This is a genomic window from Streptomyces sp. NPDC048441, assembly GCF_043200235.1.
Lineage (GTDB): Bacteria > Actinomycetota > Actinomycetes > Streptomycetales > Streptomycetaceae > Streptomyces.
Genome location: NZ_JBICXM010000001.1, coordinates 341659 through 398243, shown reverse-complemented (window position 1 = coordinate 398243; position 56585 = coordinate 341659). Strand labels below are relative to the sequence as shown.

Below are 56585 nucleotides of genomic sequence, written 5' to 3'. Positions count from 1 at the left end.
CACCGGGGCGGTGGTGAGTTCGTGGCACTCGACGCATAGGGCGACGTGACCCGCGAGGACTACGGGGAACAGTTACGGGGTTGCACGGAACACGGTCCGGTCAGCGATTTCAGTACTCCGGGAAAACGGACTCGTCTACACCGTGCCGAACCGGGGCACCTACGTTCGAGACCGCAACGCCCCGGACGGCAAGTAGCCCCGCCCGACGAGTCTGTTTCGCCGCCGTCGGACGGGGCTGCAAATGAGGCTTCGGCGTCACCGGATCCGAAGCGGATTCCTACACCGCGCAGGGTGGTAGCCCAGCGAGAGGGCTTGAGGTCAGAAGGCCTCAGCGGGGAGTTTGGGAGGATCGTCGTCGTTCGTGTGAGCGAGCCGTGTCAGGGGCAGAGCTTCGAGCAGCGTGTTCGCGGCGGCGACCCGGAGAACGCCGACTTCCACGTACGCGCGCCCATTGCCGGTGACCAGGCCACGAACCCGTGACGCGTCGTCTTCGGAGAGCCCGGCACGGACAAGGGCGGCTCGTAGGAGCCCCGCAATGTGGTCAGCTTCTGTACGCGCGCTCTTGTACTGATCCATGGGAATCATGTGCGCCGCCACTTTCCGTGCGGATGGTTCTGGATCTCGACGTTCACGTCCGAGACCTTGGACATGTTGCCCGTGGTTCGTGCCTCACTGCGCTCTGCACACAGTGCCCCGCATACGTCGCAGCCGGGAATCGGGTGAGGGTCACCTTCGAGTCTCAAGGGCAGTTCTACGGGCGGATTGGGATACGTCATCGGGTTGGTCATGGGTGGACCCCTCGCATCGTCCTGAGGGTGACAACGCTAGGAACCTGGCTGCCGCAACTACCAGTTGATTGCACGTGATTGCAGGGCAATCACTCAAGCGAGTTGATCGACGCGCTGATCAGTGCGCGAGCCTTCGCGCCGTAGACCGCCAGGTCGGCCAGCATGCTGAACGTGTCGGCATAGGCGCCTACTTCGGTGGGCTGCGTCAGTGTGAGATAGCCCGAGATGAGTTCGACGTTGACCTGCGCCCTGTCGTAGATCCAGAAGCCCTCAACCGGCATCCGTGATCGGTTGAGGCGACTGGCTACCACACCCAAGCTGACATTGGGAAGCGAGCCGATCGTGAGTAGGTGCTCAAGCTGTTCAACCTGCGTGTCTGACTCCCCGAGCCCGTTCCGCAGCACTGATTCTTCAATCAGGAATGCGAAGCGCCGGTCCCCCTCGTAGAGAACGCGCTGACGTTCCATGCGCACTGCCACGGCGTCGGCCACGTCATCGACTGTGACCCGCCTGCGCTGGACCGCGCGCAACACATCCTCGGTGTACCCATGGGTCTGGAGCAGGCCAGGTACCAACCATGAGGAGTAGGCGCGGAACCAGTGAGTGCGTTCGAAGAGAGGCAGAACGGCTTCCTGCGCCCGTCTCAGCCCTGAGCGCTCCATGCGGCGCCATTCCACCCACATGCCTTCAACGGCTCGCAGCGAAGCTACGAGGTCTTCTGTCTGGTCGTCAGCGCCACACGCGCGGCACCAGGCACGAATGTCGTCAGCGCTCGGCTGGGTCTTCGCTGTGGAGATGCGGGAGACTTTGGACGGGTGCCATCCACACAGTGCGGCTATGTCCTTGCCTTCCAGCCCAGCGTCCTTCACCAACTCCCGTAGACGACCGGCGAGGAGTCGCCGGGCTTGCTGAACGCTCGATGATCCTGAAGCGGGCATGATCGGTCAGGTCAGCTTGTAGTCCTCGTGCGGCGTGGCTCGTTCCCATACCGCCTCAAAGGCCGAGCTGACCAACTCCACAACGGCAGGCTGCGTGCACCACTCCCTGTCCACAACTTCACCGTCCCCAGAGAAGTAGGTGAACAACACTGACGAGTTGTCGAACATCCAAAGGTCGGTACCCGGGAGGGCGATGTCAGCCGCCTTGCGGCGCGGCAGCCAACGCACCAGTTCCCCCGCCGCCTCGTTGGCGAACGTCAGGTCATGCTCGTACCGGATGTACTCGGTGACCGGCTCCGAGATGATCCGAGCCCGGCGCATCTCAACTCCGCGTGCCGTCATCTCGCCCACCAGGTCCCGCCAGGACTCCCACCACGCGGGGAGCTTCGCAGGATCGTTGCCGTACCGGTGGCCGGCGCGCCAGCGGGCGAACTCTGGGTCATCCGGGGTGTAGCTGTCGCGCATTTCCAGATGCACGGCGGAACGCTGCGTCTTTGCCAGTCCCTCACGTACGGGGTACTTCACCGTTGTCGCCTTCCGGTTGCGGGATGTACTTCAGCATGACTGCCGGAAGCCTGACGATCGTCTCGTGGTCCGGAACGCCTGTGGAGTGACCGGGGATGGAGCCGATCTCCTGGCATGCCTTTACGTCTTCTTCCGTGGCCTTGTAGGACTGGATCAACAGGTCTCCCGTGAGCTCGTCCAACCAGATGGTCGGCGAGTCGTCCACGGGCGTGTTCGGGATGATTCCGAGGAAACGTAGCTTCATGACTTCTCCCTCTGTCGATCCGATTGCGCTCGATTGCACGACCATCACTCTCACGGCGGGCAGCGTCAAGAGGGCATACCTGTAGGGCACTTGAGGAAGTAGACCTACACGACGAAACCCCCGCACCCACCGCCCTCACGGGGTGGCGAGCGCGAGGGCTCTGTGGCTGCAGATCAGTCCCACACATCCGAGTCGTCATCATCCAACTCCGGCGCGGCGATGCCGGTTCGTGCAACTTCCCTGCACCGGTGGTGGCTTCGTACGAGCAGGCCACCGCGAGGACGTAGCCGGTGCCGCGTTCCTCCAGTGCGGTTCGCAGCTTGGGGTTGCCGCCGTAGACCTCGTCGCCAGCAACTCATGCGGCCTGGTGGCCGGTGTCCAGGAACCGGGCAACCATACGAGTGGCCAGTTCCGGCTTGGTGGAGAAGGTGGTTTTCTCGGTAAGGTCCGCGGCGCGGCAGCGGTCGGGGTCGGAGGTCCAGGAGCGCGGCACGTAGAGTTCCCGGTCCACTGCGGCGTGGCCATGCTGACCTGCGTAGACCAGGTAGACGGCGACTTGGGCGTTTTCGATCCGGCCGGCGGTGCCGGTGTACTGGCGCTGGACGCCGACCGTGTCCATGCCCTTCTTCACATCGCCGGTCTCGTCGACGACCAGCACCGCTTGATCGTCGTGCAGGTGCTCCACCACGTAGCTGCGTACGTCGTCGCGGACCTGATCGGCATCCCGCTTGGCCCTGCCCGGCAGGTGCTGCATGCCGTCCGGGGTCGTGTCGCCGGCCCACTCGGCGATGGTCCAGCAGTTCTTGCCCGGCAGGTCGGACAGAAGTCCAAGCACCAACTTCCGCATCCGGCACCGGGGTTCGACCCGGGCGAACCGACTCGCGACCCGGCCCATGAGGCAGAGGCAGGAGTTCTTTCACAGGCCCAACTGGTTGCGCATCGCGTCGGTGTCGAGCAGGGCCCAGTGCTCGACGATTCGGCCTTTGCGGACGCGGACCATGTCCATGCCGAGGACCTCGTAGCGTCGGCCGGAGTCCGTGCGGGTGCCCCGCATGGTGTACCGGTTGACGGAGGTGTCGCCGGAGACGACGTTCTGTTCGATCGTCACCGAGACGTCGTGGAACGCGCTGCCCGCGCTCATCCGCTCCCACTTCTGTCGCCAGGCTTCACGTCCCCGGTGATCGCCTTGGGTGCCGCCCCGGTGGTCGACGACCTCAGGGTCGATCAGTTTCAGGGCGTCCTCGATGCGGCCTTCCAGGATCTGCACGTAGCTCTCGACGATGCGCCGGTGAGTCTCTCCCGGTCCTGGGTGCGCGGTGTCTGCTGCTCCATGCGGCATGCGGCATCTCCTCTGGTGGGATACGTGAGGCGACAAGTGGGGAACTCCCCGCTTGCCGGGTTCGGGTACCGTAACCGGGGAATTCCCCGATTAGCAAGGAGGGTCATGCCATCGCAGAGCGCCGGACCTGCGCCGCGTTCGGAACCCCAGCGTCATCGTCGGGCGGACGCTCAGCGCAACTACGACCTGCTCGTGGCCGCGGCCAGGGACGTCTTCCACGACCACGGCGTCGACGCCCCGCTTGACGACATCGCCCGCCGGGCCGGTGTCGGCAACGCCACGATGTATCGGCACTTCCCGACGCGCCGCGAACTGATCATCGCCGTCTACTCCGAGGAAGTGGCCGAGCTCTGCACCCGGAGCCAGTCCCTACTGGCCGAGGATCCTCCCGGCGACGCCCTTTTCGACTGGCTTCAGGATTTCATTGCACACGTGGCAGCCAAGCGGGAACTGGCGCTGTCGATCACCGATGACCGCACCGGTCAGCGATCGGCACTGCTCGACCGCTGGCACCACTCGATGCACACAGCCGCGTCCGCGCTGCTGACCCGGGCGCAAAGCGCCGGTACCGTCCGTGCCGACCTCAACGCATCGGAACTACTCGCCCTGGCCAACGGGATCGCCCTGACCACCACCGACGCCACTCAAGCAGAGCGACTCATCGTCCTGGTCAGACGGGGCACGGACACTCCCTCGACACCGGACGACAGCATCCGCTGAAAACACCAAGCGCGACGCCGACTTCCGCTGCGTCCTCGAAACACGCGCTCTGAACCGCTCCTGCGAACCACTCGGGCACGAAGATCACGAAGATCGTGATCTACGACTGGAGTACTGGAAGATCTAGGCTGTAGCCGCGGCATACTCCGCCTCTGGGCCGTGGTCGTTGCCACCACCAAGGATGTAGTTACTGCCCCAGGCGCCGAGCGAGGCGAGGGCCTCGTTGAGGTGGATGCCCGTGCCGGTGAGTGAGTACTCGACGCGCGGCGGCACTTCGTCGTATGCGACGCGCCGTACGATGCCGTCCTCCTCCAGCTCTCGCAGGTGGGAGGCGAGGACCTTGACGGTGATCTCCGGTATCTGTCGTCGCAGCTCCCCGAACCTGATGTCGGGGTACTCGGCGAGTGCCCAGATCAGCAGCACCTTCCACTTGCCGCCGATCACACCGAGCGCCGCGTCGACCCCGCAGTGGTAGCGCCCCGGCCGCATCCGTTCGCTTGCCATGGTCCCCACACCCTCCTCGTACGGAAAATCCAGCACTTGCAACACCGCGACGACCTGGAAGCTTCCCTCCAGGTAACCAGTGTCTTCACAGTGCCTACTTGTGGGTCAGGCCTCGTCGGGTGAGGGTTGCCGACATGACAGAGAACCTGATCGACAAGTCCCTGACCAGCAAGAACAACACCGAGGCGAAGGGCGGAGCGGACCGGAAGGTCACGCTCCTCGGGCTCGGTGCGATGGGCAGCGCATTCGCCCGCGCATGGCTCTCCGCCGGCTACGAAGTGACGGTGTGGAACCGCACGCCGGCCCGCGCCACCGCCCTCACAAAGGAAGGGGCGAGGGTCACGTCGAGTGTCACCGAAGCCGTCGCGGCCGGCCCGCTGGTCGTGACGGTCCTGCTCGACGATGCCTCGGTCTCCTCGGCGCTCGACGGCGTCGATCTGACGGGCAAGGACCTGGTCGACCTGACCACCGGCACCCCCGAGTCGGCGCGCGCCCGCGCGGTATGGGCGGCCGAGCGGGGAGTGCGCTTCGTGGACGGCGGCATCATGGCCGTCCCGCCGATGGTCGGCATTCCGGAGGCGGGCGGCTACGTCTTCTACAGCGGGTCGCGCGAGCTGTTCGACGCCCATCGAGACACCCTCGCCGTCCCGCTCGGCACCAACTTCGTCGGTTCGGACGCCGGTTTCGCCGCCCTGCACGACATCGCTCTGCTGAGCGGCATGTACGGCATGTTCGCCGGTATCACCCACGCGTTCGCCCTGATCCGTGGCGAACAGGACATCAAGCCCACCGAGTTCGCGCCGCTGCTCGCGGGCTGGCTGGGCGCGATGAGCAACATGGTGCACGACACGGCAGCTCGCCTGGAGAGCGGCGACTACACCACCGGCGTGGCCTCCAACCTGGGGATGCAGGCTGCGGGCGTCCCGACCTTCACGGGCACGGCCGAGCAGTACGGCGTGAGCAGCGAACTGCTCTCACCGGTATTCGCCTTGATGCAGCGCCACGTTGCGGCAGGCGGCGGCGCGATGGACACCGCGGCCCTCATCGATGCCCTGCGTGGTTGAAGGCACGACGGGGCTGCCGCGTGGCTCCTCGTCCGCTCGACTTCGTTCCTCCTCTTGTAGAGGGTCGTGTCGAAGCCGGTGGGCCGGCCGCAGGTGAGGCCGTCCCGGGAGCGTGCCGCTCACATCCCTCGCATCCGCCGATACCCCTCCCCCAGCCCCGCAAGCTCCTCCCCCGTCAACACGTCCTCCACCCGGGCGAACCCCTCCGGCGCCCGCTCGGCGACAGCCCGAAGCACCGCGTCCACCGGCATCGCCCGATTGGCGAGCGCCACCGCGTTGGCGGGACCCCACCTCTCCGCCTCGTAGGCGCGAAGCCCCTTCACCCGGTCCACCCCGGCAAGGGCCATGCACCGCGCGAGCACCCTGGCGTCAAGGACCGCCTCCGAGCCCCCGCTGGACCCCACGGGGTACATCGGATGCGCCGCGTCGCCAAGCAGGGTCACGGCTCCCCTCCCCCACCACGGCAGCGGGTCCCGGTCGACCATCGGGTACTCCAGGATGCGCCCCGTCGAACTTGTCGCGGCAAGCAGCGCGGGCACGTCCAGATCGCCGATCCGCCACCCGGCGAAGTGCGGCAGGACGTCCGAGAGGCGCCCCGAACGGTTCCAGTCGACCGGCCCCGCCGCCCCGTGGTGGTGCACCGGAAACCGCACCTCCGCGACCCAGTTGAGCAGCGCACGGCCCCGCGTCTCCGCCTCCCGCGAGATCGGGTAGACGACGAGCTTCGCGCTCGCGTTGGAGCCCGCGACGGCCATCGTCCGGCCGCCGAGCACCGGCTGCCACTCGCTGACGCCCCGCCACATCCGGATGCCGTTCCACAGGGGAGGCCCCTCCCCGGGATGCAGCCGGGCCCGCACCCCCGAGTAGAGCCCGTCGGCCCCGACCAGGGCCCGCACCGGCACGGTGAACTCCCGCCCCCGCCACACGTCCCGCAGGGTCACCCGCAGCGCCCCGGAGCCCTCCCCCTCGGCTCCCTCGGCGAACCGCACGAACGCCGTGCCGGTCTGGACGGCGTTCTCGCCGAGCCGGTCGCGTACCGCGTCGAGGAGGATCAGTTGCAGCGCGCCGCGGTGCAGGGAGTACTGCGGGTAGGGGTGGCCGAGCGCGAGCCCCAGCGGCTGTCCCCAGATGTGGTTGCCGTGCCGGTCGAAGTGGTTCGCCTCGGCGGTCGGTACGGCCGTGGCGGCAAGCTCGGCACCGAGGCCGAGCTCCGTCAACTCCCTTACCGCGTGCGGGAGAAGGTTGATGCCGACCCCGACGGGCCGCAGCTCGTCCACCGCGTCGACGACCCGCACCCCGATGCCCGCCGCGTGCAGGCTGAGTGCGGTGGTGAGTCCGCCGATCCCCGCTCCAGCGACGAGTACGTCGATCATGGGGCGCACCTCGCGCCACGTAATCGCGTCAGTCTCGGTATTCGTGCGCGTCCCATGAACGCTCCCCCCGGGGCATGAGCCGACGCGCGGATGCTAGCGGCACGGCAGCCCGCCAACAATGCCGCCCGGCAGTCCATGGACCACGCCAGGACACGTCCGCGGACCCTCATGGAAGGATGGCCGGAAACGCCACAAGTCGCACCTGACGTTCCTGAGGAGATGACCGCGTGCCCGGCACCAATCTGACCCGCGAAGAGGCGCAGCAGCGGGCAAAGCTGCTCACCGTCGACTCGTACGAGATCGATCTCGACCTCTCCGGCGCGCAAGCGGGCGGCACCTACCGGTCGGTGACCACGGTGCGCTTCGAGTCCGCGGAGGCGGGCGCCGAGAGCTTCATCGACCTGGTGGCCCCCGCGGTCCACGAGGTCGTGCTGAACGGCCGTTCGCTGGACGTCGCCGCCGTCTTCCGTGACTCGCGCATCGCGCTGAGGCACCTCGAAGCGGGGCCCAATGAGTTGAAGGTCGTCGCCGACTGCGACTACACCAACACAGGTGAGGGGCTGCACCGGTTCGTCGACCCTGTCGACGAACAGGCGTACCTCTACACGCAGTTCGAGGTGCCGGACGCGCGTCGCGTCTTCGCGTCCTTCGAGCAGCCCGACCTCAAGGCGACCTTCCAGTTCACGGTGAAGGCGCCGTCCGGCTGGACAGTCATCTCGAACTCGCCGACTCCCGAGCCCAGCGGTGACGTCTGGATCTTCGAGCCGACGCCGCGCATGTCGACGTACATCACGGCGCTCATCGTCGGTCCCTATCACTCGGTCCACAGTTCGTACGAGGGTCCTGGCGGCCAGTCGGTTCCGCTCGGCATCTACTGCCGGCCCTCGCTGGCCGAGTATCTCGACTCGGACGCGATCTTCGAGGTGACTCGGCAGGGCTTCGCCTGGTTCCAGGAGAAGTTCGACTACGCGTATCCCTTCGCGAAGTACGACCAGCTCTTCGTGCCGGAGTTCAACGCGGGCGCGATGGAGAACGCGGGCGCGGTGACCATTCGCGACCAGTACGTGTTCCGTTCGAAGGTGACGGACGCGGCGTACGAGACGCGTGCGGAAACCATCCTCCACGAGCTGGCCCACATGTGGTTCGGCGACCTGGTGACGATGGAGTGGTGGAACGACCTCTGGCTGAACGAGTCGTTCGCGACGTACACATCCATCGCCTGCCAGGCGTACGCACCCGATTCGCGCTGGCCGCACTCCTGGACGACCTTCGCCAACTCCATGAAGACGTGGGCGTACCGCCAGGACCAGCTGCCGTCCACGCACCCGATCATGGCGGACATCAGCGACCTCGACGACGTCCTCGTCAACTTCGACGGCATCACGTACGCGAAGGGCGCGAGCGTCCTGAAGCAGCTCGTCGCCTACGTCGGCACGGACGAGTTCTTCCGGGGCGTGCAGGCGTACTTCAAGGCGCACGCGTTCGGGAACACGCGCCTGTCCGATCTGCTCGGCGCGCTCGAGGAGACCAGCGGGCGCGACCTCAAGACGTGGTCGAAGAAATGGCTCGAAACGGCGGGCATCAATGTCCTGCGTCCGGTGGTGGACGTGGACACCTCGGGCGTCATCACGTCCTTCGCGGTGAAGCAGGACGCTCCGGCACTGCCCGCCGGTGCCAAGGGCGAGCCGACCCTCCGCCCGCACCGGATCGCGATCGGCCTGTACGACCTCGACGCCGAGAGCGGCAAGCTGCTGCGCACGGACCGCGTGGAGCTGGACGTGGACGGCGAACTCACCGCGGTGGACGCGCTGGTGGGCCGCGCGCGTCCGGCGGTGATCCTCCTGAACGACGACGACCTGTCGTACGCGAAGGTCCGCATGGACACGGAGTCGCTCGCCTTCGTGACGGAGCACATCGGCGACTTCGAGGCCTCGCTGCCGCGGGCGCTCTCGTGGGCGTCGGCGTGGGACATGACGCGGGACGCCGAACTCCCGACACGGGAGTACCTGTCGCTCGTCCTGTCCGGCATCGGCAAGGAGTCGGACATCGGGGTCGTCCAGTCCCTGCACCGCCAGGTGAAGCTGGCCCTCGAGCTGTACGCGGCGCCCGCCGGACGCGAGGAGGCGCTCGCCCGCTGGACCGACGCGACGCTCTCGCACCTCCGCTCGGCGGAGCCGGGAAGTGACCACCAGCTGGCGTGGGCGCGGGCGTTCGCCACGACGGCGCGTACGGAGGAGCAGCTGACGCTCCTCGAGGAACTCGTGTCGGGCAAGCAGTCGGTCGAGGGCCTCGCCGTGGACACGGAGCTGCGCTGGGCCTTCGTGCACCGGCTCGCGTCGACGGGGCGGCTCGACGAGGCCGGTATCGCGGCGGAGCTGGAGCGCGACAAGACGTCCGCGGGCGAGCGCCATGCCGCTGCCGCGCGGGCGGCGCGGCCTTCGGCAGAGGCGAAGGCCGAAGCCTGGGCCTCGGTCGTGGAGTCCGACAAGCTCCCGAACTCGATCCAGGAGTCCGTCATCGGCGGCTTCGTCCAGACGGACCAGCGGGAGCTGCTCGCCCCGTACACGGAGAAGTTCTTCGCGGCGGTCAAGGGCGCGTGGGACTCGCGCTCGCACGAGATGGCGCAGCAGATCGCGGTGGGCCTCTACCCGTCGCTCCAGGTCTCGCAGGCGACCCTGGACGCCACGGACGCGTGGCTGGCCTCGGCCGACCCGTCAGCGGCGCTGCGCCGCTTGATCACGGAGTCGCGAGCGGGCATCGAGCGGGCCCTGAGGGCGCAGGCGGCGGACGTGTAGTCCGGCCCGAATCCTCCGAATCCTAGAATCCTGCCGAGTGCACAGCAGAAGCCAGGGCCCTGACGGGTGGCCGTCAGGGCCCTGGCTTCTGTGTCGGCAGCTTCGGTCGGCCACTTCGGCGCTCAGCGCTCTCTACTGCTGGTCCGCGACTGCTCGTCCGCGACTGCTGGTCCGCGGCGACCAGTTCGTAGCCGGCTTCCTCGACCGCGGTGCGTACGTCAGCGACGTGAAGATCCCCGTCGCTTGTCACTGCGACCGTTCCGTTGTCGACGTCCACCGCCACAGCGGTAACGCCGGGGACGCGTTCGATTTCCTCCGTGATGAAGCCCGCGCAGTGCCCGCAGGCCATTCCGTTCACCGTGTAGGTGCTCCTGGTCATGCCGGCACCACCACCTGTCCGGTCTCGGGCCCGGTCGGCGCAGGGGCGTCGTCGGTGGGGAGGGTGCGGGTAAGCATGTGTGCCTGGCGCAACCGCCCGTCCTCCGCGAACTGCCCGAAGTAGTACACCTCGATGACGAGGGCCTTCTTACGGTTCTGGACATGGAGGGTGTAGCGGGCGGCGATCCGGTCTTCGTCCGCTTGAGCTTCGTGCACCTCTACGCGGGCGCTGGGCTTGTTCTTACGCACCGGGCGCGTGTGCGCGATGAGTTTGTCCCGGTCCATCCGGTGCCCGTCGGCGATCTGGACGACGTCCGGCGTGTGATAGCGGTCGAAGATCAGCGCCGGGTCCTCGTCGTCGCGCACGAGTTCATTGTGGAACGACGTGAAGAAGTCGGCGATGAACTGCTGAGGGTCAGTACCGAAGGGACTCATGGCGCTCCAGTCATGCTGCGGGCCTCACAGGCGATCTGGCGATCTCGCGATCTCGCGATCTCGCGATCTCTTACAAGCCGTAAGATTTGCAGAGTCCGGAATTTTTGACAAGATGTAAGAGATGACCTCGCCTCAGACTCCACCCCGTCGCGCCGACGCCCGCCGCAGCAGGGCCTCCATCCTGGATGCCGCGGTCCAGCTGCTGAACGCCGAGCCCGACGCCAGCATGGAAGGCATCGCCAAGGCCGCGGGCGTGACGCGCCAGACCGTCTACGCCCACTTCCCCTCGCGGGAGCAGCTGCTCACGGCAGTACTGGACCGGGTGACAGAGGAAGCCGTCGCCGCGATGGACGCCGTCGACCCTGACAGCGGGCCCGCCGCGGACGCGCTGCTGCGCCTGCTCGACGCCACCGCGCGCACAGCCGGGCGCTACCCCGTCCTGCTCCGGACGATCGACTCGCCGCCCGTGAGCCCACTGGACGATCACGAACGCCACGCGCCGGTCGCCGAGCGGCTCAAGCGAGTGATCCAACGCGGCCAGGAGACAGGCGAGTTCGACAGTCACCTTTCGCCGGACTGGCTGGTCACGGTCACCATCAAGCTCGGCCACGCCGCGGCGGGCGAGGTCGATACCGGCCGGATGCCCGACGCCGAGGCAACGGAAGCACTCCGCATCAGCCTGCTCCGTGTACTGGGTGCGACCGCGCCTCCAGCAACCCCTACGTCGCCCTAGAGAGCCCGGGGCCTTGAACGGCCCGCCCAACTATCCGAGCGCGAGCATCGCCTCGGTGACCTCGCCGACCGCCGCATCGGGGATCGCGGTGGCGGCCTCCTTGAGGACCAGCAGCCTCGCCCCGGGGACCTCGTGTGCGATCGCCACGCCATTGCCGACGGGGAAGAACCGGTTGCGGCTGCCGTGAACGACGAGCGTGGGGATCTCGATCTCGGGCAGGCGCTCGCGCCAGCGGGGTGTGCAGTCGAGCTTGGAGAACACCATGCCCAGCTGGTTGGCCAACTGGACCGGGGGTGCGGTGCCGGGGGTGCGGTCCCAGATGCGCGCGGCGGTCGCGTGCGCGGCGGCGGGGTCGTCGCCGAGGATCTCCGCGCCGGTGGCGGCGAACTCCGCGACCGCCTCGCGGTCGGTCCAGTCGGGCATCGGACGCGCGAACAGCCGGCCCATCGTCGCCTGCTCATGGTCGGGGAGGTCGTCGTCGGGCGGGCCCGGGGCAACCGCGCGGGTGCCGACCAGGGTGAGCGCCGAGAACGCGCCCGGCTGGTCGAGCACAGCCACCTGGGCGACCATCCCGCCGACGCCGATCCCCGCGAGGTGCGCGGGTCCCCCGCCGAGCGCGTCAGCGAGGGCTGCCGCGTCGGCGGCGAGGTCGCGCAGGGTGTAGCCGGGCGCCTCCGGGTCTGCCGTCGTCGACTCCCCGCTGTCGCGCAGGTCGTAGCGCACCACACGGCGCCCACCGGCGGCGAGGCGCTCGCAGAGGGCGTCGGGCCAGGAGAGCATCGTCGTCCCGCCCACGAGCAGGACGAGTGGCGCGTCGTCGTCACCGAACGACTCGATACCCAGGGCGATCTCATTGGCTTTGACAGTGGTCATCGGGTCACCGGCAGACGTCGTAGGTCAGGTGTGTCGCGGTCGATGTCGAGATCACGCTCCGCTGCACCAGCGTGCGCGGCGCACCGCCGGTGAACAGTGGTGTCCCTGCGCCCAGCACGATGGGTGCGAGGTGCAGCGTCAGCGCGTCGGCAAGACCGGCGTCGAGCGCCGAGCCGACCGTGGCGCCGCCGCCCATGAGGATGACATCCAGGTCCTTGCCGCTGTCCGACGACGCCGCCTCGGCCCGCTCGCGCGCGGCGGTGACGGCGTCGGGCAGACCGGTGGTGACGAACGTCCAGTCGAGGTCGGTCGTCCGCACCGACTCCGGCTCCGCGCTCGTCACGACGACGAACGCGGGCTTGCCGACCTCGCCTGCGCCGTAGCCGGTCTTGTCGTCCCAGCCGTTCGGACCGTCGACCACGTCGAAGAGGTGACGGCCCAGGATCACGGCGCCCGAGCGGGCGGTCGCCTCGCGCAGGACCCGGCGGTCGTCGGGGTCGTCGGAGAACGCCCACGTGTGCAGGGCCTCGCCGCCGGTGCCCAGACCGTTCTCCGGGCCGGGGTCGGGACCGGTGACGAAGCCGTCGAGAGAGACCGAGATGTCAGCGATGATTCGAGTCACATCAGGGCAGACCCGATCCGTCACCCAAACTCATCGCTCAGCGAGCATCTCTCAGCGATCAACGAGCATCTCTCAGCGATCAGCGATCAGCGATCACATATGAACGGCCATGACCAGGACCGCGCCCTACGGCAAGTCCGCCCCCCTTGTAGGGACCGCGTCCCGGAGCGCCGTCAGGACCCTGCCCACCGCCGCTCCCCCCGCCGCCCCCCGGCGAACCGCCGCCACCACATGCCGCCGGGGACTGTCGGCGGTCAGCGCCCGCATCACCACCCCGTCACGCCGCACCGCCGCCATCCGTGGGACCAGGGCGACCCCCATCCCCGCCTCCACCATCGCCAGGATCGCCGTCCAGCCGGAGGCGGAATGTGCCTGCTCGGGGTCGAACCCCGCCCCCTCGCACGCCGCCCGCGTGATGTCCGACCAAGGGCCACTGCCCCCGAAGATCCACGGCTCGGCCGCCAGGTCGGCGAGCCGGAGTCCTTCCTCCGCGGCCAGCGGATGCCCGCCCGGCAGTGCCACGTCCAGCGGGTCCGCGAGGAGCGACTCCCGGGTGAAGCGCGTGTCCGCATCCGGGGACGCGGGCGCCGTCACCGCGAGAGAGAGGGCCACGTCCACCTCCCCGGCCGCAAGGAGCTCGTACGCCTCCGCCGCCTCCGTCTCCCTGACCCGTACGAAGATCCCCGGAGCCGCCGCCCGCAGCGCCCGCACCGCGGGGACGACCAGCGCGGGCACCGCGGTCGAGAAGGCGCCGACCCGCACCTCCCCCGCCTCACCCTGCGTGTACGCGGCCAACTCCGCGTCCGCGAGCTCCAGTTGAGCGAAGACCGCTTCCGTGTGACGGAGGACGAGGTGCGCCGCGTCCGTCAGCCGGACCCGGCGGCCGTGCGCCTCCAGGAGCGGAACCCCCAGCTGCTTCGCCAGATTGGACAGCTGCTGCGACACCGCCGACGGCGTCATCCGCAGCGCCTGCGCAGTCGCCGTGACCGTGCCCCGCTCGCTCAACGTACGCAGGATCTGGAGCTTCTTGATGTCCCACTCGCTCATGGAGCCAACGTACCCACTGGTCAGGAGCGGTGATCCCACCGGACGCACCCCCCTACTTCGTGCGCGCCGCGCCCAGCACGACCCCACCCAGGATCAGGCCCATGCACATGACCCGCAGCCACCCCATCGCCTCGCCGAGCACCGCGAAGGAGAGCAGGGCCACGCACACCGGCTGGAGGTAGTAGACGACCCCGGCGCGGGCCGCGCCGATGATCGAGATCGCCTTGTTCCAGGCGAAGAAGGCGATCGCGGACGATACGACACCGACGTAGAGGAGCGGGGAGACCGTTCCGACGGTGGGCTCGAAGCCGCCCTGGATCACGAAGCTGGCCAGGAACACCGGCAGCAGCATCAGCGCGCCCAGCGTGAACGTCGCGAAGAGGAACGGCAGTCCGCCGATCTCTGTGGGCTTGCGCTTGAGCAGCGCGCTGTACGAGCCGAAGGCGACGGCCCCCGCGATCACCCACAGGTCGCCCACCGCGAAGTCCATGGCGAGCGATCCCCCGGAGACGAGGACCAGGACACCTGCGCAGGCGATCAACATGCCCGTCACGCGGCGCGCGCCGAGCTTCGCGCCGCCGAGGCGTTCGTACACCGCCATCAGGACCGGTGACGCGGCCATGATCATGCCCATGTTGCCCGCGGTGGTGGTCACCCCCGCCTGGTTGACCAGGGTGTTGTAGATGGTGACGCCGAGGAGCGAGGCCAGGAGGAGGAAGCCGATGTGCTTGCGGAGCAAGGCCCGCTGCCGCCACGTCTGGCGTGCCGCGAACGGTGCCACCGCCACGATCGCGATGATCCACCGCCAGAACGCGTGCTGGATGGGCGGCACGCTGTCGGCCAGAGCGCGCGAGGTGACGAAGCTGCCCGACCAGACGACTGTGGCGAGTGCGGCGAGGGCGAGGCCGAGGCCTATGGGGCGTGCGGTCCGCTGCGCGGTGGTGAGCGGGGTCGTCCGGTCCAGGACAGTCACTGATATCCCTTGTCTCTCTCCCAGTTGACCTGGGAAAACACGAACCCCGCCGGAGTGGGCACCACTCCGGCGGGGATCTCTTGGCCGTACGCTCGGCCGATCTCTTGGTTGGTTGCGGGACTACCGTCGCACCCCCACACCCATCAGGTCCATCGAATCTTTTCGAGCCTTCTTTGAAGTTCTACTGAACAATTTCTGCCAGCGCCACCCGCACCGCCCCCGCGTCCGCCTCTTCCGCCGCCCACGCCACGTACCCGTCGGGGCGGACGAGGAGCGTCGTACGCCGGTCGCTCGTCCAGTGCGTCACGACGGCGCGCCCTTCGTCGTACTCCACTCCCTCCGGAGCGATCAGTACGAACTTGCCCTCGCGCAGAGCCTCGTAGAGCCGCCCCTCCTTGAGCGCGACGTCGGGGGCGCGGCGTCCGGTGAGGCGGTGAGCGCCCTGCGGGGCGGGGTAGCTGTAGCCGATGCCGGTGATCTGGCCGATCGCCTTGTTGCGGACCGGGGCCACCGCGCCGATGAAGGACGCCAGGACGGCGCGGGCCGCCCGCGACCACGGGCGCTTGACCATCGCGAGCCGTACGATCCCGCCGCTGCTGCGCAGGACCGCCTTGCCGATGGGGTGCCGCTCGGACTGGTAGGTGTCCAACAGGCCTTCCGGCGCGCGGCCGTTCACCGCCGCCGCCAGCTTCCAGCTCAGGTTCACGGCGTCCTGGAGGCCGGTGTTCATGCCCTGCGCGCCCGCCGGGGTGTGGACGTGGGCGGCGTCGCCTGCGAGGAAGACCCGGCCGACCCGGTACGCGGGGGCCTGGCGCTCGTCGCTGTGGAAGCGGGACATCCAGCGGGCGTCGTACATGCCGTAGTCGCGGCCGAGCGCGAGCCGGGTGATCTCCTTGACCTCTTCGAGATCGAGGGGCTCGCTGTCCGCCACGTTGCGGGCGCGGTTCCAGCCGATGACGCGGTAGTAGCCGTCCGCGAAGGGCGCGATGAAGGCGAAGGCGTCACCGGCGGCGTTCACCGTGAGGACAGACGCGGGCTTCTCGGCGAGCTTCACATCGGCGAGGACGAGTGAGCGGATGACGGACTTACCGGGGAAGGGCAGGCCGATGGCCTTGCGGACCGGGCTGTGCAGTCCGTCGGCGCCGACGGCGTAGGCGGCCCGGAGTGTGCTCAACTCGCCATCCGGACCCGTGACTTCGAGGGTCACTCCGTCCGCGTCCTGGGTGAGTCCGGTGAGCTCGCTCTCGTAGCGGAAGTCGACACCGGCCGCGATCGCCCGCCGCTCCAGGACCCGCTCCACCTCGTACTGCGGCAGGACCAGGAGGTGGTTGTAGCGCGAGGGCAGTTTGTCGAGGGCCACGTCGAGGTGGGCGAAGAGGCGGAGGCGGTCGAGAAGCTTGCCCTTGGCCTCCAGCTCGTCGGCGAGGCCACGCGCGTCGAGCTGCTCCAGGGTGCGGGCGTGCAGCACCAGGGCGCGGGAGAGGTTGCTGATCTCGTGCGGCCGCTTCTCCAGGAGGGTTACGGGGACTCCCGCGGCGGCCAGGTCCCCGGCAAGCAGCAGTCCGGTGGGGCCGGAGCCGACGACGATCACGGCGGGGGCCGCGGTGCCGTTCGCGTCCTGGTTTCCGTTCGTGCCCTGAGTTCCGTTCATGGCGGCCTCCTATGCCCCTATGCGCCTATGCCAACAACCGTTGGTCAACGCTTGTTGGCCAACGTAGAGCTGCCTCCATGGACTGTCAACACATGTTGGCCTACGATTGTTGGCATGACCGAAAGCGCACCTGCTTCATCGGCGGAGGCACCACCCCGCCGCTCCGACGCCACCCGTGGCGCGATCCTCGCCGCCGCCCGCGAGCGATTCGCCGCCGACGGCTACGAACGGGCCACCATCCGTGCCATCGCCAAGGACGCGCGGATCGACCCGTCGATGGTGATGCGCTACTACGGCAACAAAGAAGGCCTGTTCGCCGCCGCCAGCGCCATCGATCTGCGCCTGCCGGATCTCACGGCGGTGCCGCGGCAGGACGTCGGGCGCGCCCTGGTGGCCCACTTCCTCGACGTCTGGGAGAAGGACGACGTGCTGACGGCGATGCTGCGCGTCGGCGTCACCAACACGACGGGCGCCGAGCGTATGCAGGGAATCTTCAGGGACCAGCTGCTGCCGGTCGCGCGCCACGTCTGCCCCGATCCGGCCGACGCGCCGACGCGGGCCGGGCTCTGCGCCTCACAGATCCTCGGCATGGCGCTGACCCGCTATGTCCTGCGGTTTCCGCCGGCGGTCGCGCTGTCCCGCGAGGATCTCGTGGACTGGGTGGGGCCGACGGTGCAGCGGTATCTGACCGCCGAGCGGCCGTGACACGCGTAAGGGCCGTGGACCGCGTAAGGGCAGTGAAACGCGTAAGGGCAGTGAAACGCGTAGGGGCTCTTCACCGGCGTACACACGACTGCGTACGTCCGTGAAGAGCCCCTACGGAGAACTCTGGAAACGAAGCGGCGTCAGCCCTGCTTCTCCTGCTTGCGGGACTTGTCACCGACCATGACGAGACCCGCGATCACCAGGAAAAGCACGATGGGCGCCACGACATAGAGGCCGAGTGTCTCGACGACACTCAGGCCCGGACCGGGGTCGTCACCGTCGTCGGGCGTGAGCGCGAGCGCGGGGGACGACATGAGCAGCATCATCAGCGTCGTACCGGAAGCCAGGGCACCGGCGCGCAGGGCGTTCTTCTTGTCCACGGTGCCAACGTAGCGAACGGCTAAACGGGCCGCGCGCCCGGGGGTGCCGTACGGGGCTGTCCGTGTGTGCGGTCCACGTCCATGAACGCCTCCACGAACACCTCCATGAACGCGTGCACGCGCGGTGACGCGGCGAGTTCCTCCAGGGTTACGGGGTGGCCGTCCGCGTCGGCGATCGGCAGCCGCCAGTTCGGGTACTGGTCCCAGGTGCCCGGGAGGTTCTGCGGGCGGCGGTCGCCGATCGTGTCCGGCAGCCAGATGCCGACCATGCGGGCCGGGGTGGCGAGCAGGAAGCGGTGTACCGCGCGGATCTCCTCCTCCTCGTGCCCACCGCCGCCGGGCAGCATCCCGAGCCGGGAGAGCAGCGCGAGCCACTCCGTGACATCGGTGGCGGTCTCGGCCTGCTCGACGGCCGCCGGACGGGTCAACAGGCCGAGTCGCTCCCGGAGTTGGACGTGCTCGCCGGTGATGCGGGCCGCGGTGGACGGCAGGTCGTGGGTGGTGGCGGTGGCCAGACAGTCCGCGCGCCACTCCTCGGGCGGCAACGGCCGCCCTGTCCCGTCCCAGTCCCGCTCGAACCAGAGCACGGAGGTGCCGAGCACGCCGTGCCGTTGCAGGGTCTCGCGGACGCCGGGCTCTACGGTGCCGAGGTCCTCGCCGATGACGAGGGCGCCCGCGCGGTGCGCCTCCAGAGCGAGGACGGCGAGCATCGCATCGGCGTCGTAGTGGACGTACGTCCCTTCGGTGGGCGCGCGGCCCTCCGGGACCCACCAGAGCCGGAAGATGCCCATCACGTGGTCGATGCGGATCGCGCCCGCGCGGCGGAGCAGTCCGCGCAGGAGGGCGCGGTACGGGGCGTACCCGGACTCGGCGAGGCGGTCGGGGCGCCAGGGCGGAAGCCCCCAGTCCTGGCCGCGCGCGTTGAACGCGTCCGGCGGGGCGCCCACCGACATGCCCGCGGCGAAGTGCCGCTGCTGCGCCCAGGCGTCGGCGCCCGCGGGGTGCACGCCGACCGCGAGGTCGTGCACCAGGCCGATGCCCATGCCCGCGTCGCGCGCGGTGCGCTGGGCGGTGGCGAGCTGGGCGTCGGTGAGCCAGGCGAGACGGCAGTGGAAGTCGACGCGGTCCATCAACTCGCGGCGGGCGCGGGCGGTTCGGGGCGACGACGGGTCACGGAGCGGCTCGGGCCAGGTGTGCCAGTCGGAGCCGTACCGCTCGGCGAGCGCGTACCAAGTGGCGTGGTCCTCAAGGGCTTCGCCGTGCTCGGCGAGGAAGTCGTTGTAGGCGGCGCCCCGTCCGGGGCCGAGCGGGACCTCGTGGATCAGCTCCAGGGCTTCGAGCTTGAGCGCCCAGACCGCGTCCCGGTCGATCAACTCGCCCTTGCGGAGGACGGATTCACGCAGCGCCGCGGCCCGGCGGGTGAGGACTGCGGTCCGGTCGCGGGCCTCGGTCCGGAGGTGTGCGTACTCGGGAATGTCCTCGATGCGCAGATGGACCGGGTCGGGGAAGCGGCGCGACGACGGCCGGTACGGAGAGGGGTCAGAGGCCCCGTCCGCAGGGCGCGGAACCGCCGCGTGCAAGGGATTGACCTGCACAAAGTCCGCGTGCAGGGCCCTGCCGGACCAGTCCGCGAGCTCAGCGAGGTCACCGAGGTCTCCCATGCCCCAGGAGTGGCGGGAGAGGAGTGAGTACAGCTGGACGAGCAGTCCGTACGACTTCGGGGGCGGGGGCGGCAGTCGGTGCGGGGCGACGATGAGGTGGGCGGTGGCCGTACGACCGTCGGGGGCGGTGACCCGGAGCGGGTGCACGCCCAATGGGACGGGGCATGGGACGGCGTACGGGACGGGGTCGGGGCAGGAACCCCCGGCGCTCGCCGCCGCGCCCGGCGTCTCCCACTCGAGCCGCTCCCCCTGCTCCGTCTCCACGCACACCCTCGTGCCCGGCGGCAGCCCTGCCCAAGGATCGGCGGCATCGGGGCCGTCCTGCCACACCACCAGCGTCGGCGGCAGCAGGCGCGCGCTCAACTCCGTCTCGCGGGTCGCGCAGGCAGCCCGCAGCGCCTCGGGGGTGCTCGCGTCCACGTCGAGGGCGGCCAGGGCCGCGATCACCGCGGCGTCGGTGGCCGGAACCGTGCGGTCCGGGGACGGGGAATGGGAGGTGGCCACGCCGTACAGAGCGGCGAGGCGGAAAAGTCCGGTGGACCCCGTGGACCCCGTGGACCCGGGTGGGGCCATCTAGACCCCCATGTAGTCCAGGCCCGAGGCCGTACCGGTGGAGGTCGGCTCGCTGGTCAGCGGGGCGGCGTCGGCGAGCGGGGGCTCGCTGGTGAGGGGGGCGGCGTCGGCCAGCGGGGGCTCACTGGTCAGCGGGGGTTCCAGGACGCCGCAGGAGCAGGAGCCGTCGAGTCCCGAGTCGGGATCGGAAACCTGTTTGGAAAGGGCCGAGAGGAGGAGGTTCGCAGAAGCGGGCACGTAGGGCTCCATTGTCAGGGGGCAGGGCGGTTCTTCGGCAGCAGCCCTACCCAGTGCGCGGGATCGCAGACATATCCGTTGTATGAACGTGCGCGTACTCACATTCGTTTCCCTGAGCGGCGGCCCGGCGCAAGATCTTCCTTTCCCGGCCCCCGCTTCTCCCCGCTTCCGGCCCCACGACAGCCCCACGACAGCCCCGCCAAAGGGAGAAACCCCCCTACACCCCCCACGCCCGTTGACACCCAAGTCACACGAGTGGTGGGCTCAGTGACACCCTGAGACGTCTGACGCACCACACGTGATCATCAGGACTAGGGACAACGAGGAGAGGGCCGTGCAGCTGCGGCGCAAGAAGGGCGCGGCCGCCATCGCCGTCGCCGTCATCGCAGGCGCACTCAGCGGCGCCCCCGGCGCCATCGCCGCCCCCGGCATCCCCCGACAGCCGGGCGCCCCCGCCACGTCCCCGGACGACGACCGGGAGAGCGACGGCGCCCTCCCCCCGGTCTGGCCCCGCCCGCAGTCGATGAGCAGGGCAGGGGCTCCGGTCACCGTCACTGACGAGGTCGTCCTGGTCACCGGCAAGGACCCCGACCCGTACGCCATGGACGCCCTGCGCACCCTCCTCCGCGACGCGGGCGCCCGCAAGATCACCGAGGCTGAGGCCGGCGCCCGGCCACCCGCGGGCAGCGGCAACGGAAAACTGGTCGTCCACGCCGAAGGCCCCACCGCCGACCAGGCCCTCCGCGCCCTCGGCGCCCGCGACCGGCGCGACCTCCCGTCCGGCGGCTACCGCCTCGCGGTGGGCCGGATCGGCGGCCAGGACACCATCGCCCTCGCGGGCGCGGGCGAGGACGGCCTCTTCCACGGCGTGCAGACCCTGCGTCAACTGCTCACGCGGAACACCGTCCCCGGCGTACAGATCCGCGACTGGCCGGGCACCGCCGTCCGCGGCATGACGGAGGGCTTCTACGGCACCCCGTGGACCCGCGAACAGCGCCTGGACCAGCTGGACTTCATGGGCCGCACGAAGCAGAACCGCTACCTCTACGCCCCCGGCGACGACCTCTACCGCCAGGCCCGCTGGCGCGAGCCGTACCCCGCCGAGCAGCGCGCCGACTTCCGTGCGCTCGCCGAGCGGGCCAAGGCCAACCACGTCACGCTCGCCTGGTCCTTCGCCCCCGGCCAGGCCATGTGCATGTCGTCCGCCAAGGACATCAAGGCCCTGAACCGCAAGATCGACGCGATGTGGGCCCTGGGCGTACGCGCCTTCCAGCTCCAGTTCCAGGACGTCAGCTACAGCGAGTGGCACTGCGACGCGGACGCCGACGCCTTCGGTTCGGGGCCCGATGCCGCCGCGAAGGCGCAGTCCCGCGTGGCCAACGCCGTCTCCGCGCACCTGGCCGAACGCCACCCCGGCGCGAAGCCGCTCTCGCTGATGCCCACGGAGTACTACCAGGACGGCTCGACCGAGTACCGCGCCGCCGTCGCGGACCATCTCCACCGAGGCATCGAGGTCGCGTGGACCGGCGTCGGCGTGGTGCCGAGGACCATCACCGGGCGTGAACTGGCGGGCGCACGCCAGGCGTTCGGCGCGCACCCGCTGGTGACGATGGACAACTACCCCGTCAACGACTTCGCCGAGGACCGCATCTTCCTCGGCCCCTACACCGGCCGCGAGCCCGCCGTGGCCACCGGCTCGGCCGCCCTGCTCGGCAACGCCATGGAGCAGCCCGCCGCCTCCCGCATCCCCCTCTTCACGGCCGCCGACTACGCCTGGAATCCCCGCGCCTACCGCCCCCACGAGTCCTGGCTCGCCGCGATCGACGATCTCTCGGGCGGCGACAAGAAGGCGCGGGGCGCCTTGCGGGCCCTCGCGGGCAATGACGCGTCCTCCGTGCTCGGCGCCGAGGAATCGGCGTATCTGCGCCCCCTCATGGACGACTTCTGGCGCGCGCGTACGACGACGGACGCGGCCCGCGTCAAGAAGTCCGCGCAGGCCTTGCGGGACGCCTTCACCGTCATGAAGGAGGCACCGCGGCGGCTCGCTGGCAGCGACAGCCACATCGACACCGAAGTGCGCCCCTGGGTGGAGCAGCTGGCGCGCTACGGAGAAGCGGGCGAGTCGGCGGTCGACATGCTGCGCGCACAGTCCACGGGCGACGGCGCCGCGGCCTGGCGTGCCTCGCGCACCCTGAGCGGCCTCCAGAAGGAGCTGAGGGCAGCACAGGCGACCGTCGGCGACGGCGTCCTCGCCCCCTTCCTGACGCGGTCGCAGAAGGCGTACGCCACCTGGGCGGGGCTCGACAGCGGGCAGGCGTCGGACCGCGCGACGGTCCGCATCCCCCGCGCCCGCCCCCTCACGGCGGTGACGGCCCTGACCGACCCAGGCACCAAGGGCAGCATCGAGGCCCACGTCCCCGGCGAGGGCTGGCGCCGCATCGGCACCCTGTCCGGCACGGGCTTCACCGAGGCCGAGCCCGAGCCTGAGAAGACCGGCAAGACCGACACCCACAAGACCGACACCCACAAGACCGGCACCCGCGTGGACGCCGTCCGCGTCGCGGTCACCGAGGGCACGGTCCGCCACCTCGTCCCCTGGTACGCCGACTCCCCCGCCGCCCGCCTCACCCTGGCCCGCAGCGAGGCCGACGTGGAGATCGGCGGCGACCCGCAGCGGGTCACGGCGCAGCTCCTTTCGCTGCGCCCCGGGGACGTACGAGGCAAGGTCACCACAAAAGCCCCCAAGGGCATCGAGGTCCACACTCCGGAGAAGTCCACGCTGCCGCGCGGCACGCGGGTGGACGTCCCGGTCGACGTCACTGTCCCGGCGGGCACGCGCGCGGGGACGTACGAGATCCCGGTGAGCTTCGAAGGGCGGACCGAGACGGTCTCGATCCGCGCCTATCCCCGGACAGCGGGCCCCGACCTGGCGCGCGGCGCGAAGGCGGCCTCGTCGGGCGACGAGACGAAGGACTTCCCCGCGTCGGGCGCGAACGACGGCGACCCGAAGACCCGCTGGTCCTCGCCGGTCGAGGACGGCGCCTGGTGGCAGACGGAGCTCGCGAAGCCGGTCAGGCTCGGCCAGGTCGTCCTGCGCTGGCAGGACGCGTACGCGGCGGGCTACCGCGTCCAGACGTCAGCCGACGGCAGGACCTGGCGCACGGCGGCCACGGTGAAGGACGGCAAGGGCGGCCGCGAGGCGGTCCGCATGGACGCGAAGGACACCCGTTACATCCGGGTCCAGGGCGACAAACGGGCCACGCGCTTCGGCTACTCCCTCTGGTCCGTGGAGGCCTACGCCGTGGCGGCGACCGCCGACGAGTGACGGCGGTCACGGCCACGTACAACAAAGCCCGGATCGGTTTCTAGGCAGAAATGCCATCGATCCGGGCCATCGCGTCGTCCGCGCCGAACGGCTGCAAGTACGGCAGCCAGCGCGGATCCCTATGCCCGGTCCCGATGATGCGCCACGCGAGGCCCGAGGGCGGCGCGGGCTTGTGACGCAGGCGCCACCCCAGCTCCAGGAGATGGCGGTCCGCCTTGGTGTGATTGCAGCGGCGGCAGGACGCCACCACGTTCTCCCAGGCGTGCGGGCCGCCGCGGCTCTTCGGAATGACGTGGTCGACGCTGGTTGCGACGCCACCGCAGTACATGCACCGACCCCCGTCGCGGGCGAAGAGCGCCCGCCTGGTCAGCGGAACAGGCCCTCGGTAGGGGACCCGGACGAACCGCTTGAGGCGGACCACGCTGGGTGCGGGGACGGTGCGTGTCTCGCTGTGCATGAAGGCGCCGGATTCCTCGAGGCAGAGAGCCTTGTTCTCCAGGACGAGGACGAGCGCGCGGCGGAGCGGTACGACACCCAATGGCTCGTACGACGCATTGAGGACCAGGACGTGCGGCACGGATGCCTCCTATTACGCCGGCGGCGCGTGGCTCGCGCCGGGACGATCTGTAGCCAGTCTCCCCTCATGCCTGGTCCAAGCGCCACCACCTACTGGTAACGGGCTCGGAGTGTTTTCGACCACACCTGTACGTCATCCTCATCTTCCCCAAGTGAGCACTGTCTCTCCCTCGAACATGACAACGATCCACACACAATGCCCCGTTAGTGTGGTGTCTCTGCCCGGTGCATCTCCTGGGCAGACCGCTATGCCTGGAGGTACCCGCCGTGTTCCTGTCCGTCCTGTCAGCAGCCGGAACGGACCCGGACGACAAGTCGACGCCGAAGCCCCCGACCCTTGAAGACGCCCAGGAGCACGCGACGAACGCCGCGAGCTGGGTGGAGCAGAACTGGTCGGCGTGGCTGGGCATCGGGCTCCGCATCCTGCTGATCGTCGCTGTCGCCGTCGTCCTGCGTGTGGTCATCCGGCGCTCCATCACCAAGCTCATAGAGCGCATGAACCGCACGGCCCAGTCCATGAACGGCTCGGCGCTCGGCGGTCTCCTGGTGAACGTGGAGCGCCGCCGTCAGCGCTCGCAGGCCATCGGCTCCGTGCTGCGCTCGGTGGCGTCGTTCCTGATCCTCGGCACGGCCGCACTGATGATCCTCGGCACGTTCGAGATCAACCTCGCCCCGCTGCTCGCGTCGGCGGGTGTCGCGGGCGTGGCGATCGGTTTCGGCGCCCGCAACCTGGTCACGGACTTCCTCTCCGGCGTCTTCATGATCCTTGAGGACCAGTACGGCGTCGGCGACTCCATCGACGCGGGCGTCGCCTCCGGCGAGGTGATCGAGGTGGGCCTGCGCGTCACGAAGCTCCGCGGCGACAGCGGCGAGATCTGGTACGTCCGCAACGGCGAGGTCAAGCGCATCGGCAACCTCAGCCAGGGCTGGTCCACGGCGGGCGTGGACGTCACCGTCCGCCCGGACGAGGACCTGGAGAAGGTCCAGGCGACGCTGACCGAGGTCGGCGACGCCATGGCCAAGGACGAGCCGTGGAACGAGCGCCTCTGGGGCCCGATCGAGGTCCTCGGCCTGGACAGCGTGCTGCTCGACTCGATGGTCGTACGGGTCTCCGCGAAGACGATGCCGGGCAACGCGCTCGGCGTGGAGCGCGAGCTGCGCTGGCGCATCAAGCGGGCGTTCGACGCGGCGGGCATACGCATCGTGGGCGGCATCCCCCTCCAGGCGGAGGAGACAGCCGCCGACCCGTCGGCAGGCATCTCGGCCCCCTCCGCGTACGCGTCCTCGACATCCCCGCAGTCGCTGGCCGCGTCACCGATCACGCCGCCGCCGAACCTGGCGAAGTAGCGGTCTGTACGTGAGTGGGGGGGGGGGGGGGGGGGGGGGGGGGGGGCCCCCCGGGGGCCCCCCCCCCCCCCCCCACTCACATATCCACTCCACTCTCCGTCACGGCTACCGGCGGCCGAACCAGCTCAGCGAACCCAGTTCTTCAAGTCCCCGGTGTCCAGGGTGATACCGACCGGGTCCGGGAGCGTGAATTCCTTGCCGAAGGGCAGCGTCAGAACCTGTTCGTAGCGACCGCCGTCCGGCTGGCTGTGCACCTTGAGCTCGCAGGTGTCACGGTCGATCAGGAGGTACACCGGGATGCCGGTCTCCGCGTAGGCACGAGGCTTCTCGACACGGTCGCGTCGGTCGGTGTCGGAGTCGTAGGAAGTGACCTCGACGACCATGAGGACGGGGGTGGGGTCGGCCCATTCGCCCTCACCGACGAACGCGTCGGCGGGCGCCAGGGATCCGTCCGGGCGTGCGCGGCCCTCGCGGTAGGTCTCGATCACCAACCCCTGGGCGGGGTCGAGCCACCATTCGGGCCGATGCTGCATACAGATACGCGTCAGCCACTGGATGATGCGTCCGTGATCGCCGTCGGGCACGGCCTTCCCCCCGATGTGTCCATTGATGAACTCGAGCCGGGCACCTTCCGTGGTGCGGGCCGCGTGACGCGCGATTTCCTCGAACTCTATGGCCTGCATCTGCGGGCGATCGGCGAGCATGGTCACCTGTGTCCTCCTGCCACTGCGGGGGTCAGATCTCCAGCATACGGAGGCCCGCACCTGGGTGCGGGGGCGTTCCGTCAGCATGGGCGGCCCCCTTTCAGCACGGCCCAGACCGTCTTACCGACGCCGCCCCTCGGCTCCACACCCCAGTCGTCCGCCAGCGCCCCCACCAGCAGCAGCCCCCGCCCGAACTGCTCCTCGCCGTCCGCCGGACGCGGACTCGGCAGGCGTTCGCCTCGCGGGTCACTGACCTCGATGCGGAGGGTGGTGGCGGTGAGGGTGATCCGTACGCGGATGAGGCGGTCCCGCAGGCTGCCGTGGAGCAGGGCGTTGGTCATCAACTCGGAGAGGACGAGAGCGGCGTCCCCCGCGAGGGCTGGGCGCCCCCACTCGCTGACGAGGCGGGCGGCTCTGCGGCGGGCGAGGGGGATGCTGCGGACGGTGGGGGTGTAGCTGAGGCAGTCCTCGCGCAGGTCGACAAGGTCGACGGGGTCGACGGGGAGTTGAGCTTCGGGTTCAGCCATGACGCGCACCTCCATGTGCGGTCTGGGCGGCGGTGGCTCTGCCGGTCCCTTGCCGAATGGGCAGGGCGGTGCGCTTCCGCCAATTGGCGCCGCTGGGTCAGCGGTTGAGTACTGAACGTAGCGATGCGGCAGCTCTGAGCGCAATCAACTTCAGGAAGTTCTTCCTGAGAGAGTGAAACTCGTCGACGCGGTGACGCGCTTGGGACACACTGTGACCGTGATGCGATCAACTCAGCCCCGACAGGGCCAGGTCTCAACTGTCCTGGCCCGCAGGATCGGTGGCGAGCTGCTGCGCCTGCGCGACACCGCGGGAAAGACCCAGCAGCAGGCCGCCGAGTCCATCAACGCGACCGGCACGAAGATCGTGAAGATGGAGCGCGGCTGGGTCCCGATGCGTGACCCTGACATCCGGGTGCTGTGCGAGTTCTACGGGATGGAGGACCGCAAAGTCGTAGCCCGGCTACTGGAGTTGGCGAAGCTCGACCGCGAAAGACGTAAGACAAAGGGGTGGTGGCAGGACGCTCCCGGCTCCGGCTCCTTGGCCGAGTACATCGCCATGGAGGACGTTGCGAGCCGCATCCGCAATTGGCAGTCCTCGCTGGTCCCGGGGCTCTTTCAGACACCTGCGTACACGCGCGCGCTCGCGGTGACCGAGGGAACCTGGGAGGACCCCGAGGAGATCGAGCCCTTGGTGCAGGTCAAGCAGAAGCGCCAGAGGCGACTCCTCGGCGAGCGCCCCCTCCAGCTCTATACGGTCGTCTGGGAAGCCGCGCTGCGACAGCAAGTCGGCGGCCCTGGCGTCATGCGCGCCCAATTGGAGCGCATGCTCGAACTGGCGGAGCTGCCGAACGTACGCCTGCAGATACTTCCGTTCAAGGCTGGCGCACACCCCTGCATCGCAGGTCCGTTCAGCATCATTTCCTTCACGGAGGCCGAGGCCCTGGACGTGGTGCAGACCGACAGGGTGCTGGGCTCGGCCTGGGTGGAGAACGAAGTCGAGAGCGCGAGGTACAGCACGCTCTTCGACCGCACGGCTCGACTCAGCCTGGCCCCACGTGATTCCGTTGCACTCATCGAAAGCCTGCGCAAGGAACTGTGACCATGCCCGAGTTCGACTTCATGAAGTCCAGCTACAGCCAACTCAACGGCGAGTGCGTCGAAGTTGCGGTCAACGTCCCCGGAACCGTCGCCGTCCGCGACTCCAAGGCCGCCACAGACGCCGACCCCGACGCCCCGATACTCCGCCTCGCCCCGGCCACCTGGGCGAGGTTCACCACGTCACTCCACTGAGCCCCGGCGCGGCTGCGGGCTGGCCGGGGGCGTTGGTCCTCACCGGGGTCGCGTCCACCCCACCCAGTGACGACAGTTGACGCCAGGCGGGGTGTCCTGTCGCACTGAAGTGGCAAATTCTCACTCAGTCTCATGGGACCTGGCAGATTCCCAGCGGATCGCGTTCTGTGTGGTGACAGCCTTGGGAAAATCGCTGGCGGCGGCGAAGCCAAGGAAGAAGGCTCTCACCGTGACACTTCATGAGAACGAGATCCGTGTGGATGAGGCGATCGCCCGGTCGCTGCTTCGGGAACAGCGACCGGAATGGGCCACCCTCCCCATCTCGCAGGCCGGTGCGGGCACCGACAACACGATGTACCGGCTCGGCAACCACCTGCTCATGCGGCTACCGCGCACTCCGGACAACGCGAAGGCCGTACAGAAGGAGCAGACGTGGCTGCCACGGCTGGCGCCACATCTTTCCTGTCGCATCCCGGAGCCGGTGCACGCCGGTACTCCGAGTTCCGCCTTCCCACTCGCCTGGTCGGTTTACCGCTGGATCGATGGCGATGAAGCAGACCTGGGATCGGTCACCGATTGGCCGGCCTTCGGGGCCGACCTGGCAGCGATCGTGCAGAGCTTGCACTCAATCCCCCTCATGGGAACTGCTCGTGAGGGCGAACTCAGCTGGTACCGGGGAGGCGGCTTGCAAGCTTGTGACCGGTGGATCAATGGGTGCTTCAACGCCTGCCGAACTATCCAGGGTCTCGACCTCGATCTCGCGCACCTGCGACACCTGTGGCAGAGCGCACTGGCCTTGCCCGAGCCATCCGGCCGACAGGTGTGGCTCCACGGCGACCTCAAACCCACCAACCTTCTCGTTCAGCAGGGAAAGCTGCACGCGGTCATCGACTTCGGATGCCTCTCAGTCGGCTTTCCCGACGCCGAGCACTCGCCTCTGTGGGACCTTCCACCCGGGGCCCGACAGGCGTACTGGGACGCCATAAACCTCGACGACATGACGTGGCTGCGTGCCCGGGCGTGGGCCATCGCCGTCGGAGTCAGCGGGGTGTCGTACTACTGGGGCACCTATCCTGCCTTCGTCAGCGAGTGCCTGTCGCGTCTCCACGCAATCCTGGAGGCTGCCGACGAGCGGTGAACCGGTCCCAGCTGCGGCCTCACGACGAGCTCCGGTTCCGCGAAGGCCAACTCATTTGGGACTGAGATCCGACGGGGTTCCCAAACTACCTGGCAACCCTGCAGTTGGAGACCTGCTGGCTGCCAACTGGAATGCGACAGGACACGGGGGCGGGCGGGTGAGGACCAGGCAGCACCCGCAGGGAGGCGGCACCCGAGGGAGCCCCTGCGGTGCCCCCCCCAGGTAACGACTTGGTTGCCGCCTCCGCCCCTGCTATTGACGCCCCCGTCACGCTGGAATTACCTTCCTCACACCCAATAGGAAAGTTTCCTAACAGTGTGACGCCGGTACGGTCCGTACGGACGAGCGTGAGCAGTGCGAGGGCGAGGAGCAGGTCATGGGTGGTTCGGCCGGCGGCGGTTCGACGCCAGGTACCCCGCGGGTCCTGCGCGCGATGAACGACCGCGCCGCCCTTGATCTGCTGCTCACGCACGGGCCGCTCTCCCGTACGAAGATCGGCAAGCTCACCGGGCTCTCCAAGCCCACCGCGTCCCAGCTCCTGGCCCGCCTCGAAGCGGCCGGGCTCGTCCGCGTCACGGGCACGAGCGAGGGGCGGCCAGGCCCCAACGCCCAGCTGTACGCGGTCAATCCGGCCGCCGCCTACGCCGCGGGGCTCGACGTCAACCCCGACCGCATCCGCGCCGCCGTCGCCGACATCACCGGCAGGACCGTCGGCGAGTTCCGGCTCCCGACGCCGGGCCGCCGCGCCGAACCCGTCGTACGCCAGGTGACCGAGGCGCTCGACGGCGCGGTGAAGGCCGCGGGGCTCGCCCGCTCCGACATCCACCGGCTCGTCATCGGCACCCCGGGCGCCTTCGACCCCAACACCGGCCGCCTCCGGTACGCCAGCCACCTCCCTGGCTGGCACTTCGCCACTCTCCTCGACGAGCTCGCCGCCGCGCTCCCGATGCCCGTCGAGTACGAGAACGACGTCAACCTCGCGGCCATCGCCGAGCAGCGCCTCGGTGCGGCGAAGGACCACGAGGACTTCGTGCTCCTGTGGAACCAGGAAGGGCTCGGCGCCGCCCTCGTCATCGGCGGCAGGCTGCACCGCGGCTGGACCGGCGGCGCGGGCGAGATCGGGTTCCTGCCGGTGCCCGGCGCCCCGCTCGTACGGCAGGTCACCAAGGCCAACAGCGGCGGCTATCAGGAGCTGGCAGGCTCGCAGATCATCCCCAGGCTCGCACGCGATCTCGGGATCACCCCGATCCCCCACGGTCCGTACGCCGATGTCGCCGCCGCCGTCGTCGAGCAGGCCGCCATCGTGAACGAAGGGCCCCACCGGCAGCTCCTGGAGACGTACGCGACCGGTCTCGCCACGGGTCTCGCCTCGCTGATCGCCGTTTTCGATCCCGAACTCATCGTGCTCAGCGGCTCGTTGCACACCGCGGGCGGCGAGCCGCTGCGCGAACTGATCCAGGCCGAGCTCGACGAGCTCGCCGTCTCGCGTCCCCGCCTCGTCGTGGGGGACGTCGCCGAACACCCGGTGCTGCGCGGCGCGCTGGAGAGCGCCCTCGCGGCCACCCGCGACGAGGTCTTCGACACCTCAGGCTGACCCGAACCCCCGGTTTCCTTCCCACGCACCGCCCCTCGTCCGAGCCCGTCCTGCCCAGGGAGTAGCCCGCCATGCCCGAATCCCGCCGCGCGACCGCCGTCGCGCTCGCCGCGACCGCGTCCATAGCCCTGCTCGCCACCGCCTGTACGGGCTCGACCGGCTCCAGCGCGAACGACGACGCGTCCAAAGAGACGACGCTCAACTTCTGGCACGGCTGGAGCACGCCGTCCGAGGTGAAGGGCGTCCAGGCGAACGTGGACGCCTTCGAGAAAGAGCACCCCAACATCCACGTCAAGGTCGTCGGGAACATGACCGACGACAAGGTCAACCAGGCACTGCGGGCCGGGGGTTCGAAGGCGCCCGACGTCATCTCGTCCTTCACGACGAACAACGTGGGCAAGTTCTGCTCGTCCGGGGCATGGGTGGATCTCAACCCCTTCTTCAAGAAGTCGGGCATCGCCCCCGAGAAGACCTTCCCGAAGACGATGAACGAGTACACGCAGTTCGAGGGCAACCGCTGCGCCGCCCCGCTCCTCGGCGACGCGTACGGCCTGTACTACAACAAGGACGAGTTCAAGAAGGCCGGGATCAAGAGCCCGCCCAAGACCTGGTCCGAATTCACCTCCGTCGCGAAGAAACTGACGAAGACCAAGGGCGACTCCTACGAGCAGCTCGGCTTCATGCCGAACTACCACGGCTACGAGTCGACGACCGAGCACTACTTCGGGCAGTGGTCCCCCACGTACTTCGACAAGAGCGGCAAGTCGAACATCGCCAAGGACCCGGCCTTCGCGGCCGGATTCAACTACCAGAAGAAGCTCGTCGACGAACTCGGCGGCTACCAGAAACTGGAGAAGTACCGGTCGAGTTTCGGTGACGAGTGGGGAGCCAAGCACCCCTTCCACACCGGCCAGGTCGCGATGCAGATGGACGGCCCGTGGCGGCTCGGCATGGCGCAGGAGGCCAAGGCCGACTTCGACATCGGCGTGGCCCCGCTGCCCGTCCCCGACGACCAGAAGGAGACGTACGGCAAGGGCTACGTCACCGGCACCATCGCGGGGATCGCCGCGACCAGCAAGAAGCAGAACGCCTCGTGGGAGCTGGTCAAATACATGACCACGAACACCGACGCGGTCGTGAACTTCTCCAACGCGATCCACAACGTGCCCTCCACGCTCGCCGCGCTGAAGTCGCCGAAGCTGAAGTACGACCCGCGCTTCAAGACGTTCCTGGACATCGCCGCGAACCCGGACTCCACCACCACCCCGGCGTCCATCAACGGCGGCCCCTACCTCGTCTCGGTCCAGAATCTCGGATTCGACTACGAAAAGGGCAAGCAGACGGATCTGAAGGCGGGTCTGAAGAAGACCGCCGACGAGATCGACACGGACATCGAGCAGGCGAAGTAGCCCCGGGATGAGCACGCACACGTTGCGTTCAAAGCCGGAACGTTCAAAGCCGGTGCGTTCGACCCCGTCACGGTCGAACACGCTGCGTTCGAAGCGCCGCAAGGCGGCGCTCCGGACCGCCGCCTTCATGTCGCCCTGGCTGATCGGCTTCGCGGTCTTCTTCGCCTATCCGCTGATCTCGACGGTCTATTTCTCGTTCATGCACTACGACGGCTTCAAGCCGCCGACCTGGACGGGCTTCGACAACTGGTCCTACGTCTTCAACGACTACCCGCTGTTCTGGCCCGCGCTGCGGAACACCCTGTGGCTCGTGACCGTGATGGTCTCCTGCCGGGTCGTCTTCGGCATCGGCATCGGGCTGCTCATCACGAAGATCAAAAGCGGTACGGGCGTCTTCCGCACCCTCTTCTACCTGCCCTATCTCGCCCCGCCGGTCGCCGCGACCATGGCGTTCGCGTTTCTGCTCAACCCCGGTACGGGGCCCGTCAATTCGCTCCTCGGCGACCTCGGGCTCCCCACCCCCGGCTGGTTCAACGACGCCGCCTGGTCCAAGCCCGCCCTGACGATGCTCGCCCTGTGGGGCATCGGCGACCTCATGGTCATCTTCATGGCCGCGCTGCTCGACGTGCCCACCGAGCAGTACGAGGCCGCCGAGCTCGACGGCGCTTCGGCGTGGCAGCGGTTCCGCTTCGTGACGCTGCCGAACATCTCGCCGATCGTGATGTTCGCCGTGGTCACGGGCGTGATCCAGACCATGCAGTACTACACACAGCCACTGATCGCGGGGAAGGTCGCGTCCGGCGTGATCGGCGGCTCCGGGCAGCAGTTCGAGCCCGGCTATCCCGACAAGTCGACCCTGACGCTGCCGCAGCTCGTCTACAACCTCGGCTTCCAGCGCTTCGACTACGGCTCCGCCTGTGTGATCGCGCTCGTGCTCTTCGCCCTGGCCATGCTGTTCACCGCGTTCCTGATGCGGCGGCGCGGCGGCCTCATCCAGGCAGGTGACTGACCTCATGACCCAACTGCTTGAACGAAAAGGTGAGTTGAGCGCACCGCCGCCACTCACCCCCGCCGCCCGCACCGCGCGCCGCAAGGCGTTCCTCAACTGGATCGCCGTGCACACGCTCGGCGTCGCCGTCGCGCTCTTCTTCATCCTGCCGTTCGTCTTCATCCTGCTCACCTCGCTGATGAGCGACCAGCAGACGCTCACCCGCGATCTGATCCCGGACACCTGGGAGTGGTCGAACTACAGCAAGGTCTTCGACACCCCGGGCTTCCTGACCTGGTGGCGGAACACCCTCCTGTACGCGGGACTCGGCACCGTCCTGACGGTCGTGTCCTCGCTCCCCGTGGCGTACGCGCTCGCCAAGTTCCGCTTCAAGGGCCGCAATCTCTCCCTGATGCTGGTCATCTCGATGATGATGCTGCCGCCCCAGGTGATCATCATCCCGATGTACCTGTTCTGGGCGAAGCAGCTCGACCTGTCCGGCACGCTGTGGCCGCTGATCATCCCGATGGCGTTCGGCGACGCGTTCTCCATCTTCCTGCTGCGGCAGTTCCTGATGACCATCCCGAACGAGTACATCGACGCGGCGAGGGTCGACGGCTGCGGCGAGCTCAAGACCCTGCTCAGGGTCGTCCTGCCGATGGCGAAGCCGGGCATCGCCGCCGTCGCCCTGTTCCAGTTCTTCTACGCCTGGAACGACTACTTCGGGCCGCAGATCTACGCGTCCGAGAACCCGGGCGCCTGGACCCTCTCGTACGGCCTGGAGTCGTTCAAGGGCGCGCACCACACCGACTGGAATCTGACCATGGCCGCGACCCTGCTGGTCATGGCCCCTGTGATCCTCGTGTTCTTCTTCGCGCAGAAGGCGTTCGTCGAGGGTGTCACGCTGACCGGAGTGAAGGGCTGAACCATGAAACTCACTGTCGTGGGCGGAGGCTCCACATACACCCCCGAACTCATCGACGGCTTCGCCCGGTTGAGGGACACGCTCCCCATCGAGGAGCTCGTGCTCGTCGACCCGGCGGCCGACCGCCTCGAACTCGTCGGCGGCCTGGCCCGGCGCATCTTCGCCAAGCAGGGCCACCCGGGCCGGATCATCACCACCTCTGACCTGGACGCGGGCGTCGAGGGCGCCGACGCGGTGCTGCTCCAGCTGCGTGTCGGCGGCCAGGCCGCCCGTGGCCAGGACGAGACGTGGCCCCTGGAGTGCGGCTGCGTCGGCCAGGAGACGACGGGCGCGGGCGGCCTCGCGAAGGCGCTGCGGACGGTTCCGGTCGTCCTCGACATCGCCGAGCGCGTACGCCGCACGAACCCGGACGCCTGGATCATCGACTTCACCAACCCGGTGGGCATCGTCACGCGTGCGCTGCTACAGGCCGGGCACAAGGCGATCGGTCTGTGCAATGTGGCGATCGGCTTCCAGCGGAGGTTCGCGAAGCTGCTCGGGGTGAGCCCCGGTGACGTTCATCTGGACCACGTGGGCCTGAACCACCTCACCTGGGAGACGGCCGTACGCCTCGGCGGCCCCGAGGGCGAGAACATCCTGCCCAAGCTCCTCGCCGAGCACGGCGACGCGATCGCGGCGGACCTGAGCCTGCCGCGCCAGATCGTGGACCGCCTCGGCGTCGTCCCCTCGTACTACCTGCGCTACTTCTACGCCCACGACGAGGTCGTACGAGAACTGCGCACGAAGCCGTCGCGCGCCTCCCAAGTCGCAGAGATGGAAGCTGAGTTGCTGAGGATGTACGGCGACCCGGCGCTCGACGAGAAGCCGGAGCTCCTCGCCAAGCGCGGCGGGGCGTTCTACTCGGAGGCCGCGGTGGACCTCGCCGCGGCGCTCCTCGGCGGAGTCGGCGGAGGCGGCAGCCCGTATCAAGTGGTCAACACGTACAACAACGGCACGCTGCCGTTCCTGCCGGACGACGCGGTCATCGAGGTACAGGCGGCCGTCGGCGCGAAGGGTGCGGTGCCACTCGCGGTGCCCGAACTCGACCCGCTCTACACGGGGTTGATCTCGAACGTGACGGCGTACGAGGACCTGGCGCTCGAAGCAGCGGTGCGGGGCGGCCGTGACCGCGTCTTCCGCGCTCTCCTTTCCCATCCGCTGATCGGCCAGTACGAGTACGCCGAGCAGCTCACCGATCAGTTGATCGCGCACAACCGGGAGCACCTCGCGTGGGCATGAGCGGTTCCGGTTCGGTGCTCGCGATCGACGCGGGCAACAGCAAGACCGATGTCGCGCTGGTCGCCGCCGACGGCACAGTCGTCGCCACGGCACGCGGCGGCGGGTTCCAGCCTCCGGTGGTCGGCGTGGAGGCGGCGGTGGACATCCTGGAGACGGTGGTGCGCGAGGTGTTCGCGTCCGCCGGTGGTGACGGCATGGGCGTCGACCATGTCTCGGCGTGCCTCGCCAACGCGGATCTCCCCCTGGAGGAGGAGCAGTTGGCGGCGGCCCTTGCCGCGCGGGGCTGGGGCCGGAGCGTGGAGGTGCGGAACGACACCTTCGCGATCCTGCGGGCGGGCGTCGCCGAGCCGCGCGGGGTCGCCGTGGTGTGCGGCGCGGGGATCAACTGCGTGGGGATGCGGCCCGACGGCCGTACGGCACGCTTCCCCGCGATCGGGCGCATGTCCGGGGACTGGGGCGGTGGTTGGGGCCTGGCGGAGGAGGCCCTCTGGCACGCCGCGCGCGCGGAGGACGGGCGCGGCGGGCCCACGTCCCTCGCACGCACGCTCCCGGCGCACTTCGGGCTGCCCTCCATGTACGCGCTGATCGAGGCGCTGCACCTCGGGCACATCGACGAGATACGGCGTCATGAGCTGACGCCGGTCCTCTTCGCCACGGCGGTGGAGGGGGATCCCGTGGCGCGGCAGCTCGTGGACCGGCTCGCGGATGAGGTGGTGGCGATGGCCGTGGTCGCCCTGTCCCGCCTCGAACTCCTCGACGAGGAGACTCCGGTGGTGCTCGGCGGGGGCGTTCTCGCCGCCCGGCATCCACAGTTGGACGGACGCATCCGGGCGCTCCTGGCAGACCGGGCACCCAAGGCCGTGGCCCAAGTGGTGTCGGTGCGGCCCGTCCTGGGGTCGGCGCTGCTCGGGCTCGACCACGTGGGGGCGTCGGACGAGGTGCGGGAGCGGGTGCGGGGCCACTACGAGGGGCGTGAGAGCCTGGAGCGGCTGAGCTGATCGGCCCGGCGGACTGACCCGGCTGACCCGGCTGACCCGGCTGATCCGGCCCGGCGGATCGGCCCGGCAGGGAACCGAACCCCTCTGAATCGCGTATTCAAGGGCAGGGGTGGTGTGCGATCTTCGCGTGATCCGGGCAGGATGCCGGACAGGTGATCGAACAAGATCCAGTCAATGCCTGTGCGGATGTCAGTCCCTGCGGCAATACTTGCGGCCGTGCACTTCTGCCCGCACCGCGCACGGCGGGCGGAAGTGAACGTCCGATGACCAAGGGGGAGGTCGAGGTCAAGGTGACATATCCGCCGAACGGCAGCGCCGCGCCGCCGGGGCAGGCTGCGCCGATGATGCCCGCCGTGCCGCCTCAGGCGGGCGCACCGGCACCTGAGCAGACCGCTCAGACCGGGCAGAACGCACCGCCCCGCCGCCCCGCATGGGTCGAGGGCCGGGACAGGCTGCGCGCCGCGGCGACGACCGAGCCCGGCAAGCTGCGGATCATCGGCGCCGTCCTCGCACTGCTCGTCGTGGCGTTCGGCGCGGTCACCACCTGGCAGATGTCGGAGCGTTCGGCCGCCGCGGACAGCGTGCTGAACCGCAGCCAGCCGCTGAGCGACGACGCCGCGGCCATCTACCGCTCCCTCGCGGACGCCAACACGGCCGCCTCCAGCGGCTTCCTCGCAGGCGGTCAGGAACCGGCCGACGTACGCGATCTGTACAAGCGCGACATCACGACGGCATCCGAGAAGCTGGCGAACGCCGCGTCGAACGCGGAATCGGGCTCATCGGCCGCCGCCTCGGTGAGCGAGCTGAACAAGCTGCTCCCGGAGTACACGGGCCTGATCGAGCGTGCCCGCGCGAGCAACCGCCAGGGCCTCCCGCTCGGCGGCGCCTATCTGCGGTACGCCAACGACAAGATGCAGAAGATGCTTCCGGTCGCCGAGAAGCTCTACACCGCGGAGAACCAGCGGCTGAACGCGGACTACGCCGACGCGAAGCCGTATCCCTGGTTCGCCATCGGGCTCGGTGTGCTCGCGCTCGGCGGCCTCGCCTGGGCGCAGCGGCGCAACTACCAGCGGACGAACCGCGTGCTCAATCACGGCCTGGTCGCCGCGACGGCCGCCTCCACGGTCGTCCTGCTCTGGCTCGTCGCCGGGCACACCATCGCGCGCTCGGGGCTGAACGATTCGTACGAACACGGCGTGAAGTCCCTGAACGTGCTGCACGACGCCCGCATCATCTCCCTCAAGGCGCGGGGCAACGAGAACCTCACACTGGTCAGCCGCGGCGCGGAGACCGTCGAGGTCGGCCCGAAGAGCAAGCCGGAGATCAAGGACAAGTTCGATTTCGACTACCAGGCGCAGATGAAGGACCTCGGCGGCGCCGACAGCGGTCTCCTCGGCAAGGCCGTGGCCATCGCCGACGACGCCGCGGGCAAGAACCCCGTCGAGGCGGCCGCGAAGAACGTGCTGGTCTGGAAGGACCGGCACAAGACCGCGCGGGACACCGACGACGCGGGCGACTACAAGGGCGCACTCGCCAAGGTCGTCGGCAACAAGAGCGACAAGCCCACCGGGGAGTGCTTCGACAATGTCGACAAGGCGCTCGAAGTCGCGCTGGCGCATGAGCAGAGCGAGTTCGAGCAGGCGGCCAAGGACGGCAAGGGAGCGATGACCGGGCTTCCCGAAGGTGCCGCGGTGCTCGCGGTGCTCGCCGCCGCGGGCGCCCTGCTCGGCATCGGGCGCAGGCTGTCGGAGTACCGGTGAGAGGGGGCGAGCGGACGATGCGTACGCGAGGACTCGCGAGGCTGCGCGGCTGGGGCGGAGCCACCGCCATGGCGGTGGCCTGCGCGCTCACGGGCTCCCTCATGTTCGTACTGCCGGAGGCGGGCAGTGCGGTCAACTCCGACGAGGGTGCCGGGGCGGGCCAGGCCTCCCAGGGGTCCGCCGAGGCCGCTCCCGCGCGTGCCGAGAAGTGCGAGGATCCCGAGGCGAGCCTGTCGCCCAGCGACAAGGACGGCCCGACGATCGAGGCCATCCGTAACCGCAAGGGCAAGAAACTCATCGTCGGCGTCGACCAGAACAGCTACCGCTGGGGCTATCGCGACCCGAACAACAAGACCGCGGCACTCGAAGGCTTCGACATCGACCTCGCGCACAAGATCGCCGAAGAGATCCTCGGTGACCGCGATGCCGTGCTCTTCCGCGCCATCCCCACCAACCAGCGCGTCAAGGCGATCCAGAGCGGCCAGGTCGACATGGTCGTACGGACGATGACGATCACCTGCGACCGCAAGGACGAAGTCGCCTTCTCCACCGCCTACTTCAAGACCGGCCAGCAGGTCCTCGCCCCCAAGTCCTCGGACATCACCGGGTTCAACGACACACTGGACGGCAAGAAGGTCTGCTCCGCGAAGGGTTCCACCGCGCTCACCCAGCTCGGAGAACTCAAGAAGAAGGGCCTCGATGCCGACATCGGGACTACGGTTCCCAACCAACTCGACTGCCTGGTAAGGCTCCAGCTCGGTGAGGTGGACGCCGTCGTGACGGACAGCGCGCTCGCCGCGAGCCAGGCCGCCCAGGACCCGACGATCGAGCTCAAGGGCGACGCGCCGCTGAACACGGAGTACTACGGCGTGGCGATGAAGAAGCCGGAGAACGGCGCCGACGACCTGGTGCGGCGGGTCAACCAAGTCCTGGAGGACTACCGCAAGAGCAAGACCGGCTGGCAGAAGTCGTACGACAAGTGGCTGAAGCCGGGCCTCGGCGAAGCGCCGGACGGACCGCCGCAGCCGAAGTACAGCGACTGAGCCGGACGTGCACAGCAACACAGAGCGGAGAGGTGATCGATGAGCGTCGCGGGACCCCCCGGTCCTGTGATGGACCGGGACGAGGTGGACCGTGCGCTGGCGCGGCTCGACGCCGAGCACGAGGCGATCGAGACCTCACTCCTCGCCCTTCAGGATCACGCCGGCCGCAGGCTCCTCGAAGGTGCCGGTCTCACCGGCACCACACAGGAGCGCTGGCAGGCCACGGAGCAGCAGATCACCCTGCTCTGGGCGTACTTCGACGCGTACGCCGCCGCTCTGCACTCGGCACGCGAGCTGCGGGCCCGCAGACGCTGGCCCAGTCGGGACGACCTGGTGGAGCTGACCGAGCTGCTGCGCGGTGAGAGCGTCACCGTCGCCGGCGGCGCCGCCCCCGCGCCGTCGGCCTCGATCACCGGGCCCGCCAAGCTCACCGAACGGTTCACGCTCGCCGACCTCGTCTCGCGGATGAACGACCTGTACGCGCACTCGCTCGACATGGTCGTCGCCGCCGACGCGGTGTGGTCCGCGCTGCCCGCCCGGATAGACCTCCTGGCGGCCGAGCTGCACCGCACCCGCCAGCTCGCGCACTCCGTGGGGGTACGCCCCGGCGAGCATCCGGCGGGCGACGACCTGGAGCGGATCACGGCGGAGCTGACGCTCCTGCGCGAGCAGGTGGTGTCCGATCCGCTGGCCTTCTGGCAGCCCGCGACGGGCAGTTCGGCGCCGGGCGGCGGCCGTCCGCACACCGAGCGGTACGACCGTGAGGCCCGTGCCCTCGATGACGTACGCCGGGAGATCGACGCGGTGCTCACCGTCCGGCAGGACGCGGAGCTGCGGCTCGGCAGGCTGCGTGACGTGCTCACGCGCGCGGACCGCACCCTGGCCGAGGCACGCTCCGCGCGCGGCGAGGTCCTCGCCAAGATCGCCGCATCCGAGGTGCCCGCCGTCAGCGGGCCATCGACCGCGCTCCAGGAGCAGCTGGCCATGGCGTCCGACTACCGCAGGCACGCCCAGTGGCACCGGCTCTCCCCTCTCCTCGAGTCCCTAGAGGAGAAGGCGGAGGACGAACTCATGCGTGCCCGCGAGTCGTTGACGGCCGTCACCCAGCCCCTCGCGGTCCGCGCGGAGCTGCGCGGCCGCCTCGACGCCTACAAAGCGAAGGTCGGACGGCTCGGCTTCGCCGAGGACCCGCTCCTGATCGAGCGGTACGACGCCGCGCGCCGGATGCTGTGGAGCGCGCCCTGCGATCTGCGCGTAGCCGAACAGGCGGTGCTCCGCTATCAGCGGGCGACCGCCGAAGTCCTCGCATCAAGGGTGCCGCAACAAGGCGGCCCCACCGACCGGAGGGGGGAAGCATGAGTGAGCAGCGGAAGTGCCAGCGACCCGGATGTACAGGGTCGTACGAGGACATGGGCGGCGGCGAGCTGTACTGCGACACCTGCGGCCTGGCCCCGGTCGTCTCGCCGACGGGCATGGTGTCCTCTCCCCCGACCGGCATCACGGGCGGCGGCAAGGGGTCGGGCAGCAGCAGCTCCCGGTCCAGCTCGCGTTCCTCGTCCCGCTCGGCAAGGTCCCAGTCATCGCGCCGTTCGGTGTCGGGGCGGCTCTCGCGCTCGCTGTCCGGCAGCTCGACGTCCCGCTCGGTCTCGGTCCGCAGCTCCGGCTCGGCGGCGGGTTCGTCGGGCCGCAGCAGGCTGGGCGTGGGCCTGGTGCAGGTGCCCGAGGTGCCGCGCCCCGATCCGCGTCAGGCGGTGCAGGAGAACCCGGAGGTTCCGGAGCGGAAGCGGTTCTGCTCGCGCTCCGACTGCGGTGCGCCGGTGGGCCGTGCGCGCGGTGAACGGCCAGGGCGCACCGAGGGGTTCTGCACCAAGTGCGGGCACCCGTATTCGTTCGTACCGAAGCTGGGCACGGGCGACATCGTGCACGGTCAGTACGAGGTCGTGGGCTGTCTGGCGCACGGCGGGCTCGGCTGGGTCTATCTCGCCGTCGACCGCGCGGTGTCCGACCGCTGGGTGGTCCTCAAGGGCCTGCTCGACACGGGCGACCAGGACGCGATGGCCGCCGCGATCTCCGAGCGCCGCTTCCTCGCCGAGATCGAGCACAGCAACATCGTCCGGATCTACAACTTCGTCGAGCACCTCGACCAACGCACGGGCTCCATGGACGGCTACATCGTCATGGAGTACGTCGGCGGCAAGTCGCTCAAGGAGATCGCCAACGACCGCCGCACGGAGGCCGGGAAGCGCGATCCGCTGCCGGTCGAGCAGGCCTGCGCGTTCGGCATCGAGGCTCTTGAAGCCCTGGGGCATCTGCACAGCCGCAATCTCCTGTACTGCGACTTCAAGGTCGACAACGCGATCCAGACCGAGGACCAGCTCAAGCTGATCGACATGGGCGCGGTCCGCCGCATGGACGACGACGAGTCGGCGATCTATGGAACGGTCGGCTATCAGGGCCCCGAAGTCGCCGAGGTCGGCCCGTCCGTGGCCTCCGACCTCTACACGGTGGCCCGCACCCTGGCCGTCCTCACCTTCGACTTCCAGGGCTATACGAACGTCTTCGTGGACTCCCTGCCGGACCCCGACAACATCGAGGTCTTCCGCCAGTACGAGTCGTTCTACCGCCTGTTGGTGCGCGCCACCGACCCGGACCCGGCCCGCAGGTTCGCCTCGGCGCAGGAGATGGCGGAGCAGCTCACAGGAGTCCTGAGGGAGGTCGTCGCGCTCCAGACGGGGCGGCCTCGACCCGCGCTCTCCACCCTGTTCGGGCCCGAGGTAAAGGTCACGGACACGGAGTTGTTCGCGGAACTGACGGGGGACGTGTCGCACTTCGGGGCGCGCGCGCTGCCCGCGGGGCGGCGCAAGGGGCGCCTCGAACTGACCGCGGGCGAGGGTGCGGGGAGGGAGGGGAGCAACGGCGCTCCGGTGACTGTGCCTCCCGCGGCGCCCCTGCCACCCCCTGCCGCTCCTCCCGCGAGGATCGTCCGGCAGCTCGACGCCCCCGGTACGGCGCTCGCGCTTCCGGTGCCCCGCGTCGACCCGAACGACCCGAACGCGGGCTTCCTCGCCGGGCTCATGGCCTCCGCCCCCGCCGAGCTGATCACCGCGCTCCGTGCCGCGCCCGCCGACTCCGTGGAGCTCCAGCTGCGCGGGCTCCGTGCCCGCCTCGCCATGGGTGAACTCGGTCCCGCGACCCAGGCGTTGGCCGATCTGGAGATTCAGCATCCGGACGACTGGCGGGTGGTCTGGTATCGGGGTGTCGCCTCGCTCGCGACCGGGGACCACGAGAACGCGGCCCTGTCCTTCGACGCCGTGTACGACGCGTTCCCCGGCGAGCCCGCGCCCAAGCTGGCACTCGGCGTCTGCGCGGAGGTCCTTGGGCAGCTGGACAACGCCGCCGAGTACTACCGCCTCGTATGGGCCACCGACCCGAGCTACGTCAGCGCGGCGTTCGGCCTGGCCCGCGTACAGCTCGCTTCGGACGACCGGCGCGGTGCCGTGCGCACCCTGGAGTCGGTGCCCGAGGCCTCGATCCACTACACGGCGGCACGGGTCGCCGCGGTGCGGTCGAGGCTGCGCCACCGTATGACGTTGGCCACCGTGGCGTCGCCCGGCGCGCTCTTCCTCGACGATCTGACGGCGGCAGCGGGGCAGGTGGAGGCCCTCGCGGGCTTCGGCCTCGACGCGGTCCGCCGTGAGCGCCTCTCGACCGAGGTCCTGGGCACCGCGTTGGACTGGGTACTCTCCGACAGTCACTCTGGTACCGCCTCCGCTCTTCCGGCAGCACTCGCTGCACCGGCGGGCGGCGCGCGGACCGTGCTGCTCGGCAGCGACCTGGACGAGCGCGGCCTCCGGTTCGGCCTGGAACGCTCGTACCGAACGCTTGCCCGGCTCGCACAGGGTGGCGAGGAAAGGATCGACCTGGTGGAACGGGCCAACCGTTTCCGCCCTCGGACGTGGGTGTGAAGATGTCGCAGATGCACCAGCAGACTGCCGGGGCCGCCGGTTCCACGTGCCCCGGCTGCGAGGAACCGCTCGAATCGGGTGACCTGTTCTGCGGCGCGTGCGGGTACGACCTGTCGGCGCTGCCGGCCGGGTCGGACGATCACCCCACGGTCGCGATGAACGGCTCGTCCCCCTCATCTCCGGAGGCGGCACCCGATGCCTCATCTCCGGGGGCGTCATCCGATGCCTCATCGGAGTGGCCCATCGCCCCGGAAGTGGACAGCTCGGACATGCCGGTGCCCGTGCACCTGCCCACCGACCTGGCGGGCACGGACTCGGCGGGCAGCGAACTCGCCCCGGACGAGTACCCCTTGCCCGCTCCGGCTCCGGCCGCTGCTCCCGCCCCCGGCTCCGGCGCCCAGGCCGAGGCCGAGCCCGCCGATCCCCGGGCGGCCCTGTCCGACCCCACGCCGCCCGCGGGCACCAAGCTCTGCGTGGCCTGCCGTTCGGGCCGCGTCGACCCGGACGGCTACTGCGAGAACTGCGGGCACGCCCAGCCGCGTGAGCGCGATCACATGGAGCAGGAGCTCGACACGGTCGCCGCGGTCAGCGACCGGGGCCTGCGCCACCACCGGAACGAAGACGCGTTCGCGATCTCGTCGGCCGCGCTGCCGGACGGTTCCCCCGCAGTCGTCGCGATCGTCTGCGACGGCGTCTCGTCCGCGACCCGCCCCGACGAGGCCTCGCTCGCCGCGTCACGCGCGGCCAACGAGTCGCTGCTCGACGCCCTGCCGCGCGGTACGCACCCGCAGCAGGCCATGCACGACGCCATCCTCTCGGCGGCCGACGCCGTCAACGCCCTTGCCGCCGAGCCCACTCAGGCCAGGGAGCACTCCCCGCACCAGAACGCCCCCGCGTGCACGCTCGTCGGCTCGATCATCGCCGGTGGCCTCCTGGTCGTCGGCTGGGTGGGCGACAGCCGTGCCTACTGGGTTCCCGACGACCGCAGCGGCCCGACCGTCCGGCTCACCGAGGACGACTCGTGGGCCGCGCAGATGGTGGCCGCGGGTCTGATGAACGAGGCGGAGGCGTACGCCGACGAGCGCGCGCACGCCATCACGGGCTGGCTCGGCGCCGACGCGTACGAACTGGAGCCGCACACCGCTTCCTTCAAGCCGGACCGTGCGGGTGTAGTGGTCGTATGCACGGACGGGCTCTGGAACTACGCGGAAGCGGTGGAGGAGATGGCACGTGCCGTGCCCGTCGATTCCGCCGTGCGGCCGCTGCACAGCGCACAGGTCCTGGTCGGTCACGCACTGGACGGCGGGGGCCACGACAACGTAACAGTGGCGATTCTGCCGTTCCGTGTCGTGCCGCAAGGGGCAGGATCCGCCTAGTGGAGGTCCCCGCGACGGGGAGCCGACCACGCGCACTTGTCACCCCCCGGCTTGGGGAAGCCGGGGGGAACGTCTAGGGGGAGCAGGGATCCATGGCCAACTTCTCGAAGTCGAACGTGCCGCAGTTCTCGGTCGACGTGTATCAGAACGAGTACCTGCCGGAGGGCGGCCGCGAGGTCAACGCCATCGCCACGGTCACCTCGACCGGCGGTGGCACGGTGGGGGCCGCGGTGAGCGCCCCGCACCTCTACTCGGCGGGGCAGACCCCGGACGCGGCCGTGGCGATCATGGTCGACTGTTCAGGGTCGATGGACTACCCGCCGACGAAGATGCGCGGGGCCCGCGATGCCACGTCCGCCGCCATCGATGCCGTACGTGACGGAGTCCACTTCGCGGTGATCGGCGGCACCCATGTCGCCAAGGAGGTCTATCCGGGCAACGGCCGCCTCGCGGTCGCCGACGCGCAGACCCGGGAGCAGGCCAAGCAGGCCCTGCGCAAGCTCAGCGCGGGCGGCGGCACGGCGATCGGCACCTGGCTGCGCCTCGCGGACCGGCTCCTCGCCTCGGCCGATGTCTCGATACGGCACGGAATCGTGCTGACCGACGGCCGCAATGAACACGAGTCACCCGAGGACCTGCAAGCCTCCCTCGACGCCTGCGCGGGCCGCTTCACCTGCGACGCCCGCGGTGTCGGCACCGACTGGGAGGTCAAGGAGGTCACCGGCATCGCGTCCGCGCTCCTCGGCACCGCCGACATCGTCGCCGACCCGGCCGGGCTCTCCGCCGACTTCACGCAGATGATGGAGGCGGCGATGGGCAAGGAGGTCGCCGACGTCAGCCTGCGCCTGTGGACACCGATGGGCGTGGAGATCAAGTTCGTCAAGCAAGTGGCGCCCACGGTCGAGGAATTGACCAGCCGTCGGACGGAGGCGGGACCACGCGCCGGGGACTATCCCACGGGATCCTGGGGCGACGAGTCCCGCGACTACCACATCTGTGTCGAGGTGCCGGGCGCCGATCTCGGACAGGAGATGCTCGCGGCCCGCGTCTCGCTGATCGTGCCGCAGCCGGACGGCAGCGCCCAGACGCTCTCACAGGGGCTTGTACGGGCCGTGTGGACGGACGACATGACCGCGTCGACGTCGATCAACCCACAGGTGGCGCACTACACGGGCCAGGCGGAACTGGCGCAGGTCATCCAGCAGGGCCTCGACGCACGCAAGTCGGGAGATATCGACGGAGCCACGGCCAAACTGGGCCGCGCCGTTCAGCTCGCCAGCGCTTCGGGCAACGATGACACCGCCAAGCTGCTTTCGAAGGTGGTCGACGTGGTCGATGCCGTGGCAGGTACTGTTCGATTGAAGGCGAGGGTTGCCGAGGCCGACGAGATGACTCTCGAGACGCGGTCCACGAAGACTGTTCGCGTGAAGAAGTAGCACTGCCCATAAGCGCCACCCATAAGCACCACCCATACCACCAGTAGCCCCACCAGCAGCACGTACGGCCTTTGCGCCGGAGAAGGAGAGGGGGAAGCGCCGACATGCCGACCTGCCCGAACGGACACCAGTCGGGTTCCGAAGACTGGTGCGAGGTCTGCGGTCACCGCATGGCCGGTGCCGTACCGCCCCCGCCGCCGCCCCCGGCCGCTCCCGGCTACGGCTACCCGCCGCCGGGCCCCGGCCAGGACCCCGGATACCCGCCGCAGGACCCCGGATATCAGCAGCAGGACCCGGGATTCCCGCCGCAGGGGCACGGACGCCCGCACCTGTCCGCCGTGCCCGACCAGGCAGCCGAGGCCGAGCTCTGCCCGCAGTGCCGCACGCCCCGCGAGGCGAACGCGCCGTTCTGCGAGGAGTGCCGCTGGAACTTCCTGACGAACACGGCCACCTCGTACACCCCGGCCGCCCCGCAGCCGCCGGCGCCGAACCCGGCGCAGCAGTTCCAGCAGGGCGCGGGAGCGCAGCAGCCCGGCCAGGACCCGTTCGGGTACCAGGGCTCGCGGCCGTCGCAGATGAACCGCCCCGCCGAGCCGATCCCACCGTTCGGCAACGGCCACGGCAACCCGCCCGGCCAGGTGCCTCCGCCGTACGGCGGCGAGGCGCCCCTGCCGCCGTACAACGGCGGCGACCAGTACAACGGCGGCGACCAGCCGGGTCAGCCCCCGCAGGCGTTCCAGCAGGCTGGCGCCCCGCCGGGGCAGCAGCAGGGTCCGCCCGCGCCTCCCGCGTTCCCGCAGGAGAGGGGGGCTCCGCCTGCGCAGCCGCAGCAGCCCGGCCCTTCGGCTCCCGGCGGCCCGCCCTTCGGCGGCGACGACGACTGGATGCTCTCGCCGCCCTCGTCGCAGGCCCCGGGCCCCGGCGCCCCCCAGGCTCCCGAGCAGGGCGGCTGGGGTCAGCAGCAGCCGCCGCAGACTCAGGCACCGCAGGGCCCTCCGGGCTATCAGGCCGTGCCGGGTCCCGGTTCCGGCACGGTCTCCTGGTCGGCGACGATCGGTCCGGACCGTGAGTACTTCATGGCGATGATGCACCGCAGCGGCCCCGAGGCGTCGGGCCTGAATCTGCCCGCGTACTCGCCCGAGCAGCAGCGCCCGCTGGCCGGCAACCAGATCACGATCGGCCGCCGCCGCCACTCCACGGGCGACACCCCGGACATCGACCTGTCGGTGCCGCCGGAGGACCCGGGCGTATCGCACCAGCACGCCGTCCTGGTCCAGCAGCCGGACGGCACCTGGGCGGTCGTCGACCAGAACTCGACCAACGGCACCACGGTCAACAGCGGCGAGGAGCCCATCCAGCCGTTCGTCCCGGTGCCGCTCCAGGACGGCGACAAGGTGCACGTGGGCGCCTGGACGACGATCACGATCCGGCACGCCTAGGACTGGACCGAGTCACCGCGACTCACGCGAGTGGCCAGGCGTACGGCCCTTCGGGGTCGTCCAGCCAGGCCCACTCGTGCGTCCCGCTGACGGTGACCCCGAACCGCTCGCGCACAGGACGGTCCTCGCGCTGCCACAGGGCGAGGGCCTCGTAGGGATCAAGACTCCCTGCGGTCAGTTCCAGGAGAAAACGGAACAGCTCGTTCTGCAGGGCCTTGCGCGGCAGCCCCCCGAGGTGCTGCTCGTGCGGGGCCCTCGTGCTGCCGCCCCGCAGCGGCACGAAGTACGCGGGGGTGTGCAGGAACCGGCCCTCGGCGTAGGTGGCGTCCCGCACCGTGAGCGTGATCAGACCGGTGGCCAGCGGGGCCAGGATGCGCGCGCCGGGACGGCTCTGGGCCAGCCAGGCGCGCGGCACCGACGGCAGGGTGCAGGTCGCGATGATCCGGTCGTACGGGCCGCGCTCGGGGCATCCGGCGGTCCCGTCGCCGGTCACGACACCGGGGTGGTAGCCGGCGGTCGCGAGATGCAGCCGCGCGGACTCGGTGATCTCCGGGTCGAGGTCGACGGTGGTGACGTGCTCCTCGCCGACCCGGTGCGCGAGCAGGGCCGCGTTGTAGCCGGTGCCCGCGCCGATCTCCAGGACGTCACAGTCCCCCTCCCGCAGATCCAGCTCGTCCAGCATCTTCGCCATCAGGGAGGGCTGGCTGCTGGAGGAGAGCAGCTCTCCGTCGCGTACGCGGGTGGCGAGCGGGGCGTCGGCGTAGGCGCCGCGCAGCCAGCGTGCCCGGCGTGCGGGGTCGGGGTCCTCGCCCCACAGGCGTTCGTAGCCGCCGCCACCCGTGGTGACGTAGTAGTACGGCACGAACAGATGCCGGGGTACCTGCTCGAACGCCGCTCGCAGTGCGGGGTCCCGCGTCCAGGCACCGCTCTCCTCGATCGCGCGCACCAGAGCGGACCGGGCCTCGGCGGCGATGAGCGGGTCGATCGCGGATCCCATACGACCACTGTGCTGCGGTATGGCCCGTGATGCGAGCGGCCGGACCCACATCTTCCATGCTCGGACCTACGACTTCCGTACTCGGCCGCCCCGTCTGAGACCATGGACGGTGTGAATGAGATCCCGCACGGCACGCTTCAGGAGCAGACGTTCTACGAACAGGTCGGCGGCGAGGAGACCTTCAGGCGCCTGGTGCACCACTTCTACCGAGGGGTCGCGGAGGACCCGCTGCTGCGGCCGATGTACCCGGAGGAGGATCTGGGCCCGGCCGAGGAGCGCCTCGCACTGTTCCTGATGCAGTACTGGGGCGGCCCGCGCACCTACAGCGACAACCGCGGTCACCCCCGGCTGCGGATGCGGCACGCCCCGTTCACGGTCGACAGGGCGGCGCACGACGCCTGGCTGACGCACATGCGGACCGCGGTCGAGGAGCTCAAGCTCTCCGAGGAGCATGAGCGGACGCTGTGGAACTACCTGACGTACGCGGCGGCTTCCATGGTCAACTCCGAGGGCTGACGGCTCCCTCCCACACGTCCCCTCCCACACGCCCCCCTAACATCCCATCCCCTTCCCGAACTGCCTGCACTCTGAAAGCATCCGTACAGACTTTCGGGGGACGTACGGCGTACGGCACGGGCATGGGTACGGGGGGTCGAGGGGGCTGTGGCGGGGTTCATTTTTCTGCGCGTGCGCGCACATCGGCTGCTGCTGTCCGCCGCGCTCCTCGCCGTGCTCCTCACCACCGCGGTCCTGGCCACGCTCACGGCCTTCTCCGGCTCCATCGGTGACGTGGCCCTCCGGCACAGCCTGCGTACGCGCTCGGCGGCACAGGCCTCGCTCGCCGTGCGGGCCCAAGTCCCGCCCGGCGACCGGGAGTCGGCGGAACGGGCGGTGCGCGACGCGGCACGGCGCACGTTCGACGGGCTGCCGGTGGGGCTGCGGTCCCTGGCCCGTTCGGGGCCGTACGCACTGCCCGGCGCGCGACAGGGCGGCGAACCGGATCTCACGCACTTCGCGGCGCTCGACCGGTCCAGGGTCCGCCTGACGAAGGGGAGTTGGCCTTCTCCGTACGGGAAGTCGCGGGGCAAGGAGGTCGAGGTGGCCCTCCCCGAGACGGCCGCCACCCGGCTGAAGCTCGGCCCCGGCTCCGCCCCGCTCACCCTCACCGACCGGCTCACCGGGCCGAAGATCACCGTCCGGGTGACCGGCGTGTACCGCCCCGCCGACCCCAACGAGCCCTACTGGCAACTGGATGACCTCGGCGGCCGTGGCGTACGCGAGAGCGTCTTTCTGACGTACGGGCCGCTGCTCGCCGACCCGACAGTCCTGGGGCACGTCTCGGCGGACCGTACGCACTGGCTGGCCACGGCGGACTTCCGCACCATGACCACGGACCGCGTCGACGCGCTGCGTGCGGCGGCGAAGAGCGGTCCTTCCGCGCTCGCCAAGTCCCCGTCCCTGAGCGGAAATCCGAGCGCGAGTACCGCACTCCCCGAGGTCCTCGACCGAGCCGAGCGCGCACTCCTGGTGTCCCGTTCGACGCTGCTGATCGTCGCCCTTCAGCTGATCATGCTCGCCGGATACGCGCTGCTGCTCGTGGCCCGGCTGCTCAGCGGGGAACGCGGCGGCGAGACGGGCCTGCTCCTCGCGCGCGGCGGCTCGCGCGGCCGGGTGGTGTGGCTCTCCACGGTCGAGGCACTGCTGCTCGCGCTGCCCGCCGCGGTGCTCGCTCCGCTGCTCGCGGGCCCGCTGACCCGGCTGCTCGCGGGGCGGGGAGCCCTTGCCCGGACGGGGGTGCGGCTCGACGGGACGGCGGGCGTGGGGGTGTGGCTGATCGGGGTCGTCGCGGCCCTCGGCTGCGCGCTCGCGGTGGTCGCGCCCGCGCTCTCGGCGAACACCGGGTCGCTTCGGCGGGCACGGTCCGCCGCGCTGCCCGCACCGCTGCGGGCAGGCGCCGATGTGGGCCTCCTGGTGATCGCGGCGGTGGCGTACTGGCAGCTGGACGGCAGGACGTCCGGCTCCGGCGCGCTGAGCGGCGACGGCTCGGGCGCTCTCGGCATCGACCCGCTCCTGGTGGCCGCACCCGCCCTCGCGCTGCTCGCGGGCACGGTCGTGACGCTGCGCCTGCTGCCGCCCGCCGCGCGTCTGGCCGAGCGGCAGGCGGCGCGGGGGCGCGGCCTGCCCGGCGCGCTCGCGGGCTGGCAGCTGAGCCGCCGCCCGCTGCAAGGCGCGGGACCCGTACTGCTGCTCGTCCTCGCCGTGGCGATGGGCATGTTGGCGATCGGCCAGAGCGCCTCCTGGGACCGCTCGCAGGAGGACCAGGCGGACTTCAGGGCCGGTACGCAGATCAGGGTGCTCGGCAGCCGGGTCCCGGAGCAGCGGCAGCCCGAGGTCTACGCATCGCTGCCGGGCGTACGGCAGGCCGCGCCCGTCGTGCGCTCCACGATGGACCTCTCGGGCAGCCGCCAGGCGACGCTGCTCGCGCTCGATGGGGCGCGGGCGATGCCGGGGCTGCTGATCCGCGAGGACCGCGGGGAGCGCTCCTCGATGACCGAGGCATTGAAGTCACCGGAGCCAGGGGCGGTCGTGACCGAGCGGTTCCTGCGCTCCAGCGGGGCGGATGTGGGCTCCCGGATCGATGTGCCGCTGGGCGGCCGTTCGTTGCGGGTGACCATCGTCAAGGCGGTGGCTGAGCTGCCGACCACGGAGGCGGCCGAGGGGTCGGAGGGCACGGACGCGTCGGGCGGCGGGGGCGCGTCCGACGGCGGCGCCCTGCTGCTCGACCTGCCTGGCGCGAACGCGCTGCTCAAGAAGGACGGCAAGGCGCCCCTGTCCCCCACCGAATGGTGGCTCACCACCCGCCCCGGCGCCTCCGCGCAAGCAGCCGCCGCCCTGCGCGCCCGCCCCGACATCGACCCCGAACAGGTCCTCGTCCGGGACGAGATCGCCGCGGAGCTGCGTGATGACCCGCTGGGTGCGGGCCCGCAGTCCGCGCTGCTCGCCGTGGCGCTGGCGGCGGCCGCCCTCGCCGCTGTGGGCTTCGCCGTGAGCGCGGCGGGTTCGCTGCGGGAGCGTACGGCGGAGTTCGCGGTGCTCCGCGCCCTCGGCACCCCGCGCCGTCAGCTGGCCCGCCTGATCGCGGCGGAACAGGGTTTCCTGCTCGGCCTCGCCCTAGTGGTGGGCGTAGCCCTGGGAGCAGTCCTGACCCGTGCGGTCGTCCCCTTGATCGTCCTCACCGGCGAGGCCACCCAGCCCATCCCGCCGGTCCTGGTGGAGCTGCCGCTCCCCCGAGTGGCCACGCTGCTGGCTGCGACGGCGGCCGTCCCCCTCCTGATCATCGCTGCCCTCGCCCTGCGCCGGGGAGACCCGACGGTGTCCCTGCGCCACGACGGAGGCAACTGACGTGCGCCCCGCCCCCGTTGCTCCCGCCACTCGCGTTACTCCCGTTTCCTCCGTCGCCCCTGTCGCCCCCTGGACCCGCACCCGCCTGCGCGCCGCGCCCCTGTCCTCCCTCGCGCTCGCGCTGCTCGTGCTCGCCACCGCGTTCCTCGCCGCCGTGTTTCCGCGCGCGGTCGACGCGTACGAGAGCGAGGGCGTGCGCAGCGCCATCGCCGGAGCCGGGCCCGCGCGCACCGGAATCCAGCTGGGCGCACCCGCCCCCGGACTCGACGCGGACCAGCGGGAGCGGGAGGAGGCGCTGCGGGGTGCTGCCCTGCGCGATGGGAACCGCAAGGTCGTCGCGGCCGTGCCGCCGCCCCTTCGCGTCGACGGCGCGCAGTCCTCGTACGGCGCACAGACCCTGGAACCGCCCGAGGGGCTCGACCGCCGGCTGCCCCGCCCCGACCAGATCGCCCCGCAGTTCACCCTGGCCGCGCAGGCCGGTGTCGACGCCCACGCGCGCGTACGCGAAGGTCGGCTCCCGAAGGGCGAGGGGCTGACCTCGGACAGCCGCCGGGTCGAGGCCGCCGTGACCGCGGACACCGCCCGCACCATGAGGCTCCAGACCGGCTCCACCGTCCATGTGCCATCCGTCCTCGGCGAGCGCGTCACCGTACGGATCACCGGGATCCTCGAACCTCAACGCCCCAAAGGGGCCTACTGGTCGTACGACCCGATCCTGCGCACCCCCTCGCTGATCGACGTGCCGGGCAACGCCCAGGAACCGAAGAAGCGCTGGCACGCCGCCCTGCTGCTCGCGCCGGGCGCGGGTCCTTTCCTGCCCGCCGTCGACCAGAATCCGCAGCGGTACTGGCGCCTCGCCCCCGACCCAGGCGCCCTGACCGCCCACGATCTGTCCGCCCTGAAGCGGCACATCACCTCGCTCGAAGGCGGGCCGCTGCGCACCGAGTTGCGCCGCTTCACGCATGAGGACGCGCTGGTCTCCACCGATCTCGACAAGGTCGTCGCCGGGTACGAAGGGCTGCGCGACGCCGTGACACCGATCGTCGCGGTGGCCGCGTACGGCATCGGTGGAGTCGCCGTCGTCGTCCTCCTGATGACCTGCTCGCTCACCGCCGTACGACGACGGAACGAGCTCGCGCTGCTCCGGGCGCGCGGTGCGTCCGTGCGCGGCGTGGCGGGGCGGCTGCTCGCCGAGACGTCGGTGGTGGCGGTGCCGGCCGCCGCGCTCGGGCTGCTGCTCGCGTTCCTCGTCGTGCCGCACGCGCGCGCGTGGCCTTCGGCAGCGGCGGCGGCCGGAGTGTGCGTCCTCGCCTGCGCGGCGCTCCCGGTCCGTGCGGCGTTCGCACACCGCGGGCAGCGGGCGCACGAGGGCCGCGACGATCTGGTGACGGCGCGCCCTTCGCGGCGCCGCACGGTGGCCGAACTGGTGCTGCTCATCCTGGCCGTGGGGGCGGTGGCGACGCTGCGGCGAGGGGGTCTGGGGAGCTCGGGCGGTGCGAGCGGCTCCGCGGATGGTCTTGTCGGTGCGGATGGCCCTGGCGGTGCGGACGGTCTTGGCGGTGCGGATGGTCTTGTCGGTGCGGACGGTCTTGGCGGTGCGGACGGGCTTGTCAGTGCCGCGCCCCTCCTCGTCGGCGGTATCGCCGCACTCCTTCTCGTACGGCTGTATCCGCTTCCGTTGCGCCTCTTCGCGCGCCCCTTCGCCCGTCGCCGCGGCGCCCTCGGGTTCCTGTCGACGGCGAGCGCGGGCCGCGCCTCCGCAGCCCAGGCACTGCCCCTGCTCGGCCTGCTGCTCGCCCTGACGACGACGGCGTTCGGCGGCTCCGTCCTGACCGGCGTCGCCGACGCCCGTGACCGTACGGCGCTCCTCGCGGTGGGCGCGGACGTCCGCGTGGACCGCGGCAACGGCAATCTGCCCGCCGGGCTCGCCGCCGAGATCCGAAGGGCGCCGGGCGTGGGCGAGGTGGCGGGCGTCCACATCGACTGGTACCTGGAGCTCCCCGACCACTCGAACGCCCCCTTGGTCGCGGTCGACCCGGCGGTCTACACCCGCCTCACGCGCACCACGGGCCTCGGCCCGCTCAATGAGGACGAGTTGGCGGCACCCCGCGACCGCCGCGCCACCCTGCCCGCCGTGGCATCGCCGGAGGTGGCCCGACGGCTCGGCAAGGGAACGCACAGCTTCCGCACTCCCGCCGGGACCTTCAAGGCAGCGGTCGGCGCGGTCCGGAGCGGCACCCCCGCGCTCCCCTCGGGCAGCGCGTTCCTGCTGATCGACAAGCGCCGGCTCGACCACCCCGATGACACCGCGCTCCTGGCCACCGGCGCCTCGGGGCGACGCATCGACGCGGCGGCGCTGACCAGGTCGGCGAAGGCCGCGGGCGCCGACATCGAAGCGACGTTCCGCGCCACCGAACGCGCCTCGCTCACCGACTCGCCGCTCCAGGCGGGGGCCGAGCGGATCTACCGGGCGGCGATCGCGGCAGGCGCCGGGTACGCCGTCCTCGCCGTCCTGCTCGCCCTCCTGCACTCCGCCCCGCAGCGGGCCGCGCTCCTGGCCAGGCTGCACACCCTGGGCCTGAGCAGAAGGCAGGGGCGCCGCCTCCTGGTCCTGGAATCACTGCCGCAGGCGCTGCTCACGGCGTGCGGCGGGGTGCTGGTCGGATGGGCGGCGATCGCGCTCCTCGCGCCCGGTGTCGACCTGGCGCAGGTCGCCCTCGCGGCCCGCGGCACGCTCGCGGGGCTCGGCGATGTGACGCTGCGGGCCGATCCATGGTCCTTGCTGCTGCCTGCCGTGGGGGTGGTGATCCTCACGGCCGGGGTCGCCTTCGTACAGGCGTGGTGGGCGGCGAGGCGTACGACCGTGACCGAGCTGAAGACAGGAGACACCAAATGACACCCGGCACGCCAACGGCCGCGACCATGTCCTCACTCGCGGAGCTCGAAGCACGGGCCACCGCCCACCGCGACCGCCCCGTCTATGGTCATGACGCCCTGATCACCTGCGATCGGCTGGTCCGCATCTTCTCCACGGACGGCGTCGAGGTGCAGGCGCTCCAGGGGCTCGATCTGTTGGTCCGCGAGGGCGAGTTGATGGCTCTGGTCGGCGCTTCGGGCAGCGGCAAATCGACGCTGATGAACATCCTCGCGGGGCTCGACGAGCCGACCGCGGGCGCGGCGCGGGTCGCGGGCCGCGATCTCCTCGCGATGGGTGCGAAGGAGCGGCTGCACTACCGCAGGGAGGCGGTCGGCTTCGTATGGCAGCAGACGGCACGCAATCTACTGCCGTACCTGACGGCTACTCAGAACATCACACTACCCATGCAGTTGAAGGGAGGCGGAGGCCGCCGAGGTCGCCGCACTGGTCGATCGACACACGCACGCAAGTCCGAACGTGCCGCTGAACTCCTGGAGTTGATGGCGGTGTCCGACATTCGCGACCGGCGTCCGCACCAGCTCTCCGGCGGTCAGCAGCAGCGCGTCGCCATCGCGGTGGCCCTGGCCAACAACCCGTCGGTCCTGCTCGCCGACGAACCCACCGGCGAGCTGGACTCGCACACCGCCGAGCAGATCTTCGGCGCGTTCCGCACCGCGAACGAGGAGTTGGGCACCACCATCGTCATCGTCACCCACGACCAAGCGGTCGCCTCCGAGGTCCGCCGCACAGTCGCCATCCGCGACGGACGCACCTCGACGGAGGTCCTGCGCCGCACGGAGGTGGACGCGTCGACGGGCCAGGAGTCGGTGACCTCCCGCGAGTACGCGATGCTGGACCGCGCGGGACGTCTACAGCTGCCCGCCGATTACACGGCGGCACTGGACATGCGGGACAGGGTGGCGCTGGAGCTCGAACGGGACCACATCGGGATATGGCCGGACGACGAACAGACCGCCCGGGAGGCCGACCGCTAGGCCAACCTCTAGGCCGGCGTCACTGAAAGTCCGCCAACTCCGGCTCGACGCACGGCAATAGACCCATAGTCCGTACGCAGCCGCAGCCACGCACCGGACGACAGCAGGTCGAGCGATTCCCCCCGGAGGAAGCCCAGCGCCTGCGCGGCATGAGCGGCCCGCACGGGGAGCCCGGTGTCCCCGATGGTCCTGGACCAGATCTCCCGCCCCACCTGATCGAGCTCCACCCGGATCCGCCGCTCCGGCGGCAACTCCTCGACCCGGGACTTGAATTCAGCGACAGCCGCAACAACAAGGCCCCGCACAGCGTCCACCGGCGGCAGCCCCGGCTCCGGCTGCCAGCCGCCCCTGGGCGGAAGCACACCGGCCCACGGCGGCCCGGTGACGGCCGACGGCACGTCAGCCACACCCGCTGTCGCGGCGGACTCCGCCGACTCCCCTACGGACTCGAGGAGTTCACCGGCGGAGACGGTGACATCGAGCATCGTGTCGAGCCCATGCTCGTACGGCTTCGCGAGCCGCGCCGTCCGGATGGCGAGCACCTCGAACGAAGGCGGCCGCCCGAACACGGCGAGGGTGTCCCCCGCCGCCTGGAGAC

At 70.1% G+C, this 56585-nt stretch carries 49 protein-coding genes and 2 pseudogenes (1 of these 51 running past the window's edge); 28 read left to right on the top strand and 23 right to left on the bottom strand.

The window, feature by feature from the left end; all coding sequences use genetic code 11:
* Positions 1-106: 106 nt before the first annotated feature.
* Entirely contained in the window at positions 107-196 is a 90-nt protein-coding gene (locus ACGFSB_RS01770; RefSeq protein WP_393393771.1) for a hypothetical protein, read from the top strand.
* Between the two features lie 681 nt (positions 197-877).
* Here the strand turns inward: ACGFSB_RS01770 and ACGFSB_RS01765 are convergent.
* The 5 genes and pseudogenes from ACGFSB_RS01765 to ACGFSB_RS01745 all read right to left on the bottom strand — a co-directional run bounded on the left by ACGFSB_RS01765 (position 878) and on the right by ACGFSB_RS01745 (position 3834).
* A complete protein-coding gene (locus ACGFSB_RS01765) occupies positions 878-1726 on the bottom strand; it encodes a helix-turn-helix domain-containing protein (protein WP_393392515.1) in 849 nt (282 codons plus the stop codon).
* Between the two features lie 6 nt (positions 1727-1732).
* Complete coding sequence (locus ACGFSB_RS01760; RefSeq protein ID WP_393392512.1) at positions 1733-2251, bottom strand: DUF6879 family protein; 519 nt, start codon at positions 2249-2251, stop codon at positions 1733-1735.
* Positions 2232-2495 (bottom strand): hypothetical protein, encoded by a 264-nt coding sequence (locus ACGFSB_RS01755; RefSeq protein WP_393392509.1) that lies wholly within the window; start codon positions 2493-2495, stop codon positions 2232-2234. The genes ACGFSB_RS01760 and ACGFSB_RS01755 overlap by 20 nt, the downstream gene beginning before the upstream one ends.
* A 234-nt stretch (positions 2496-2729) precedes the next feature.
* Positions 2730-3390 (bottom strand): annotated as a pseudogene (locus tag ACGFSB_RS01750) (IS701 family transposase); the annotation flags it as partial.
* A 21-nt stretch (positions 3391-3411) separates the two neighbouring features.
* The gene (locus tag ACGFSB_RS01745; RefSeq protein ID WP_393392507.1) at positions 3412-3834 is read right to left on the bottom strand and encodes an ester cyclase; all 423 of its coding nucleotides are present in this window, start codon (positions 3832-3834) and stop codon (positions 3412-3414) included.
* Between the two features lie 105 nt (positions 3835-3939).
* Between ACGFSB_RS01745 and ACGFSB_RS01740 the strand changes: the two genes are divergently transcribed.
* Positions 3940-4554: a TetR/AcrR family transcriptional regulator gene (locus ACGFSB_RS01740; RefSeq protein WP_393392504.1), complete on the top strand. Its 615-nt coding sequence runs from the start codon at positions 3940-3942 to the stop codon at positions 4552-4554.
* A 123-nt stretch (positions 4555-4677) separates the two neighbouring features.
* Here ACGFSB_RS01740 and ACGFSB_RS01735 read toward each other — a convergent pair whose 3' ends face one another.
* Positions 4678-5058 carry a winged helix-turn-helix transcriptional regulator gene (locus ACGFSB_RS01735; protein WP_393392503.1) on the bottom strand — a complete coding sequence of 127 codons (381 nt, stop codon included), beginning with the start codon at positions 5056-5058 and terminating at the stop codon, positions 4678-4680.
* 134 nt (positions 5059-5192) lie between these two features.
* On the opposite strand from ACGFSB_RS01735, the gene ACGFSB_RS01730 reads away from it, so the two are divergent.
* Positions 5193-6122 (top strand): NAD(P)-dependent oxidoreductase, encoded by a 930-nt coding sequence (locus tag ACGFSB_RS01730; protein ID WP_393392500.1) that lies wholly within the window; start codon positions 5193-5195, stop codon positions 6120-6122.
* A 29-nt stretch (positions 6123-6151) separates the two neighbouring features.
* On the opposite strand, the pseudogene ACGFSB_RS01725 reads toward ACGFSB_RS01730, so the two are convergent.
* Positions 6152-6241 (bottom strand): annotated as a pseudogene (locus ACGFSB_RS01725) (IS5/IS1182 family transposase); the annotation flags it as partial.
* Positions 6242-7495 (bottom strand): flavin-dependent oxidoreductase, encoded by a 1254-nt coding sequence (locus ACGFSB_RS01720; protein WP_393392497.1) that lies wholly within the window; start codon positions 7493-7495, stop codon positions 6242-6244.
* A gap of 227 nt (positions 7496-7722) precedes the next feature.
* Between ACGFSB_RS01720 and pepN the strand changes: the two genes are divergently transcribed.
* Entirely contained in the window at positions 7723-10290 is a 2568-nt protein-coding gene (gene pepN, locus ACGFSB_RS01715) for an aminopeptidase N (protein WP_393392495.1), read from the top strand.
* Positions 10291-10363: 73 nt separating this feature from the next.
* Here the strand turns inward: pepN and ACGFSB_RS01710 are convergent, their stop codons facing one another.
* Entirely contained in the window at positions 10364-10669 is a 306-nt protein-coding gene (locus ACGFSB_RS01710; protein WP_393392492.1) for a heavy-metal-associated domain-containing protein, read from the bottom strand.
* Positions 10666-11103 (bottom strand): nuclear transport factor 2 family protein, encoded by a 438-nt coding sequence (locus tag ACGFSB_RS01705; protein ID WP_393392490.1) that lies wholly within the window; start codon positions 11101-11103, stop codon positions 10666-10668. The genes ACGFSB_RS01710 and ACGFSB_RS01705 overlap by 4 nt, the downstream gene beginning before the upstream one ends.
* A gap of 121 nt (positions 11104-11224) precedes the next feature.
* On the opposite strand from ACGFSB_RS01705, the gene ACGFSB_RS01700 reads away from it, so the two are divergent.
* Positions 11225-11836, top strand: a complete 612-nt coding sequence (locus ACGFSB_RS01700) for a TetR/AcrR family transcriptional regulator (RefSeq protein ID WP_393392487.1) — start codon at positions 11225-11227, stop codon at positions 11834-11836.
* Between the two features lie 30 nt (positions 11837-11866).
* On the opposite strand, the gene ACGFSB_RS01695 is transcribed toward ACGFSB_RS01700, so the two are convergent.
* From ACGFSB_RS01695 to ACGFSB_RS01675, 5 genes are all read right to left on the bottom strand, one after another.
* Positions 11867-12709 carry an alpha/beta fold hydrolase gene (locus ACGFSB_RS01695; RefSeq protein WP_393392484.1) on the bottom strand — a complete coding sequence of 281 codons (843 nt, stop codon included), beginning with the start codon at positions 12707-12709 and terminating at the stop codon, positions 11867-11869.
* Between the two features lie 4 nt (positions 12710-12713).
* A complete protein-coding gene (locus tag ACGFSB_RS01690) occupies positions 12714-13331 on the bottom strand; it encodes a dihydrofolate reductase family protein (protein WP_393392481.1) in 618 nt (205 codons plus the stop codon).
* Between the two features lie 126 nt (positions 13332-13457).
* Complete coding sequence (locus ACGFSB_RS01685) at positions 13458-14378, bottom strand: LysR family transcriptional regulator (RefSeq protein ID WP_393392478.1); 921 nt, start codon at positions 14376-14378, stop codon at positions 13458-13460.
* A 52-nt stretch (positions 14379-14430) separates the two neighbouring features.
* Complete coding sequence (locus tag ACGFSB_RS01680; RefSeq protein ID WP_393392476.1) at positions 14431-15351, bottom strand: DMT family transporter; 921 nt, start codon at positions 15349-15351, stop codon at positions 14431-14433.
* A gap of 181 nt (positions 15352-15532) precedes the next feature.
* Positions 15533-17002: an FAD-dependent monooxygenase gene (locus tag ACGFSB_RS01675; RefSeq protein ID WP_393392473.1), complete on the bottom strand. Its 1470-nt coding sequence runs from the start codon at positions 17000-17002 to the stop codon at positions 15533-15535.
* Between the two features lie 114 nt (positions 17003-17116).
* On the opposite strand from ACGFSB_RS01675, the gene ACGFSB_RS01670 reads away from it, so the two are divergent.
* Complete coding sequence (locus ACGFSB_RS01670; protein ID WP_393392470.1) at positions 17117-17707, top strand: TetR family transcriptional regulator; 591 nt, start codon at positions 17117-17119, stop codon at positions 17705-17707.
* 140 nt (positions 17708-17847) lie between these two features.
* Here ACGFSB_RS01670 and ACGFSB_RS01665 read toward each other — a convergent pair whose 3' ends face one another.
* Genes ACGFSB_RS01665 through ACGFSB_RS01655 form a run of 3 tightly spaced genes read right to left on the bottom strand, consistent with a single transcriptional unit; the run spans position 17848 to position 20558 of the window.
* Positions 17848-18087: a hypothetical protein gene (locus tag ACGFSB_RS01665; protein WP_393392467.1), complete on the bottom strand. Its 240-nt coding sequence runs from the start codon at positions 18085-18087 to the stop codon at positions 17848-17850.
* A gap of 20 nt (positions 18088-18107) precedes the next feature.
* A complete protein-coding gene (gene malQ, locus ACGFSB_RS01660) occupies positions 18108-20321 on the bottom strand; it encodes a 4-alpha-glucanotransferase (protein WP_393392464.1) in 2214 nt (737 codons plus the stop codon).
* On the bottom strand, positions 20322-20558 hold the full coding sequence (locus ACGFSB_RS01655; RefSeq protein ID WP_393392462.1) for a hypothetical protein: 237 nt from the start codon (positions 20556-20558) through the stop codon (positions 20322-20324).
* A 334-nt stretch (positions 20559-20892) separates the two neighbouring features.
* Between ACGFSB_RS01655 and ACGFSB_RS01650 the strand changes: the two genes are divergently transcribed.
* Positions 20893-23883 (top strand): beta-N-acetylglucosaminidase domain-containing protein, encoded by a 2991-nt coding sequence (locus ACGFSB_RS01650; protein ID WP_393393768.1) that lies wholly within the window; start codon positions 20893-20895, stop codon positions 23881-23883.
* A 40-nt stretch (positions 23884-23923) separates the two neighbouring features.
* On the opposite strand, the gene ACGFSB_RS01645 is transcribed toward ACGFSB_RS01650, so the two are convergent.
* Positions 23924-24460, bottom strand: a complete 537-nt coding sequence (locus ACGFSB_RS01645) for an HNH endonuclease (RefSeq protein ID WP_393392459.1) — start codon at positions 24458-24460, stop codon at positions 23924-23926.
* A 266-nt stretch (positions 24461-24726) separates the two neighbouring features.
* Here ACGFSB_RS01645 and ACGFSB_RS01640 point away from each other — a divergent pair, with 266 nt between their 5' ends.
* On the top strand, positions 24727-25806 hold the full coding sequence (locus tag ACGFSB_RS01640; protein WP_393392456.1) for a mechanosensitive ion channel family protein: 1080 nt from the start codon (positions 24727-24729) through the stop codon (positions 25804-25806).
* 125 nt (positions 25807-25931) lie between these two features.
* Here the strand turns inward: ACGFSB_RS01640 and ACGFSB_RS01635 are convergent, their stop codons facing one another.
* Both ACGFSB_RS01635 and ACGFSB_RS01630 read right to left on the bottom strand, forming a co-directional pair.
* A complete protein-coding gene (locus ACGFSB_RS01635) occupies positions 25932-26510 on the bottom strand; it encodes a Uma2 family endonuclease (RefSeq protein WP_393392453.1) in 579 nt (192 codons plus the stop codon).
* A gap of 80 nt (positions 26511-26590) precedes the next feature.
* The gene (locus ACGFSB_RS01630; RefSeq protein WP_393392450.1) at positions 26591-27037 is read right to left on the bottom strand and encodes an ATP-binding protein; all 447 of its coding nucleotides are present in this window, start codon (positions 27035-27037) and stop codon (positions 26591-26593) included.
* Positions 27038-27257: 220 nt separating this feature from the next.
* Between ACGFSB_RS01630 and ACGFSB_RS01625 the strand changes: the two genes are divergently transcribed.
* From ACGFSB_RS01625 to ACGFSB_RS01550, 16 genes are all read left to right on the top strand, one after another.
* Positions 27258-28136 carry a helix-turn-helix domain-containing protein gene (locus ACGFSB_RS01625; protein WP_393392447.1) on the top strand — a complete coding sequence of 293 codons (879 nt, stop codon included), beginning with the start codon at positions 27258-27260 and terminating at the stop codon, positions 28134-28136.
* 2 nt (positions 28137-28138) lie between these two features.
* Entirely contained in the window at positions 28139-28327 is a 189-nt protein-coding gene (locus ACGFSB_RS01620) for a DUF397 domain-containing protein (RefSeq protein ID WP_393392444.1), read from the top strand.
* 229 nt (positions 28328-28556) lie between these two features.
* On the top strand, positions 28557-29465 hold the full coding sequence (locus tag ACGFSB_RS01615) for an aminoglycoside phosphotransferase family protein (protein WP_393392441.1): 909 nt from the start codon (positions 28557-28559) through the stop codon (positions 29463-29465).
* A 376-nt stretch (positions 29466-29841) separates the two neighbouring features.
* On the top strand, positions 29842-31059 hold the full coding sequence (locus ACGFSB_RS01610) for an ROK family protein (protein WP_393392439.1): 1218 nt from the start codon (positions 29842-29844) through the stop codon (positions 31057-31059).
* Positions 31060-31130: 71 nt separating this feature from the next.
* Positions 31131-32468, top strand: a complete 1338-nt coding sequence (locus ACGFSB_RS01605) for an ABC transporter substrate-binding protein (protein WP_393392436.1) — start codon at positions 31131-31133, stop codon at positions 32466-32468.
* 127 nt (positions 32469-32595) lie between these two features.
* On the top strand, positions 32596-33477 hold the full coding sequence (locus ACGFSB_RS01600) for a carbohydrate ABC transporter permease (RefSeq protein WP_393393765.1): 882 nt from the start codon (positions 32596-32598) through the stop codon (positions 33475-33477).
* A gap of 4 nt (positions 33478-33481) precedes the next feature.
* Entirely contained in the window at positions 33482-34381 is a 900-nt protein-coding gene (locus ACGFSB_RS01595) for a carbohydrate ABC transporter permease (RefSeq protein ID WP_393392433.1), read from the top strand.
* A 3-nt stretch (positions 34382-34384) separates the two neighbouring features.
* Positions 34385-35659, top strand: a complete 1275-nt coding sequence (locus ACGFSB_RS01590; protein ID WP_393392430.1) for a 6-phospho-beta-glucosidase — start codon at positions 34385-34387, stop codon at positions 35657-35659.
* Positions 35656-36657: an N-acetylglucosamine kinase gene (locus ACGFSB_RS01585; RefSeq protein WP_393392427.1), complete on the top strand. Its 1002-nt coding sequence runs from the start codon at positions 35656-35658 to the stop codon at positions 36655-36657. Before ACGFSB_RS01590 ends, ACGFSB_RS01585 begins: the two co-directional genes overlap by 4 nt.
* A gap of 290 nt (positions 36658-36947) precedes the next feature.
* Positions 36948-38417, top strand: a complete 1470-nt coding sequence (locus ACGFSB_RS01580; RefSeq protein ID WP_393393763.1) for a hypothetical protein — start codon at positions 36948-36950, stop codon at positions 38415-38417.
* Between the two features lie 17 nt (positions 38418-38434).
* On the top strand, positions 38435-39460 hold the full coding sequence (locus tag ACGFSB_RS01575) for a glutamate ABC transporter substrate-binding protein (RefSeq protein WP_393392424.1): 1026 nt from the start codon (positions 38435-38437) through the stop codon (positions 39458-39460).
* A gap of 39 nt (positions 39461-39499) precedes the next feature.
* A complete protein-coding gene (locus tag ACGFSB_RS01570; RefSeq protein WP_393392421.1) occupies positions 39500-40819 on the top strand; it encodes a hypothetical protein in 1320 nt (439 codons plus the stop codon).
* On the top strand, positions 40816-43425 hold the full coding sequence (locus ACGFSB_RS01565) for a tetratricopeptide repeat protein (RefSeq protein ID WP_393392419.1): 2610 nt from the start codon (positions 40816-40818) through the stop codon (positions 43423-43425). The genes ACGFSB_RS01570 and ACGFSB_RS01565 overlap by 4 nt, the downstream gene beginning before the upstream one ends.
* A gap of 2 nt (positions 43426-43427) precedes the next feature.
* A complete protein-coding gene (locus ACGFSB_RS01560; protein ID WP_393392416.1) occupies positions 43428-44801 on the top strand; it encodes a protein phosphatase 2C domain-containing protein in 1374 nt (457 codons plus the stop codon).
* Between the two features lie 92 nt (positions 44802-44893).
* Positions 44894-46237 (top strand): VWA domain-containing protein, encoded by a 1344-nt coding sequence (locus ACGFSB_RS01555; protein ID WP_393392413.1) that lies wholly within the window; start codon positions 44894-44896, stop codon positions 46235-46237.
* Positions 46238-46341: 104 nt separating this feature from the next.
* Positions 46342-47676 carry an FHA domain-containing protein gene (locus ACGFSB_RS01550; protein ID WP_393392410.1) on the top strand — a complete coding sequence of 445 codons (1335 nt, stop codon included), beginning with the start codon at positions 46342-46344 and terminating at the stop codon, positions 47674-47676.
* A gap of 22 nt (positions 47677-47698) precedes the next feature.
* Here ACGFSB_RS01550 and ACGFSB_RS01545 read toward each other — a convergent pair whose 3' ends face one another.
* Complete coding sequence (locus tag ACGFSB_RS01545; RefSeq protein WP_393392407.1) at positions 47699-48673, bottom strand: methyltransferase domain-containing protein; 975 nt, start codon at positions 48671-48673, stop codon at positions 47699-47701.
* Between the two features lie 102 nt (positions 48674-48775).
* Between ACGFSB_RS01545 and ACGFSB_RS01540 the strand changes: the two genes are divergently transcribed.
* From ACGFSB_RS01540 to ACGFSB_RS01525, 4 genes are all read left to right on the top strand, one after another.
* The gene (locus tag ACGFSB_RS01540) at positions 48776-49189 is read left to right on the top strand and encodes a globin (RefSeq protein ID WP_393392405.1); all 414 of its coding nucleotides are present in this window, start codon (positions 48776-48778) and stop codon (positions 49187-49189) included.
* Positions 49190-49336: 147 nt separating this feature from the next.
* On the top strand, positions 49337-52075 hold the full coding sequence (locus ACGFSB_RS01535) for an FtsX-like permease family protein (RefSeq protein WP_393392402.1): 2739 nt from the start codon (positions 49337-49339) through the stop codon (positions 52073-52075).
* A 1-nt stretch (position 52076) separates the two neighbouring features.
* Positions 52077-54971, top strand: a complete 2895-nt coding sequence (locus ACGFSB_RS01530; protein WP_393392400.1) for an FtsX-like permease family protein — start codon at positions 52077-52079, stop codon at positions 54969-54971.
* Entirely contained in the window at positions 54968-55987 is a 1020-nt protein-coding gene (locus ACGFSB_RS01525) for an ABC transporter ATP-binding protein (RefSeq protein ID WP_393392397.1), read from the top strand. The genes ACGFSB_RS01530 and ACGFSB_RS01525 overlap by 4 nt, the downstream gene beginning before the upstream one ends.
* An 8-nt stretch (positions 55988-55995) precedes the next feature.
* Here ACGFSB_RS01525 and ACGFSB_RS01520 read toward each other — a convergent pair whose 3' ends face one another.
* On the bottom strand, positions 55996-56585 hold the 3' portion of the coding sequence (locus tag ACGFSB_RS01520; protein WP_393392394.1) for a hypothetical protein. The gene runs 97 nt beyond the window's last position; the window shows 590 of its 687 coding nt (coding positions 98-687); the start codon falls outside the window, past its right edge; its stop codon occupies positions 55996-55998.

Excerpts from the sequence above, each read along its gene's own strand:
- ACGFSB_RS01570 (WP_393392421.1), top strand. The coding sequence starts at position 39,500 with ATGAGCGTCGCGGGACCCCCCGGTCCTGTGATGGACCGGGACGAGGTG.
- ACGFSB_RS01755 (WP_393392509.1), bottom strand. The coding sequence starts at position 2,495 with ATGAAGCTACGTTTCCTCGGAATCATCCCGAACACGCCCGTGGACGAC.
- ACGFSB_RS01605 (WP_393392436.1), top strand. The coding sequence starts at position 31,131 with ATGCCCGAATCCCGCCGCGCGACCGCCGTCGCGCTCGCCGCGACCGCG.
- ACGFSB_RS01560 (WP_393392416.1), top strand. The coding sequence starts at position 43,428 with ATGTCGCAGATGCACCAGCAGACTGCCGGGGCCGCCGGTTCCACGTGC.
- ACGFSB_RS01745 (WP_393392507.1), bottom strand. The coding sequence starts at position 3,834 with ATGCCGCATGGAGCAGCAGACACCGCGCACCCAGGACCGGGAGAGACT.
- ACGFSB_RS01565 (WP_393392419.1), top strand. The coding sequence starts at position 40,816 with ATGAGTGAGCAGCGGAAGTGCCAGCGACCCGGATGTACAGGGTCGTAC.
- ACGFSB_RS01610 (WP_393392439.1), top strand. The coding sequence starts at position 29,842 with ATGGGTGGTTCGGCCGGCGGCGGTTCGACGCCAGGTACCCCGCGGGTC.
- ACGFSB_RS01670 (WP_393392470.1), top strand. The coding sequence starts at position 17,117 with ATGACCGAAAGCGCACCTGCTTCATCGGCGGAGGCACCACCCCGCCGC.
- malQ (WP_393392464.1), bottom strand. The coding sequence starts at position 20,321 with ATGGCCCCACCCGGGTCCACGGGGTCCACGGGGTCCACCGGACTTTTC.
- ACGFSB_RS01595 (WP_393392433.1), top strand. The coding sequence starts at position 33,482 with ATGACCCAACTGCTTGAACGAAAAGGTGAGTTGAGCGCACCGCCGCCA.
- ACGFSB_RS01695 (WP_393392484.1), bottom strand. The coding sequence starts at position 12,709 with ATGACCACTGTCAAAGCCAATGAGATCGCCCTGGGTATCGAGTCGTTC.
- ACGFSB_RS01735 (WP_393392503.1), bottom strand. The coding sequence starts at position 5,058 with ATGGCAAGCGAACGGATGCGGCCGGGGCGCTACCACTGCGGGGTCGAC.
- ACGFSB_RS01635 (WP_393392453.1), bottom strand. The coding sequence starts at position 26,510 with ATGCTCGCCGATCGCCCGCAGATGCAGGCCATAGAGTTCGAGGAAATC.
- ACGFSB_RS01720 (WP_393392497.1), bottom strand. The coding sequence starts at position 7,495 with ATGATCGACGTACTCGTCGCTGGAGCGGGGATCGGCGGACTCACCACC.
- ACGFSB_RS01545 (WP_393392407.1), bottom strand. The coding sequence starts at position 48,673 with ATGGGATCCGCGATCGACCCGCTCATCGCCGCCGAGGCCCGGTCCGCT.
- ACGFSB_RS01590 (WP_393392430.1), top strand. The coding sequence starts at position 34,385 with ATGAAACTCACTGTCGTGGGCGGAGGCTCCACATACACCCCCGAACTC.
- ACGFSB_RS01685 (WP_393392478.1), bottom strand. The coding sequence starts at position 14,378 with ATGAGCGAGTGGGACATCAAGAAGCTCCAGATCCTGCGTACGTTGAGC.
- ACGFSB_RS01575 (WP_393392424.1), top strand. The coding sequence starts at position 38,435 with ATGCGTACGCGAGGACTCGCGAGGCTGCGCGGCTGGGGCGGAGCCACC.
- ACGFSB_RS01675 (WP_393392473.1), bottom strand. The coding sequence starts at position 17,002 with ATGAACGGAACTCAGGGCACGAACGGAAACCAGGACGCGAACGGCACC.
- ACGFSB_RS01740 (WP_393392504.1), top strand. The coding sequence starts at position 3,940 with ATGCCATCGCAGAGCGCCGGACCTGCGCCGCGTTCGGAACCCCAGCGT.
- ACGFSB_RS01705 (WP_393392490.1), bottom strand. The coding sequence starts at position 11,103 with ATGAGTCCCTTCGGTACTGACCCTCAGCAGTTCATCGCCGACTTCTTC.
- ACGFSB_RS01550 (WP_393392410.1), top strand. The coding sequence starts at position 46,342 with ATGCCGACCTGCCCGAACGGACACCAGTCGGGTTCCGAAGACTGGTGC.
- ACGFSB_RS01555 (WP_393392413.1), top strand. The coding sequence starts at position 44,894 with ATGGCCAACTTCTCGAAGTCGAACGTGCCGCAGTTCTCGGTCGACGTG.
- ACGFSB_RS01625 (WP_393392447.1), top strand. The coding sequence starts at position 27,258 with ATGCGATCAACTCAGCCCCGACAGGGCCAGGTCTCAACTGTCCTGGCC.
- ACGFSB_RS01710 (WP_393392492.1), bottom strand. The coding sequence starts at position 10,669 with ATGACCAGGAGCACCTACACGGTGAACGGAATGGCCTGCGGGCACTGC.
- ACGFSB_RS01700 (WP_393392487.1), top strand. The coding sequence starts at position 11,225 with ATGACCTCGCCTCAGACTCCACCCCGTCGCGCCGACGCCCGCCGCAGC.
- ACGFSB_RS01730 (WP_393392500.1), top strand. The coding sequence starts at position 5,193 with ATGACAGAGAACCTGATCGACAAGTCCCTGACCAGCAAGAACAACACC.
- ACGFSB_RS01630 (WP_393392450.1), bottom strand. The coding sequence starts at position 27,037 with ATGGCTGAACCCGAAGCTCAACTCCCCGTCGACCCCGTCGACCTTGTC.
- ACGFSB_RS01620 (WP_393392444.1), top strand. The coding sequence starts at position 28,139 with ATGCCCGAGTTCGACTTCATGAAGTCCAGCTACAGCCAACTCAACGGC.
- ACGFSB_RS01765 (WP_393392515.1), bottom strand. The coding sequence starts at position 1,726 with ATGCCCGCTTCAGGATCATCGAGCGTTCAGCAAGCCCGGCGACTCCTC.
- ACGFSB_RS01525 (WP_393392397.1), top strand. The coding sequence starts at position 54,968 with ATGACACCCGGCACGCCAACGGCCGCGACCATGTCCTCACTCGCGGAG.
- ACGFSB_RS01540 (WP_393392405.1), top strand. The coding sequence starts at position 48,776 with ATGGACGGTGTGAATGAGATCCCGCACGGCACGCTTCAGGAGCAGACG.
- ACGFSB_RS01585 (WP_393392427.1), top strand. The coding sequence starts at position 35,656 with ATGAGCGGTTCCGGTTCGGTGCTCGCGATCGACGCGGGCAACAGCAAG.
- ACGFSB_RS01600 (WP_393393765.1), top strand. The coding sequence starts at position 32,596 with ATGTCGCCCTGGCTGATCGGCTTCGCGGTCTTCTTCGCCTATCCGCTG.